The organism is Desulfonatronovibrio magnus (assembly GCF_000934755.1).
In the GTDB taxonomy this organism is placed as follows: Bacteria; Desulfobacterota; Desulfovibrionia; order Desulfovibrionales; family Desulfonatronovibrionaceae; genus Desulfonatronovibrio; species Desulfonatronovibrio magnus.
Window position 1 is genome coordinate 1 of the sequence record NZ_JYNP01000036.1, and the last position, 57,671, is coordinate 57,671.

At 44.0% G+C, this 57,671-nt stretch carries 55 protein-coding genes and 1 tRNA gene (1 of these 56 running past the window's edge); 17 read left to right on the plus strand and 39 right to left on the minus strand.

The genetic code is table 11. The features are described 5' to 3' along the window. Nucleotides 1-399: 399 nt before the first annotated feature. Nucleotides 400-1,542, minus strand: coding sequence for a pyridoxal phosphate-dependent aminotransferase (locus LZ23_RS04670; RefSeq protein WP_045212025.1), 1,143 nt, complete (start codon nt 1,540-1,542; stop codon nt 400-402). A gap of 363 nt (nt 1,543-1,905) precedes the next feature. Here LZ23_RS04670 and ettA point away from each other — a divergent pair, with 363 nt between their 5' ends. Further along, the gene (gene ettA / locus LZ23_RS04675) at nt 1,906-3,588 is read left to right on the plus strand and encodes an energy-dependent translational throttle protein EttA (protein ID WP_045212026.1); all 1,683 of its coding nucleotides are present in this window, start codon (nt 1,906-1,908) and stop codon (nt 3,586-3,588) included. Here ettA and LZ23_RS04680 read toward each other — a convergent pair. The 3 genes from LZ23_RS04680 to infA all read right to left on the minus strand — a co-directional run bounded on the left by LZ23_RS04680 (nt 3,581) and on the right by infA (nt 6,260). Further along, nucleotides 3,581-4,771, minus strand: coding sequence for a peptidase U32 family protein (locus tag LZ23_RS04680; RefSeq protein ID WP_045212116.1), 1,191 nt, complete (start codon nt 4,769-4,771; stop codon nt 3,581-3,583). The genes ettA and LZ23_RS04680 overlap by 8 nt on opposite strands. Nucleotides 4,772-4,818: 47 nt before the next feature. Beyond that, the gene (locus LZ23_RS04685) at nt 4,819-5,676 is read right to left on the minus strand and encodes a PHP domain-containing protein (RefSeq protein ID WP_045212028.1); all 858 of its coding nucleotides are present in this window, start codon (nt 5,674-5,676) and stop codon (nt 4,819-4,821) included. Nucleotides 5,677-6,041: 365 nt separating this feature from the next. Further along, on the minus strand, nt 6,042-6,260 hold the full coding sequence (gene infA, locus LZ23_RS04690) for a translation initiation factor IF-1 (RefSeq protein WP_045212030.1): 219 nt from the start codon (nt 6,258-6,260) through the stop codon (nt 6,042-6,044). A 643-nt stretch (nt 6,261-6,903) separates the two neighbouring features. On the opposite strand from infA, the gene LZ23_RS04700 reads away from it, so the two are divergent. From LZ23_RS04700 to uxx1, 4 genes are all read left to right on the plus strand, one after another. Beyond that, nucleotides 6,904-8,253, plus strand: coding sequence for a TrpB-like pyridoxal phosphate-dependent enzyme (locus LZ23_RS04700; RefSeq protein ID WP_045212033.1), 1,350 nt, complete (start codon nt 6,904-6,906; stop codon nt 8,251-8,253). A gap of 34 nt (nt 8,254-8,287) precedes the next feature. Beyond that, the gene (locus LZ23_RS04705; protein WP_045212035.1) at nt 8,288-8,629 is read left to right on the plus strand and encodes a phasin family protein; all 342 of its coding nucleotides are present in this window, start codon (nt 8,288-8,290) and stop codon (nt 8,627-8,629) included. A gap of 212 nt (nt 8,630-8,841) precedes the next feature. After that, nucleotides 8,842-10,494, plus strand: coding sequence for an ABC1 kinase family protein (locus tag LZ23_RS04710; protein WP_045212037.1), 1,653 nt, complete (start codon nt 8,842-8,844; stop codon nt 10,492-10,494). Between the two features lie 97 nt (nt 10,495-10,591). Then, nucleotides 10,592-10,792 carry a UXX-star selenoprotein family 1 gene (uxx1, locus tag LZ23_RS25290; RefSeq protein ID WP_084590893.1) on the plus strand — a complete coding sequence of 67 codons (201 nt, stop codon included), beginning with the start codon at nt 10,592-10,594 and terminating at the stop codon, nt 10,790-10,792. Between the two features lie 82 nt (nt 10,793-10,874). On the opposite strand, the gene LZ23_RS04715 is transcribed toward uxx1, so the two are convergent. Beyond that, on the minus strand, nt 10,875-11,999 hold the full coding sequence (locus LZ23_RS04715; RefSeq protein WP_045212039.1) for a cysteine desulfurase family protein: 1,125 nt from the start codon (nt 11,997-11,999) through the stop codon (nt 10,875-10,877). A 173-nt stretch (nt 12,000-12,172) separates the two neighbouring features. Between LZ23_RS04715 and LZ23_RS04720 the strand changes: the two genes are divergently transcribed. Then, on the plus strand, nt 12,173-12,604 hold the full coding sequence (locus LZ23_RS04720) for a PspC domain-containing protein (protein ID WP_045212041.1): 432 nt from the start codon (nt 12,173-12,175) through the stop codon (nt 12,602-12,604). A gap of 7 nt (nt 12,605-12,611) precedes the next feature. Here the strand turns inward: LZ23_RS04720 and LZ23_RS04725 are convergent, their stop codons facing one another. From LZ23_RS04725 to LZ23_RS04805, 17 genes are all read right to left on the minus strand, one after another. Further along, complete coding sequence (locus LZ23_RS04725) at nt 12,612-13,496, minus strand: amino acid ABC transporter permease (protein ID WP_045212043.1); 885 nt, start codon at nt 13,494-13,496, stop codon at nt 12,612-12,614. A gap of 77 nt (nt 13,497-13,573) precedes the next feature. Further along, nucleotides 13,574-14,530 carry a chemotaxis protein gene (locus LZ23_RS04730; RefSeq protein WP_045212044.1) on the minus strand — a complete coding sequence of 319 codons (957 nt, stop codon included), beginning with the start codon at nt 14,528-14,530 and terminating at the stop codon, nt 13,574-13,576. Between the two features lie 555 nt (nt 14,531-15,085). Next, entirely contained in the window at nt 15,086-15,946 is an 861-nt protein-coding gene (ispH, locus tag LZ23_RS04735; protein ID WP_045212046.1) for a 4-hydroxy-3-methylbut-2-enyl diphosphate reductase, read from the minus strand. Further along, nucleotides 15,921-16,886: a tRNA dihydrouridine synthase gene (locus tag LZ23_RS04740; protein WP_045212117.1), complete on the minus strand. Its 966-nt coding sequence runs from the start codon at nt 16,884-16,886 to the stop codon at nt 15,921-15,923. The genes ispH and LZ23_RS04740 overlap by 26 nt, the downstream gene beginning before the upstream one ends. Before the next feature lie 31 nt (nt 16,887-16,917). Further along, the gene (locus tag LZ23_RS04745) at nt 16,918-17,223 is read right to left on the minus strand and encodes a hypothetical protein (protein ID WP_045212047.1); all 306 of its coding nucleotides are present in this window, start codon (nt 17,221-17,223) and stop codon (nt 16,918-16,920) included. A gap of 8 nt (nt 17,224-17,231) precedes the next feature. Continuing rightward, nucleotides 17,232-17,645, minus strand: a complete 414-nt coding sequence (locus LZ23_RS04750; protein WP_045212049.1) for a hypothetical protein — start codon at nt 17,643-17,645, stop codon at nt 17,232-17,234. 195 nt (nt 17,646-17,840) lie between these two features. Beyond that, entirely contained in the window at nt 17,841-18,149 is a 309-nt protein-coding gene (locus LZ23_RS04755) for a hypothetical protein (protein WP_045212050.1), read from the minus strand. Further along, a complete protein-coding gene (locus tag LZ23_RS04760; protein ID WP_045212052.1) occupies nt 18,150-18,842 on the minus strand; it encodes a flagellar basal body-associated FliL family protein in 693 nt (230 codons plus the stop codon). 327 nt (nt 18,843-19,169) lie between these two features. Next, a complete protein-coding gene (locus LZ23_RS04765; protein WP_045212053.1) occupies nt 19,170-19,553 on the minus strand; it encodes a chemotaxis response regulator CheY in 384 nt (127 codons plus the stop codon). 9 nt (nt 19,554-19,562) lie between these two features. After that, the gene (locus LZ23_RS04770; protein WP_045212055.1) at nt 19,563-20,351 is read right to left on the minus strand and encodes a FliA/WhiG family RNA polymerase sigma factor; all 789 of its coding nucleotides are present in this window, start codon (nt 20,349-20,351) and stop codon (nt 19,563-19,565) included. Beyond that, nucleotides 20,305-21,123: a MinD/ParA family protein gene (locus tag LZ23_RS04775; protein ID WP_045212056.1), complete on the minus strand. Its 819-nt coding sequence runs from the start codon at nt 21,121-21,123 to the stop codon at nt 20,305-20,307. The genes LZ23_RS04770 and LZ23_RS04775 overlap by 47 nt, the downstream gene beginning before the upstream one ends. A gap of 363 nt (nt 21,124-21,486) precedes the next feature. Next, nucleotides 21,487-22,563, minus strand: coding sequence for a flagellar biosynthesis protein FlhF (locus LZ23_RS04780; RefSeq protein ID WP_045212058.1), 1,077 nt, complete (start codon nt 22,561-22,563; stop codon nt 21,487-21,489). Beyond that, a complete protein-coding gene (gene flhA / locus LZ23_RS04785; RefSeq protein WP_045212060.1) occupies nt 22,553-24,655 on the minus strand; it encodes a flagellar biosynthesis protein FlhA in 2,103 nt (700 codons plus the stop codon). Before flhA ends, LZ23_RS04780 begins: the two co-directional genes overlap by 11 nt. Nucleotides 24,656-24,732: 77 nt before the next feature. Further along, nucleotides 24,733-25,794, minus strand: coding sequence for a flagellar biosynthesis protein FlhB (flhB, locus tag LZ23_RS04790; protein ID WP_045212061.1), 1,062 nt, complete (start codon nt 25,792-25,794; stop codon nt 24,733-24,735). A gap of 10 nt (nt 25,795-25,804) precedes the next feature. Then, entirely contained in the window at nt 25,805-26,590 is a 786-nt protein-coding gene (fliR, locus tag LZ23_RS04795) for a flagellar biosynthetic protein FliR (protein ID WP_045212063.1), read from the minus strand. 623 nt (nt 26,591-27,213) lie between these two features. Further along, nucleotides 27,214-28,116 (minus strand): M23 family metallopeptidase, encoded by a 903-nt coding sequence (locus tag LZ23_RS04800; protein WP_045212064.1) that lies wholly within the window; start codon nt 28,114-28,116, stop codon nt 27,214-27,216. Nucleotides 28,117-28,355: 239 nt separating this feature from the next. Next, entirely contained in the window at nt 28,356-29,102 is a 747-nt protein-coding gene (locus LZ23_RS04805) for a tRNA lysidine(34) synthetase (RefSeq protein WP_045212119.1), read from the minus strand. A 1,267-nt stretch (nt 29,103-30,369) separates the two neighbouring features. Here LZ23_RS04805 and rpoZ point away from each other — a divergent pair. Genes rpoZ through moaC form a run of 3 tightly spaced genes read left to right on the plus strand, consistent with a single transcriptional unit; the run spans nt 30,370 to nt 32,175 of the window. Then, nucleotides 30,370-30,585, plus strand: a complete 216-nt coding sequence (gene rpoZ, locus LZ23_RS04815) for a DNA-directed RNA polymerase subunit omega (RefSeq protein WP_045212067.1) — start codon at nt 30,370-30,372, stop codon at nt 30,583-30,585. Between the two features lie 2 nt (nt 30,586-30,587). Next, entirely contained in the window at nt 30,588-31,688 is a 1,101-nt protein-coding gene (gene dnaJ / locus LZ23_RS04820) for a molecular chaperone DnaJ (protein ID WP_045212069.1), read from the plus strand. 7 nt (nt 31,689-31,695) lie between these two features. Then, on the plus strand, nt 31,696-32,175 hold the full coding sequence (gene moaC, locus LZ23_RS04825; RefSeq protein WP_045212071.1) for a cyclic pyranopterin monophosphate synthase MoaC: 480 nt from the start codon (nt 31,696-31,698) through the stop codon (nt 32,173-32,175). Between the two features lie 105 nt (nt 32,176-32,280). Here moaC and hisF read toward each other — a convergent pair whose 3' ends face one another. The 10 genes from hisF to LZ23_RS04875 all read right to left on the minus strand — a co-directional run bounded on the left by hisF (nt 32,281) and on the right by LZ23_RS04875 (nt 40,137). Next, nucleotides 32,281-33,060 carry an imidazole glycerol phosphate synthase subunit HisF gene (hisF, locus tag LZ23_RS04830; RefSeq protein ID WP_045212073.1) on the minus strand — a complete coding sequence of 260 codons (780 nt, stop codon included), beginning with the start codon at nt 33,058-33,060 and terminating at the stop codon, nt 32,281-32,283. Further along, nucleotides 33,050-33,691, minus strand: coding sequence for an imidazole glycerol phosphate synthase subunit HisH (hisH, locus tag LZ23_RS04835; RefSeq protein WP_045212075.1), 642 nt, complete (start codon nt 33,689-33,691; stop codon nt 33,050-33,052). Before hisH ends, hisF begins: the two co-directional genes overlap by 11 nt. A gap of 153 nt (nt 33,692-33,844) precedes the next feature. After that, nucleotides 33,845-34,669 (minus strand): transporter substrate-binding domain-containing protein, encoded by an 825-nt coding sequence (locus LZ23_RS04840; protein ID WP_045212077.1) that lies wholly within the window; start codon nt 34,667-34,669, stop codon nt 33,845-33,847. Nucleotides 34,670-34,790: 121 nt separating this feature from the next. After that, nucleotides 34,791-35,603, minus strand: a complete 813-nt coding sequence (locus tag LZ23_RS04845) for an amino acid ABC transporter permease (protein WP_232300408.1) — start codon at nt 35,601-35,603, stop codon at nt 34,791-34,793. A gap of 13 nt (nt 35,604-35,616) precedes the next feature. Beyond that, nucleotides 35,617-36,693, minus strand: coding sequence for an NAD(P)H-dependent flavin oxidoreductase (locus tag LZ23_RS04850; RefSeq protein ID WP_045212078.1), 1,077 nt, complete (start codon nt 36,691-36,693; stop codon nt 35,617-35,619). Between the two features lie 83 nt (nt 36,694-36,776). Continuing rightward, nucleotides 36,777-37,568 (minus strand): ATP-grasp domain-containing protein, encoded by a 792-nt coding sequence (locus LZ23_RS04855; RefSeq protein ID WP_045212080.1) that lies wholly within the window; start codon nt 37,566-37,568, stop codon nt 36,777-36,779. Beyond that, nucleotides 37,565-37,768 carry a hypothetical protein gene (locus LZ23_RS04860; RefSeq protein WP_045212081.1) on the minus strand — a complete coding sequence of 68 codons (204 nt, stop codon included), beginning with the start codon at nt 37,766-37,768 and terminating at the stop codon, nt 37,565-37,567. Before LZ23_RS04860 ends, LZ23_RS04855 begins: the two co-directional genes overlap by 4 nt. A gap of 141 nt (nt 37,769-37,909) precedes the next feature. Then, nucleotides 37,910-37,985, minus strand: a tRNA-His gene (locus LZ23_RS04865). A gap of 332 nt (nt 37,986-38,317) precedes the next feature. Continuing rightward, nucleotides 38,318-38,749 carry an ACT domain-containing protein gene (locus LZ23_RS04870; RefSeq protein ID WP_045212083.1) on the minus strand — a complete coding sequence of 144 codons (432 nt, stop codon included), beginning with the start codon at nt 38,747-38,749 and terminating at the stop codon, nt 38,318-38,320. Between the two features lie 86 nt (nt 38,750-38,835). Then, nucleotides 38,836-40,137, minus strand: a complete 1,302-nt coding sequence (locus tag LZ23_RS04875) for a phenylacetate--CoA ligase family protein (RefSeq protein ID WP_045212085.1) — start codon at nt 40,135-40,137, stop codon at nt 38,836-38,838. Between the two features lie 802 nt (nt 40,138-40,939). Between LZ23_RS04875 and murA the strand changes: the two genes are divergently transcribed. The 3 genes from murA (at nt 40,940) to LZ23_RS04895 (ending at nt 44,358) form a co-directional block, all read left to right on the plus strand. Next, nucleotides 40,940-42,193: a UDP-N-acetylglucosamine 1-carboxyvinyltransferase gene (murA, locus tag LZ23_RS04885; RefSeq protein WP_045212088.1), complete on the plus strand. Its 1,254-nt coding sequence runs from the start codon at nt 40,940-40,942 to the stop codon at nt 42,191-42,193. A 101-nt stretch (nt 42,194-42,294) separates the two neighbouring features. Next, nucleotides 42,295-43,437, plus strand: coding sequence for a protoglobin domain-containing protein (locus tag LZ23_RS04890; RefSeq protein ID WP_045212090.1), 1,143 nt, complete (start codon nt 42,295-42,297; stop codon nt 43,435-43,437). Between the two features lie 453 nt (nt 43,438-43,890). Then, nucleotides 43,891-44,358: an RrF2 family transcriptional regulator gene (locus LZ23_RS04895; RefSeq protein WP_045212122.1), complete on the plus strand. Its 468-nt coding sequence runs from the start codon at nt 43,891-43,893 to the stop codon at nt 44,356-44,358. Between the two features lie 158 nt (nt 44,359-44,516). Here the strand turns inward: LZ23_RS04895 and LZ23_RS04900 are convergent, their stop codons facing one another. After that, nucleotides 44,517-44,831 carry a cupin domain-containing protein gene (locus LZ23_RS04900; RefSeq protein WP_045212092.1) on the minus strand — a complete coding sequence of 105 codons (315 nt, stop codon included), beginning with the start codon at nt 44,829-44,831 and terminating at the stop codon, nt 44,517-44,519. Between the two features lie 232 nt (nt 44,832-45,063). Between LZ23_RS04900 and LZ23_RS04905 the strand changes: the two genes are divergently transcribed. Together LZ23_RS04905 and LZ23_RS04910 are read left to right on the plus strand one after the other, a co-directional pair. Next, on the plus strand, nt 45,064-46,035 hold the full coding sequence (locus LZ23_RS04905) for a DUF362 domain-containing protein (RefSeq protein ID WP_045212093.1): 972 nt from the start codon (nt 45,064-45,066) through the stop codon (nt 46,033-46,035). Next, nucleotides 46,035-47,672 (plus strand): 4Fe-4S binding protein, encoded by a 1,638-nt coding sequence (locus tag LZ23_RS04910; protein WP_052507124.1) that lies wholly within the window; start codon nt 46,035-46,037, stop codon nt 47,670-47,672. The genes LZ23_RS04905 and LZ23_RS04910 overlap by 1 nt, the downstream gene beginning before the upstream one ends. Before the next feature lie 82 nt (nt 47,673-47,754). Here the strand turns inward: LZ23_RS04910 and LZ23_RS04915 are convergent, their stop codons facing one another. From LZ23_RS04915 to LZ23_RS04935, 5 genes are all read right to left on the minus strand, one after another. Then, complete coding sequence (locus LZ23_RS04915; RefSeq protein WP_045212095.1) at nt 47,755-48,597, minus strand: hypothetical protein; 843 nt, start codon at nt 48,595-48,597, stop codon at nt 47,755-47,757. Nucleotides 48,598-49,796: 1,199 nt separating this feature from the next. Beyond that, a complete protein-coding gene (locus LZ23_RS04920) occupies nt 49,797-50,330 on the minus strand; it encodes a cob(I)yrinic acid a,c-diamide adenosyltransferase (RefSeq protein WP_232300410.1) in 534 nt (177 codons plus the stop codon). Then, complete coding sequence (locus tag LZ23_RS04925) at nt 50,300-51,622, minus strand: amidohydrolase (RefSeq protein ID WP_045212097.1); 1,323 nt, start codon at nt 51,620-51,622, stop codon at nt 50,300-50,302. The genes LZ23_RS04920 and LZ23_RS04925 overlap by 31 nt, the downstream gene beginning before the upstream one ends. A gap of 91 nt (nt 51,623-51,713) precedes the next feature. Then, the gene (locus LZ23_RS04930) at nt 51,714-51,956 is read right to left on the minus strand and encodes an FmdB family zinc ribbon protein (RefSeq protein ID WP_045212099.1); all 243 of its coding nucleotides are present in this window, start codon (nt 51,954-51,956) and stop codon (nt 51,714-51,716) included. A 202-nt stretch (nt 51,957-52,158) separates the two neighbouring features. Continuing rightward, nucleotides 52,159-52,770: a D-sedoheptulose 7-phosphate isomerase gene (locus LZ23_RS04935; RefSeq protein WP_045212100.1), complete on the minus strand. Its 612-nt coding sequence runs from the start codon at nt 52,768-52,770 to the stop codon at nt 52,159-52,161. A gap of 837 nt (nt 52,771-53,607) precedes the next feature. Here LZ23_RS04935 and thrB point away from each other — a divergent pair. From thrB to LZ23_RS22330, 3 genes are all read left to right on the plus strand, one after another. Further along, nucleotides 53,608-54,183, plus strand: coding sequence for a homoserine kinase (gene thrB / locus LZ23_RS04940; protein ID WP_045212102.1), 576 nt, complete (start codon nt 53,608-53,610; stop codon nt 54,181-54,183). A 119-nt stretch (nt 54,184-54,302) separates the two neighbouring features. After that, complete coding sequence (locus LZ23_RS04945) at nt 54,303-54,914, plus strand: hypothetical protein (protein ID WP_045212104.1); 612 nt, start codon at nt 54,303-54,305, stop codon at nt 54,912-54,914. A gap of 77 nt (nt 54,915-54,991) precedes the next feature. Further along, nucleotides 54,992-55,498: a hypothetical protein gene (locus tag LZ23_RS22330; RefSeq protein WP_052507125.1), complete on the plus strand. Its 507-nt coding sequence runs from the start codon at nt 54,992-54,994 to the stop codon at nt 55,496-55,498. A 672-nt stretch (nt 55,499-56,170) separates the two neighbouring features. Here the strand turns inward: LZ23_RS22330 and LZ23_RS04960 are convergent. Continuing rightward, a protein-coding gene (locus LZ23_RS04960) for a M16 family metallopeptidase (protein ID WP_052507126.1) crosses the window boundary here: on the minus strand, nt 56,171-57,671 show its 3' portion. It continues 1,127 nt past the right edge of the window; the window shows 1,501 of its 2,628 coding nt (coding positions 1,128-2,628); its start codon lies beyond the right edge, outside the window; it ends in the stop codon at nt 56,171-56,173.

Here is a 57,671-nt window from a genome sequence, read left to right on the forward strand (position 1 = left end):
CTGTGCCAGGCGTAAAGCTCTCATCTTTGACGGAACTTTTCTGGCAATTGAGAATCAATCATATGTAAAAATCGTAAGAATAAGAAAATTGTAAGCGTCTGATTTTATTAGCAAAACGATTCTGGTTACTTGTAAGCTCCTCACCTGGGCGGACCAGGGGCCGAACGTGTGAGTAACTAAAAAATCAGCCTTAACACGTTACAGATTGCCGCGCTCGAAGACTCGCTCGCAATGACACCTGAGCTGTCAGGGATGTAATTGATGAAAACCTGTCACCCACGAGTGAGCCTAAGCGACCGAAGCAATCTGTACGGCAAAACCATAATACTTTGAATTTATTGCGTATTTGGTTTTAGTTACTTAGAAGAAACATTCAAAATTCAACACCCACTTGAGATGTTAAGCATGTAACTCAACATATTTCTGCAGCCTGTCCATGCCTGTTTTGATGTTCTCTAATGAATTGGCGTAGGAAAACCGTAAATAGCCTTCAGCGCCCTGACCAAAATCAATGCCTGGAGCTACGCCAACCCCGGCTTTATCTAAAATGTCAAAAGCCAGCTCATAAGAATTATCTGAAAGAAATGAAGCATTGGCAAGGATGTAAAAGGCTCCAGTAGGTTCAATGGTGATGCCGAAGCCCATATCTTCGAGCCTGCTCAGCATGTATTCTCTTCTGTCATTATAAATGGTTTTCATACGGGCAACGTCCTGGTCAGCCTCCTTAAGGGCTGCAATCCCGGCCCATTGGGCAACAGAATTGGCAGAAATGAAAAAGTTCTGGTGAACTATCTGCAATGTTCTCACAAAAGGTTGAGGAGCTATCAGGTAACCCAGTCTCCAGCCAGTCATGGCATACAGTTTGGAAAAGCCATTAAGTACAAACACTTCGTCGGAAAATTCAAGGGCAGTGTGCTCATTGCCTTTATAAACAAGGCCGTGGTATATTTCATCAGAGATAACATAAGGCCCAAGTCTGCATAAGCTGGCAAGGGTTTCAGGTGGTGTGAGGTTTCCTGTGGGATTGGCCGGAGAATTGATGAAAATGCCTTTGGTACGTTCAGTTAGATGTTTTTGAACAAGTTCGGCAGTCAGTTGGAATCCATTTTCCTGACTGACCCTCACTCGAACGGGGGTTCCTCCAGCAAAACATATAAAACTGGGATAACAGGCGTAATGGGGATCAGAGATAATTACTTCATCTTGTGGATGCAGCAGTGCTGAAAAGAGCATGAACATGGCAGGTGATGTGCCCGAGGTTACGATGATCCTTCCTGGATCAATATCGACATTGTATGTTTTGGCGTAGTGCTCGCTAATGGTCTGCCTGAGCTCAAGAATCCCCAGGCTGTGAGTATAATGTGTTTCTCCTTGCTCCATGGCCTTGACTGCTGCTTTTTTTACGCATTCCGGTGTGTCAAAATCAGGTTCACCGATTTCCAGATGAATGATTTTAGAGCCACTTTTTTCCATTTCCCGTGCCTTTTCCAGTATTTCCATAACATAGAAAGGTTTTAGAGCTGAGCATCTTTTTGAGATCATGTTTTTTTCCTGTTGTCAGTTGTTATTTCATGTTCCATGGTATTCAGTATGTTCCGTGGCATGGCCTCATGCCTCGCACGGGCTTTTTTTCATGCAGAGGTCTGAAAAAGCACATTTTGCCAATTTTATAAACCACCCTGTTTAAGACTTGTGACTTGTGCCGGCAAAGGATATGAGAACTGCTTGCTGCTAAACAGCGATATTGACTATATTATATAAGGATCTGTCAAGGATAGCATTGAGTATTGCGTAATGCTTTCTGCGATTTTCCAGGAAGACTCATTCACAACCGGCAAAAATAGATTCGTCAAACATCAAAACTACAAAATAAACATAATTTTTTAACAAGGATGAGGAATTGTTATGAGTAATGAGCCAAATAAAATTATTTATTCCATGGTCAAGGTCAGCAAGTTTTATGATAAAAAACCGATTTTAAAGGACATTTCTCTATCATATTTTTATGGGGCCAAGATTGGTGTTCTCGGTATGAACGGATCAGGTAAAAGCTCTCTTTTAAAAATTCTGGCAGGAGTAGATCAGGATTTTCAGGGTGAAACCATTCTTTCTCCAGGATATTCCATTGGTTATCTGGAGCAGGAACCTCTGGCCAATGAAAAGCGCACTGTCAGAGAAGTCGTGGAGGAAGGTGCCGCAGAAACCGTGGCCCTGCTCAAGGAGTTTGAGGAAATTAACTTAAAATTCGCTGAACCCATGAGCGATGATGAAATGAACAAGCTTATTGAACGTCAGGGCGAAGTACAGGAAAAGTTGGACGCCGCAGAAGCGTGGGATCTCGAGTCAAGACTGGAAATGGCCATGGATGCCCTGCGATGCCCGCCCTCTGATATGACTCTCGACAAAGTTTCCGGCGGGGAAAGAAGAAGGGTGGCCTTATGCCGTCTGCTGCTGCAACAGCCTGATATTCTGCTGCTAGATGAGCCCACCAACCATCTTGATGCTGAAACAGTGGCCTGGCTTGAACACCATTTACAACAGTATCCAGGTACCATCATCGCAGTAACTCATGATCGTTATTTTCTGGATAATGTGGCAGGCTGGATCCTGGAGCTGGATCGCGGCAGGGGAATACCCTGGAAAGGTAATTATTCTTCCTGGCTGGATCAAAAGAAAGAACGACTGCGCAGAGAGGAAAAATCAGAAAGCGACAGACAAAGAACTCTGGAACGTGAACTTGAGTGGATCAGAATGTCACCACGTGGCAGGCATGCCAAGAGTAAAGCCAGGATAGGGGCTTATGAGCAGATGCTCAACCAGGACACCGAGAAACAGCAAAAGGAGCTTGAGATATTTATCCCCCCTGGACCACGTCTGGGCAGTAAGGTTATTGAGGCCCAAAACCTGACCAAAGCCTTTGAGGATCGGTTGCTCATAAGTGATATGCATTTTATTATTCCTCCAGGTGCCATAGTGGGCATAATTGGCCCCAATGGCGCTGGTAAAACCACCATGTTTCGCATGATTACCGGAGTGGAAAAGCCGGATGCCGGTGAGATTAACGTTGGTGAATCCGTAAGGCTGGCTCATGTTGACCAGCACCGTGATGATCTTGAGGGAGACAAAACTGTTTTTGAAGTTATCAGCGACGGACATGATATGATCAAAATGGCTGGCAAAGAGATCAATGCCCGGGCTTATCTTGGCAGATTCAATATTACAGGCGGAGATCAGCAGAAAAAGGTCAGTGTGCTTTCCGGTGGAGAAAGAAACAGGGTGCAACTGGCCAGAATGCTCAAACAGGAGGCAAATGTTCTGCTGCTGGATGAACCAACCAATGATCTTGATGTAAACACCATGCGAGCCTTGGAGGAAGGGTTGCTGAACTTTGCCGGATGTGTTCTGGTCATCAGCCATGATCGCTGGTTTCTTGACCGCATTGCTACTCACATTATGGCCTTTGAAGGCAACAGCGAGGTTCTGTTTTTTGACGGCAACTTCACAGAATATGAAGAGGATAGAAAGAAAAGGCTGGGCAAAGAGGCGGAAATACCCAAAAGAATCAGGTATCGTAAACTGGTCAGATAATAGTTCTGACAAACAGATGTTTTTTGATATCCGGGTGTTGAGCGCATAAAAAAGCATTTACACCGGAATTGACCTGGGAGGTTTTCTGGCCATTCAGGTTCTCTAAGCTGTACTGCCCGGCACGGATGACCGGGCGGTGCAGCCCTGGCAGTATAATTTCTATATCGTCAGTAGAATTCCACTTATCTTTGATCTGTAACAGCCATTTATGGTCTCCTAAACGCTCAATGACTCTTGCCAGAATTTTTTTGCTTCTGTGGGCTGCTTTCTGATGTGTGGTGTATATTTTTTTTTTGTAAAGAAAGAAGCCAGATCCAAGAGGTCTGGTGCTGATGTATCCAAGCTCACTTAAATATAATGCGGGCCTGAACTGTTTTTTAAAGAAATCGTCAATAGCTGTACGGTATATATCCGCAACCATGGCAATATAAGAAACGCTTTTGGTTCTTCCTTCAATTTTTAAAGAGTGAAGCCTGTTTCTGATCATCCAGGGAATGAACTTAACAAGGCACAGATCTTCAGCGCTGAAAATCTTTGAAAAGCCAGGTCCCTGCTTAACAGTCCAGACAGGGTATCCAGGCCTGGTTTTTTCTTCGAGATCAACTGGATGGGGCCGGTAATCATACCTGCAGGGATGGGCACAAAGGCCCTGGTTTGCTGATCTTTTATTGAGATGTGCGCTTAAAAAGCATCTTCCGGATACAGCCATGCACATTGCTCCGTGCACAAACATTTCCAGTTCCATTTGTGAACAATTTTTTAAAATGGCATTTATGTCTTTGATACTTAATTCCCTGGACAAATTTACTCTTTTGACACCTTGCTCCTGCCAGAAACTTATTGAAGGCAGGTTGCAGGTGTTGGCCTGGGTGCTGAGGTGCAAAGGTATATCTTTGTTTCTTTTTCTGATGAGATTGAGTACCCCTGGATCAGCAACTATAAGCGCATCAAAACTCATGGAGAGTATATAGTCTAAGAGTTTTTCTACCTTGGGAATATCTTTTTGCAAAGGAAGTGCGTTTAGGCAGAAGTAGGCTTTTGCTCCGGCAGAGTGGGCTTTTTCAATGCTTAGATGTAATTCTTCATTTGAAAAACCTTTGGCCTTGGACCGGAGATTGAGTTCTGAACCGCCAAGGTAAACAGCATCTGCCCCGTATGCGAGGGCTGTCTCGAGGCGTTCCATATCTCCTGCAGGACAAAGTAACTCAGGCTGTGCAAGCAGGGATGAGTTCAGGTCCAAAGTCCCTGCTCCATTCTTTTGTTTTTCATGTCCTGAACAATGGAGTATGGCATGTTCAGTTTGCCTTTTCCTTTGCCGAGACTGATGTCGGGTTTGATGGATCCATGAAAGTCAGAACCTCCACTTGGCAGAAGGTCGAGTTCCTGACAAATTTTCAGGTATGTTCGGGTTTGTTCAGCAAAATGCTCAGGATAAAAGACCTCCATTCCGTCCAGTCCCATTTCCTTGAGGTTGAGAAGTTCTTTTCTCAGGCCCTCTGGAGAGAGTTTTAGAGAAAAAGGATGGGCAAGGATCACGGTTGCCTGTTCGTTTTTGAGCATGGCAATTGCCTTTTCAGGGCTGAATTTTTCTTTTGGAACATAAGCTGCTCCGCCAGGTCCGATATATTTGTCAAAAGCCTCCTGGATGTTTGAAATTATTCCCTTATTCATGAGTACCCTTGAAATATGAGGTCTGCCCATGGCCGCATCTCCGGCCAGTTGTTTAACTTCCTCGAAACTGATGTCCACACCAGTTTCCTGCAGCTTGCTGATCATAATGTTGTTGCGATTGTTTCTTTTGGCTCTAAGCTCTCGCAGGGCGCTGGAGAGCACAGGAGCATCAGGTGTTACCCAAAGGCCAATAATGTGCATGAGGCCTGGATACTCAACGCTTAGTTCGCAACCTGGAATAACTTCAATGTCCAGATCTTTTCCAGCCTCCATGGCCTGAGCCAGGCCGTCAGTTGTGTCATGATCCGTCAAAGCAATGGCTTTAAGCCCTTTGTTTTTGGCGTGTCTAACCAGCTCAAAGGGAGTGTATGTGCCGTCAGAGGCGGTTGAATGAGCATGCAGGTCTATCTGGGACATAATAATCCTCGAGTGCAATAGTTAATTTACAGTATCAATATCAGGCGGACTATGCCAGCAAGTTAGTGCTTGCAAAGCAGAATAATGTTTGCAATGAAGAAAATGCAGTTTAAGACATGAGTGGCCTGCCTTATATCTTTTTTTGTGAGTCTTCATGTTTCATGGTGGAAATTCTTATGCCGGAAAAAAACGCTCCCATTGGAAACAGTCCCAAAGTCGAGCGACCTGTCACTATACACTGTCACCCATTTTTTTGTTTTCTGTGACAGGATTTAAGCGGTAAGTTTCCAAGGCGCTTAAATGATGCATACAATAAAATTTACTGACAGGGAGGCTGCGAGTGGCGGGTAAATTCAGTTTTGAGGTTACTTAAACCTGTAAGTTATTCTGCCACGAGTGAGGTCATAGGGTGAAAGTTCTACTTTGACCCGGTCCCCCGGTAAGATGCGAATATAGAATTTTCTCATTTTACCTGAAATATGTCCCAACACTTCGTGCCCATTGTCTAACTTTACTTTGAACATGGCATTGGGCAGAGCCTCTTCGACTATGCCTTCCACCTCAATAGCTTCTTCTTTGGCCATAATAACTCCTTGAGTATTTTTAATTTAAGATGCAATAAACTGGTAAGCTTCATCTGCAGAGACACCCGGTATTACATTTTTAATTATCATGTTGTGCTCCTGGCAGATTTGTTACGCTCCCACTGTTAATCCTACAATTATTATGATGATGAGGCGGTCTTGTCAAGAATCTGTGTATATTCGATGAAATCCTGAGCACAGCCAGATGAAATGGTAAATTACTAAATTATTATGTTTAAACAACTACCTTGAGCAAGCTATATGCGGGACATTCCGCGTTCCTGAAAAAGGGGATCATAAGCTGTTGATAAGCATTGCGGGATGTGGTATCTTATGAGATGGTAACAAACACCCCTGTTGAGGGATTATTATCTGTAAAGATTATTAATTATTCCTATCTGTTTAGCGCTTTTAAGGAAAGCAGGGGACAGGCACTCCGGGACCCACTTGAACATCATTTTGTGCTTAAAATATCTTATTTTTTTGGACAAGTGGGTCCCGGAAGAGCCAGTCCCCCTCCGGGCTGTATGCCTCCGGGCAGGAAGCCGTGCCACATGCAAATGGCTATACTGTTACCAATTATTCAATAACACTTAAACCATGAGTCGCAAATCAGCGCATTTTGAAAGGAGAACCGAACAAAATGGACTCAACTAAAATCAATCTTTTAGAAAAGGATATGCCCAGACAATGGTACAATGTATTGCCTGATCTGACTGATCCTTTGGCACCCCCTCTTGATCCAGGTACCAACCAACCTCTGGCTCCGGAAAAATTGGAGGCAATTTTTCCCAACTCCCTGATTGAACAGGAAATGTCCATGCAACGTTGGATTGATATTCCTGAACCTGTGCTCGATATATATAAACTATTTCGTCCCTCTCCTCTGGTAAGAGCCAGGCGGCTTGAACAGGCCATAGGAACAAAGGCCAGGATTTACTACAAAGATGAATCCGTTTCCCCTGCTGGTTCTCACAAGCCCAACACAGCAATTGCTCAGGCATATTACAACAAGATAGAAGGGGTTAAAAGGCTCAGTACGGAAACAGGTGCCGGACAATGGGGTACAGCCTTGTCTTTTGCCTGCAAAATGTTTGATATGCAGTGTACTGTATATATGGTCAGGTGCAGCTATGACCAGAAACCTTATCGGGGTATAATCATTCGATCATACGGGGGTGAGGTATTTCCCTCTCCATCGGATAAAACCGCCATTGGCAGGCAGGTGCTGGAAAAAGATCCTGATTCAGGAGGCAGTTTAGGGCTGGCCATATCTGAGGCTGTAGAAGATGCTGCTGCCAATGAAGATACCAAATATGCTCTGGGCAGTGTTTTGAACCATGTTATTCTGCATCAGACCATTACCGGGCTTGAGGTAAAGAAGCAATTGGATATTGCTGGAGAAAAGCCGGATATCCTGGTTGGTTGCGTTGGGGGAGGCAGTAACTTTGGAGGGCTTGTTCTGCCCTATATGCCTGAAAAAATGCAGGGTGAGAACATAAGGTTTGTAGCTGTAGAACCCCATGCCTGCCCTACATTGACCAAAGGACGTTTTACCTATGATTTTGGCGATATGGCCCAGAAAACGCCTCTTCTGAAGATGTATACTCTGGGGCATGCCTATTTTCCGCCTCCGATTCATGCTGGAGGTCTGCGTTATCATGGAGAATCGCCTATTGTTTCTCATATCGCCAAGCACGGCTACGCCGAAGCCAGGGCGTATTATCAGAATGAAGTTTTTGATGCAGCCAGACTTTTTATGCAGACTGAAGGTTTTGTACCGGCGCCTGAAACGTCGCATGCTATCAAAGCCACCATTGATTTGGCCAAGGAAGCTGATCCAGGACAGGTGATTGTTTTTCTTTACTCTGGTCATGGGCTGCTGGATCTCGGCTCTTATGACGCCTATCTGCGAGGTGATCTGCTTGATAAGGCATTTACAGATGAAGAAATTGAAGAAGCCCTGAAGACTTGTCCCAGTGTCGGGTTTTGACGAATTGTTTAAAGCATTTTAAAGGAGATATGAAATGATAGACTTATTCAAAAAAGGTCTTTTCACCGGGCTGGGCCTGGTGATTGTCACTGCGGAAGAGATAGAAAAGAAAATACATACCCTTGTGGACAAAGGCAAATTAAGCGCTGAAGAAGGTGAAAACATTATCAAGGAGTTTCTTCAGAAAAGTGAAGCGCAGCAGAATCAGGTTCAGGAGTGGATTAATAAAAGTTTGAACTCTGCTATGGAATCTTTTGATATTGCCCGTAAAGAAAACGTAGAAGATCTTGAAGCCAGGGTTTCCAGCCTGGAAGACCGTGTTTCCGCCCTGGAGACTCTTCGACTGGAAGATGATAAGAAACGGACTGATATATAGAACTGCAGCGACACTTTGTTTTAGTTAATGCCTCGGCCACCGGGGACAATCATTATGAAACCCACTTGAGCAACAACTGTTGTTTTAAAAGTCTGATTTTGGCGGCAGGTGGATCCCGGAAGAGCCCGCCCCATTGCCAAATGCAATGGGGCTAAACTCTTACGAACAATTGATGCCAAAGGGGTGGTTGAAGCTACCCACTGGAAAACTTAATGGATATTAAATCAATAGCTCACATAGGTCGATTTCGAGAAATTATTGCAAAGCTTATCAAGTATGGATTTGATGATATAGTTGATCGATTGGAAATACCGGGCAGAAAGTATCTGGAAAAAATTCATGTGCATGACACCCATCTCAATACCTGGGAAAGGATGCGCATGGTTCTCGAAGAGCTCGGACCTACCTTTATAAAATGTGGTCAGATTCTATCGCAAAGGGCTGATCTTCTTCCCCCCGAACTTTTGCACGAATTGCGCAAGCTCCAGGATGATGTACCTGCTGAAGAATTCTCACGGATCAAAGATGTGGTGGAAAAGAGCTTTAAACAGCCATTGGACAGTATTTTCTCAGAGTTTAATGTAGAGCCCATAGCTGCTGCTTCACTGGCTCAGGTTCACAGAGCCAGGCTGCTGAGTAATGGCCAGGAAGTGGCTGTCAAGATTCAACGTCCTGAAATTGAAGAGATTATCAAGAATGACATGGATATACTTGAAAAGATAGCCATGCGTCTTGATGGGCGTTTAGAATCTTTTAAGGTTTACAACCTGCCCCAGCTGGTTCAGAGAATAAGAAAGCTCATGCTGCAGGAATTAAACTTTGTTCGTGAGATGCGCACCATGCAGGTTGTGAGAAGTACCCTCAAGGATGAGCCTGGTGTCATGGTACCTGAAACATTTCCTGATTACTGCAACCATCATGTGATAACTATGGAACTGGCTCGGGGCAGTAAAATGAAAGATGTTGATTTTGCTTCCCTGAAAAACAGGGCGACCCTTGCAAAAAGAGGTTTGTCCCTGAGTTTACGTCAGGTTCTGGATCATGGTTTTTTTCATGCTGACCCTCACCCTGGCAATTTTCTTATTGATGAGGATGAAAACCTTATTTTGCTGGACTGGGGCATGGTGGGCAGACTAACTGACAAGGTCCGTTTTGAGCTTATCGATCTTGTAAGCGCTGTGGTGGAAAATGATGTAGAGATTATCACAGATATTTTGCTGGGATTTACAATGGGCAAGGAAAATGTCAATCGTGATGTGCTGCAAAATGAGGTTCTGGAAGTAATCAGTCTTTTCACAAGGATGCCGATTAAAGAGGTTAACCTTGGGCAGTTGCTGCTGGAACTTACTTCTATTTTACGCACTCATGGACGAATTTTGACTACAGATCTGTCCATAATGATTAAAGCTCTGATAACGGCTGAAGGTACTGCCCGCACTCTTTATCCGGATTTGGATGTAATAAAGGAAGCTGAACCTCTGGTGCACAAACTCAGCAAAAGCAGGTTCAGCGCATCAAACATGCTGAAGATGATCCATAGAAATATCAGACATATTTTTAGATTTCAGCATGAATTTCCAAGGCAGGCTCTTGGTATTGTCAGTAAGCTGGACAAAGGGGATCTGGCCATTCGTTTTCGTCATGAGAACCTGGAGGACATGCAGTCCACACTGGAAAGGATTGTTAACCGTCTTGTGGTAGGTATAGTTACCGGTGCTTTGTTTCTTGGTTCCAGCATGGTCATACTCGCAGATACCGGTCCCAAACTTTGGGGTTATCCCACCCTTGGAGTGATAGGATATATAATTGGTCTTTTCTTAAGTCTGCGCCTGGTCATGGCCATGATCAGATCCCGGCGTAAATGACAAAAGCGTGTCAATTAAGATGCAGGTGGGTCCCGGAAAAGCCAGTCCCAATTCCACATCCAAGGTCTAACCCATTACGATTTTTGGAGGAGAAAAAGTGTCAAAAGTAATTATTTTTGGTAAAAGCTCATGACCTTATACTCGAAAGGCCCGTGAGGCCAGGAAAGTTCATGATTATGTTGATGTAGTCAAAAATCCAGAGCAATTAGATCAAATGCTAGAATATTCAAAAGGAAAGCGCAGAGTACCGCTCATTGTTGAAGATGGCAAAGTTACCATAGGTTTTGGCGGATCATGAGGGGTATAGTTGTCCGGCAGGGTGCCGGATTTCAAATATTTTGAGGAACGGATAATGCCCTTTTTAAGAGTGCTTTACTGGCTTAACGCTTATTTTTAAAGATATGTTCCAATCTGCTGAGCAGTTCCTGAATGTCATTATTGCTGGTCATTCTGCCCCATGAAAAACGAATAGTGCCAAGGCCGTAATGGGTCGGAACCTTCATGGCCTGGAGTACTGAACTCATGTGGACGGAGTTTCCATGGCAGGCTGCGCCAGCAGAAGCAGATATTTCCATGGCAATCATGTCGGATAAAATATCACCGGCTCTAAATCCTCCAAAGCCTATGGACAAGGTGTTGGGAAGTCTAAGGGCCTTTTCACTGTGAACCATGAAGTCAATTCCCAGGCTATTGAGTCCTTGCAGCAGGATCTTCCCCAGATTTTTCTGTCTGCTGATTTCTTTATGCAGGTCATGATCAGCCAGTTCACAAGCCCGTCCAAGACCTGCGATATAGGGCACATTTTCAGTGCCTGGTCTGATGCTGTTTTGCTGTCCGCCCCCGAAAAACATGGGATTCAATAATTCTGGGTTTTTAACGTACAAGACACCTATTCCTTTGGGAGCATACATTTTATGACCCGCAACAGTCAAAAAATCTACTCCTGTGGTGTCTGTATTTACAGGTATTTTACCAACTGCCTGTGCAGCGTCAGTGTGCAGCAGCACATCCATAGGGCGGGTATAGGCTCCCAACTCTGCAACAGGTTGAATGGCACCTGTTTCATTGTTGGCCAGCATAATGCTTACCAGCTTAGTAGCAGGGGTGATCATACTGACAACCTCCAGGGGATCGATGAGGCCCTTGCTGTTAACAGGTGCTGTCTTAACGATTACGCCCTGGCTGGATAATTGTTGTGCTGGAGCCATAATTGAAGGATGTTCCACTGCTGAAATAATCAGCTCATCACCGGGTTCGAGAAGCCCGAATAATACCAGGTTGTTGGATTCTGTAGCGCATGATGTGAAAATGATCTGTTCTTGCGCAGCATTAATTAGTCCTGCAACCTGACTGACAGCCTTTGCAATGGCTTTGCAGGCGTTGACTCCATGCATATGGGCACAGCCGGGATTACCGAATGCATCGGTGAAATAAGGATTTATGGCTCTCACAACTTCATGGTGTACCGGGGTTGTGGCATTATAATCAAAGTATAGTTTTTTCATGATAAGTCCTTACAGCTGTACCCATTCACAGCACACATCTACAGTGTTTTTTTGAATGGATACTTTTCATGTTGAGCAAACAGCAAAAAATAATTAAGGCAGAACAGGGTATTTGCCGTCCCCCTGTTTACGTTAAAAGGGGCTAAACTATTACAAAAAATCAAGGTGAACTAATGAAAGGGTACTACAGACTTACTGATGAAGCGCTCGTTGCTGGAGTTACCGCAGGTATTGCTGACAAGACAAAGTTGAACAGGGTAGCCCTGAGAATATTTTTTTTCATGTTGTTTGTGCTGATTAATTTTATTCCCGGAGCTGGTATGGGCATTTCCATTCTGCCCCTGCTCATCTATACTGTGGCATGGATGGCCCTGCCTGCAAAAGAGCAGGATCTGAGTCCTCAGGAAATAAGCAAGAAAATTGAAAGTCGCAAGTCGTTTTACAACTATGCCATGCTTGGAGTTACAGGTAACCTTGTTCCCTTCATTGCCATGGGTCTTTTATATCAGGACCAGCTTTTACTTGTTTTATTTACAGTTCCCACCTTTTTGCTTTTACTTCCTGCTACCATGTTTATTATCATGGGCATTGTTAAAGCTGGCTGAAAAAAATTTACCTGTATTTTCTGGCCAGCCTGTTTTCCAATTTGCCTATCAGTCTTGAGCAGGTGAATGTCAGGGTAAAATACAGCAAAGTGATGGTTATCCAGATTTCAAATGTTTTATATGTAGCAGCCATAAGTTCCATGCCTTGAAATGTAAGTTCCTGAATGGAAATAATAGAAACAATTGCTGAATCTTTGATGGTGGAAATGAATTGCCCGGCGAGAGGGGGCAAGGTGCGTTGAAAGGCCTGGGGCAGGATGACCATTGTCAGTTGCTGTCTGCGGTTGAAACCAAGAGCTGCGGAAGATTCCCACTGTCCTTTGGGTATGGAATTGATGCCCCCACGAACTATTTCCGCAATATAAGCTGCTTCATATATGGCCAGAGTGATTACTGCAGACAGGAAAGACTGAAATTGACCTGCTGGTGCAAACAGAAAGCTGAGGATGCTCTGGGTCGTTTCGGATCTGTTGCGGAAAAATTCCTCAACGCCAATGGCGGGCATGACCAGGTCACTGACAAAAAAGTAAAAAATAAATACCAGTACTAATGGTGGAATATTGCGTATTACTTGTACGTAACTGAAACCTATGAGCTTTTGCAGCAGGTTGCTGCTGGTTCTGAAGAGACCGATTAAGGTTCCAAGAATGATGGCCAGTAGTGTTGCCCAAATGCTCAGGCGAATGGTGGTGAAAAACCCCCTGGCAAGCATTCCAGGCACCCATGACTCAGTGTTGTGATCATAGCGATATATGTATTGAAGAATAAAGGACCATTCCCAATTGTACTCCAACCCTTTTACAATACGAATATAAATGATGGTTCCTGCGGTTAGAAGACTGATAATCACAACCGCATCTAAGATAGTCAGCTTGGGTCTATTGGATAACAAACTTAAATCCTGTAATTTTTCAGCATGTGAATAATGTAGCCTTGCAGCTTAAAGTTTGATAATTGAAGAAGCACGCACTATACATCGTATTGCAATGATTTTTCAATAAGTGCTCTGGCCTTCTGGGTAAGCAGAGAAATTTCAGGCTTGGATATCTGATCATCAGCACCCACTGATTCCCCCTTATGCCTGAGGCGCTCACTTATGAGAGAAGAAAATAGAATGACTGGCAGATGATTTAAGGCAGGGTCGGTTTTAATTCTTTTTGTCAAATTAAACCCGTCAACAACAGGCATTTCTATGTCAGAGATAACAATCTGCAACATTGAAGATACTGGCTGGTTTTTCTCAGCAGCCATGGCCTTAAGCTTTTCAATATAGTCCAGTGCTTCCTGTCCATTTTTTGTCTTGATTACCTTGAATCCGGCCTTTTCCAGAAGGTCTCCGATCATGTTCCTTATTATTGTGGAATCATCTGCAATAAGAGCGGTAAACTCACGACTGGTTTTCCAGTCAATATCTTCATCCAGCTTTAAACCTGCATCAGGATTGAGCTCGGCTATTATTTTTTCCAGATCAATGAGAAAGACTATCCTGTCTTCAATCTTGACCACCCCTGTTATACTGTTGGAACTGTAACGGTCAGTATACTGATCAGGTGCTTCTATCTGTTCCCAGCTTAAACGGTGTATTCTGGTTACCCCGGAAACCAGAAAGCCGTTGATAAGCTTGTTAAACTCCGTGATAATAACTTTTTCAGTGTCCTTGTCAGGCCTGTTTTTGCTAAGCCAGACTGACAGATCTACCAGAGGAATGATTCGAGAGCGTTGGTTGAAAGCACCAAGAATGCACGGATGGGAGAGGTTGGGCATACCTGTAACTGCTGGTCTGTGAATAATCCGCAGAACTTTGGATACATTGACACCATAGTACCCTTTGTACTCCTGTCCATTACTGAGAGTCTCCGTCAGGTAAAACTCAACTATTTCAAGTTCATTGGTCCCTGATTCCAATAGAATCCGTGACTGCGTCATGGGTATGCTCCGTTATGTTGTTGAGAAATATTTGTATACATGTAGCATAATATAAGAAAATTTGAACACCGGCATGACCAATAAGGTCTAATAACCTAATGCGGGCTGTGCCCATAACCCAATTTAAACAAGAATATTTAAGTTTGGGCGATAACCTTACTTTTCAGGCTGAAGGCTGAAGGCTGAAGAATAAGGAGCTTGGGCATCATTGCTCTTTCAAGGTTAAATAAATTTCGTATCTGTTTAGCGCTTTTAAGGAAAGCAGGGGACAGGCACTCCGGGACCCACTTGAACATCATTTTGTGCTTAAAATATCTCATTTTTTGGGACAAGTGGGTCCCGGAAGAGCCAGTCCCCCTCCGGGCTGTATGCCTCCGGGCAGGAAGCCATGCCACATGCAAAGCGCTAAACAGATACTAAATTTCTTGTTTTTTTCTAAGGGTTGAAACGGTAAGTTACTAACCTCCAGCTTTACAATACTTGCTTCAATTGGGTTGCAGGAAAAACCCGTTTAGTTTTTTTGAAACGTTTAATGCCCCTACATTTTCTTGCACATCAATGGAGCATAGCTTTAAGTTTATGATAAACCTTGTTGATTGTATCATCAGGAGTTGAAGCACCTGCAGTCAATCCAATGCATGAAAAACCATGAATCATTTCTGGCGATAACTCTTCTTCAGTTTCAATATGTATACAGACTGGACAGTACTCTGAAGCCACTTTGCACAGTCTGCGTGTATTGCCGCTGGTCCTTCCTCCGACAACAAGCATGCAGTTCACCTGCGCGGCAATTTCAATGGTCTCTACCTGTCTGTTCTTTGTGGCATCACATATGGTATCCATAAAAAGAAGATCAGGATCCAGATCCGACTTGAGATACTCAGCCATTAATTGAAACTGCTCTCTGTCTTGAGTTGTTTGCGCAGCAAGGCAATAGTGGCGTCCTGATGTAAGCTTGATATCCTTTAGTTGTTCAAAATCTTCGAACAGGTGAGCGGTTGTATTGGCATAGCTCAGAAGTCCCTTGACCTCAGGGTGTTCTGGTTCGCCATAAAGCAGGAGGCAATCAGTATTTCTGGAATTTTTACTGATAAGGATTTGTGCCTTTTTAACTTTTGGGCAAGTGGCGTCAATGATATGAATATCTTTTTGATTGAGTTTAGATTCAATTTCTAATGGAATGCCATGAGCTCTGATGAGAACAATATCTCCTTTAGATGGTTCACTCCAGTCATGGGTAATTTGTACGCCCCTGCCTTGGTAATGGGCTAGTACCTGGGGATTATGTATTATGGGCCCAAAGGTGAAGATTCTGCGAATATCTATTTCCTGAAGAGCTTTATCAAGTTTAGCCAGAGCAAGGCTGACTCCCATACAGAATCCAGCGCTTTCAGCAAGGAGTATTTTGGCGCTCATGTATTTCTCCTGTAATGACCTCTTGAATTTCATCCCAATTGCGGCAGGCAATTATTTTTTTGCGAATTTCCTTTGAGCCGGGGATTTCTCGTATCATTCTCGGTAATACAGTTCTCATTTTTAAAACAGCTTTATGTGATGGATAGTAAGTTCTGTAAAAAGAAACTGTATTCAAGCATATTTCCCGGATAAATTCCACATTAAATTCAGGACTTGTCATTTTTCTTCTCAGCATCAGGTATTGAAGAAATATGGCAGGATTGTTCAAGGCTCCCCTGGCAAACATGATATTGTCCACATTGGTTTCAGCAATGCATCTTATGGCATCCTGGGCAGTAAACAGGTCTCCGCTGGCTATAATGGGAATGGGTGTGGAGTCTTTAAGGGTTTTGAGATATTTCCAGGCGGCCTTGCCGGAAAAGAGCTGGGTGGCTGTTCTCGGATGAAGAGTTATCCAGCCGATGCCGGAATACTTCAGTTTTTCTGCAATATTCAGATATGTCAGGCAATCGTGGCTCCAGCCCAGTCTGAACTTAATTCCACATTGTTTATGCCCTGCACCCTCAGCCATGGCGTAGAAAATTTCCACCAGCAAGTCTGGATTACGCATGAGTGCAGCGCCTGCTCCGGTTTTGGTAACCTTGCGCACCGAGCATCCGCAATTTAAATCAAAATATTTATACCCTTCCTGAACAAGGATGAGTGTTGCCTTGTAAATTACTTCCGGCTCGTTGCCATATAACTGAACGACAAGTGGTGAGTCTTCAGGACAAGTCCGTAAAAGGGAAAGTGTGTTGGCGGTTTTGTAGATGAGTCCTTTGGCGCTGATCATTTCAGTGAAAGCTGCTGCACTGCCATACTGTCGACAAAGCAGGCGAAAGGGGAGATCAGAAAATCCGGCTAGGGGGGCAAGCCATGGTTTATCGGGCGTGATTGGCATAAAGGGCAGGGATGCAGCATGGGCTTTTAAATCAGACAATAATGCTCAACCCCTTGCTGCCTTCAGAACTCAGGTCTATTTCACGCATAACTATTTCAGGATAAACACTTTCAATGAGTAAATGAAGTCTTTGACCCCGAAAGTAATCTTTCAGTACCCAGGCCATTAGACGCAGATCGTCCACAAGGACCCAGGCCAGCTTAGGCGCATCATACTCAAGAATGATTCCAGGTACAACTTCACCGACCCTGTATTTTGCGCGGAATTTTCTGACTCTGGGGTTATCGAGAGACAGATAGGCGGATTCATTTTGAGTTTTTTTATCAAAGATGCGCATGATTATGTTTAGTGTCCATCAATAATTAGTTCAATTTCATCGCGGGATAAACCTGTTGATTTGACAAGTTCGTCTATGGATCTGCCATTGCGGTATCCAGAGACAATGACATTTTTCATAAAATCAGGAGATTTGGTGTACTTGTCTGCCTGCCTTATGAGTCTTGTAAGCTCACGTACTCTCTGATCCATCTTGGATTCGAGGTTGATGAGCTCTTTTTGTCTTTTTTCAAAGGTTGAAACAAGTTCTTTTTCAAGCTGAGCATTAAATTCTAATTTTTCAAGAAAACTTTTCTGATTGTTTTTCAGATCGGCCAGGAGTTTTTCAGACTTTCTAAGTCGATAAAAGAAAATAAATACCAAGACCAGCAGAATTATTTCGATACCGCTTATTACAATAATGATCCATTGAAAAAAAGTCATGGCGAGTAGTTACACATATTTTTAAAATTTAGTAATTGTAATATTTCAGGTCTTTGGATGTGGAGCAGTGACTGGCTCTTCAGTGGGGACCACTGGCCTCATAAATGACACGTTTAAAACATCTGTTACTGCTCAAGCGGGTCCCGGAGTGCCTGTCCTCTGTTTTTCCTGAACAGGGCCAGACAGTTACAAAGTTTAGACTTTGATGTCTACTATGGGATCTCTTGCATCAGGGTTATGAGGAGTCTGCTGTTCTTCATGCTGTTGCTGCTCATGGTGTCCGGACGAACCGCCTTTTGGTTCGCGCTCTTTGATGGCATTGGAGGAAGTCTGGGCTGGCTTTTCAGTTTTAGCGATCTGCTGTGATTCTCTTTGCTGCTTTTGAATGACAAGCTGGCTCAGAAAGGCCTGATGAACTCCTGGCGCACTTTGTGCCGCAAATTGAATATGTTGAGCCAGAGGTGCCTGTGATATGACCACAGGCAAATCAATTGGTCTGATCATTTATCTCACCAGATACTCCTCAATCAACAATTCCTGGATGTTGCCCGTACTCAGATACTGATTAACAATGGACAGAATATCACTGCGAATTCTTTCAGTATTGTCCCAGTTGTTTAAAAAGTCCGCACTTTGGTTTCTGAGATAATAATATATGGCATCACGCAAAATAATCTGTTTATCTTTGATTTCACGATAAATCCGTTCATTATGGGCCGGAAGAGAAAATTCTGCAAAAAGAAATTGAATAGATTTATCATCCCTCAGCTCAATCATAAATGACTGCAGATGAACGATATCTTCAAAAAACTCAACATCAAAATCCACAAACTCAGGCATTGTGTCAGCAATTGAATGAGGATCATCAGGATCAAAAGGCTCACGCTCAGGTCTGAAAAAAATAAATATGATAATGGCTATTAACAGCAGCAGGGCGATAATGCCTGCTATAATGATTCTTTTGTCAAAACCCTTCCTGCCGGCATCCTTGCCGTCAAGATCATCAGCTTGATCATGACTTTCGTCATCGTCGCCATCATCCTGCTTCTGGTACTCTGGAAATGCTTCTTCATCTTCCTCTTCCAGAAATGGAGCATCATCAAGGTCAAGCTCAACTTTGTCCTTGGCGCGGTCTATGTCCAGTTCACTGCTGTCGAGAGTGACCTTTTTGTCTTCTGAGGTGTCCTTGTCAGCCATGGTTAACTATGTGCTAATGAGAAGCTTTATAAATGTTGTATGATCGATAAACAGTTATAGTCTGACGTCAGAGGTCAGGAATCAGAGATCAGACGTCAAATTTATTTTATTTTGAAAGAGCAATGATGCCCAAGATCCTTATTCTTCAGCCTTCAGACTTCAGCCTTCAGCCTTAAGACTTCAGCCTTCAGCCTTCAGCCTTAAGACTTCAGCCTTAAGACTTCAATCTTCAGCCTGAAAAGTAAGGTTATCGCCCAAACTTAACTATTCTTGTAAAAAATGGGTTGTGGGCACAGCAACACCGAATGCAAGGGGCTTATAAATCAGCTACTTTTCAAAAATTTTTTCGATTTTCTGGCCTAAAGTATCAGCAGTAAAGGGCTTTACAATATAGTTGGAAACCTTGGCCTGCACAGCTTCAATAATGTTTTCCTGCTGTGCTTCGGCAGTGACCATAAGAAAAGGCATGTCTGCGAATTCTTCACTGGCACGAACTTTTCGCAGTAGTTCTATCCCGGTCATTTTGGGCATATTCCAGTCGCTGACAACAAAGTCAATTTTGTCTTTATTAAGAATTTCCCAGGCGGTTGTGCCGTCATCAGCTTCCACCATATTGGTGAATCCAAGTTGTCGGAGAATATTTTTAATGATTCTGCGCATTGTGGAAAAGTCATCAACTACAAGAATACGCATGTTTTTGTTGGTGGGCATTGTTTCCTCCTAAATTTGATCATGCTCCTGCAAGAATTTTTTCTGAATTTTGCCTATTGCCTGTGAATGGAGTTGAGATACTCTTCCTTCTGTAATCTCCAGGACTCCTGCCACTTCTTTCATGGTAAGTTCTTCTTCATAATATAATGACAGAACCAACCGCTCTTTGTCGGTTAACTTGTCGATTATAGCTGCCACTTTGTCAACCAGATCATTAAAGATAGCGCTGACCTGTGGTTCGGAACTCATATCCTGTTCGCCTGCAATAGTAAAGTTTTCCTGAATGGCTTCAAGACTCAGGCAAATCTGGTTTTGAAGCGCTACCAGGCCTTCTTCCACTTCGTCATTGGTATAACCGGTAAGTTTTTTCAAGTCCTGGTTAGTGGGCTGTTTTCCTGAGTCCTGTTCAAAATTTCTTATGGTTTCTTCCAGTTTTTTTACTTTCTGGCGCAGGCCTCGGGAAAACCAGTCCATTTTTCTAAGTTCATCAAGCATGGCTCCGCGGATGCGATTGTCAGCAAATGTTTCAAACTTAATCCCCATACTGGGATCAAAATTGCCGAGAGCTTCCATAAGCCCCAACGTGCCGGCACTGACCAGTTCGTTAACCTCAATATGCTTGGGCAGCCGGTGCTTGAGCCTGGCAGCAGTGATTTTGATTTTATGTGAGTATGACCTGACAATATCATTTTGCTGCCGCGCAGTAAGTTCCTGGAAGGAAACATCCTTGTTTTCAAGGATTTGCCAGAAATTATTCCTGGAAGAGGAGTTTTTTCCAAAAGAATTTGATATTGCCATCTAAGTTTTGGTCCGGTTCCCAGTTTAATATTGTTTTGGCGATATTTATCATTGCCTTAGATGCAGGCGCACTCGAATCATAATGGCAAAAGGGGACTTGACTTGCAACACCTTTCTTAACTTTTTGATCCATAGGAATGATTCCGGTAAGTTCAAGGGAAACTCCACTTAAAAAATGATCGCAGGCATTGTAAAGTTTTTTAAAGACATTTTTAGCTTCTTCTTTTGATCTTGCCCAGTTGACCACAATCTTGAAGCGATCAATGTCATGTCTTGTTTTGAGTATTTTAATTAACGCATAAGCGTCAGTCAAAGATGTAGGTTCAGGGGTCAGTATCAACAGTCTTTGCTGAACAGCAAGGTTAAAATACAATACATTCTCATTTATGCCCGCACCTGTGTCTACAATAAGATAGTCTATTCTATCCTCCATAAAATCCATGGCTTCAAGCAGTTCCAGTTTCTGGCCGGTACTTAAGGAAAGCATTTCGCTGACACCGGAAGCAGCAGGCAGTATGTCAAACCCATATTCTGTTTTGACTATGATATCTTCTATTGGCGTATTTTCATGAAACAGGTGAAACAGATTCAGTTTGGGAGTGATGCCAAGCATGACATCAACGTTGGCCAGTCCTAAGTCCGCGTCAAGGATCAGTGCCTTTTTGTTCAGCTTGCTGAGACAATATGCCAGGTTGACTGAAATGTTGGTCTTGCCGACTCCGCCCTTGCCTGAAGTGACTGAGAGCACCATGGGTAGTTTGTTCTTTTTCATAATTTCAGCTCACTTCTTGAACTTGAAAGCTCAAGGTTAGTAACAGTTTTATGCGTTTAATGTTAAAAGTTTAGTAACTGTTCACTACATTTTTTCACTTTTGTGTAAAGCCTGTATCCTGGTTGGTTTTCGCCATTGCTGCCTGTTTGACCATCCCTGAGCCCGTTAGTCAAAATCAAGGATATGAAGGCGGACTTTTGGCTGCTTGAATAAATTGCTGGTTTTGACTTACGGGTTCATGCTGGGAGTTTGTAGCAAAAGAAAACCAGCCAGGATACAGACTGTCCTTAGAGCAGGGTGAATAAATACAAAGTTTATCCAGCACCCATGCCAAATGCAAAGAGCTAAGCTGTTACATAAATTTTATCTGTCCTTTTCCGCTCCGTTACTGCCGGGAATTTTTTTCTTAAAAATCAGCATCCAAAGATTTTCCTGGGTAGCAGATGAAGAGCTTTCCTTTAAGGATTTTCCAAAAGACCAGTAAGATACAGGAAGTTTACTTTTCCATGAGGCATTTACCAGAGCACCGTAACTGCAGGCTTCATCCACTTTGGTCCAGATAATGCTGCTTAAGGGAATTTGCCTGGAAACCTGCAGGTAGTGATCAATTTGAGTAGAACCATAAACCGGGCTCAAAATCATGTGGCATTGCATACCCAGCAAATCAACCACCTGTTTACTGACTGGAGCCTCATCCTGTCCAAAACCGGGAGTATCAACCAGGATAAGATCAAATTTATCTTTTTCTGTCTTAATTTCCTGCCAGTCAGAAGCATCTGTGATTTCAGTATAGTGCAGCCCTGATAATGAAGCGTAGTGCTTCAGATAAAGCCTGCCGCCGGCATGGAGCATGTCTGTATTGACGAGGCATATTTTCCAGTGTGGATTCTTTCTTCTGGCCTCTAAGGCCAGCCTGAGGACTGTAGTAGTTTTCCCGGCGCCGCTTGGTCCTATGATCCCATGCATTCTGCCTTTAGAGATAAATTTATCCCATGAGGAAGTCGGCACAAGATCACCCAGAATTTTAAGAGTAGGCTGATGAATATTTTCAGCGAGAGCTGACCACAGATCCATGATAACCTCCGGATATACTCCCTGTTTTTCTAAATATTCAAGGATCTGTCTCTGTCTTTTGGTGATGTTGGGGCCGGGTACATTATTCTTGATTATTTTATAGAAGCTGTTTTTAAAAGTTTCCCATTCCATTCTCCATTCAGAGTCAGAACCTGAGCTGTCGCCTCGAGCCATGATATCATGTTCAGGCTTGTTGCCGGCAGGAGCGTCAGGCCCATGTTCCAAGGCTGCAACCACTTCATAACTTTTCTTACCTTTGGTGTTGATACAATCACTGCTCAAGATAACTGCATCCGAGCCCAGCTCTTTCTTGATCTGACGGATCAGGCTTGAGTATGATTCACCACGGTAAGTTTTAATCTGCATTCTTTAAGCTCACAGTATTAGCTGATTCAAGCTGGATGTTTGCCGGAATTTCAGTTTGAGATATTACAGGTAAATTAGGGACAAAACGCAGAAGCAATTGAGCCAGATGAGGCCTGATGACCGGTGTGGTCAAAAGAACGGGCTGGCCATCAGGAACCATGGTCTGTTCCATGATTTTACTGATCTGCTGTATTATCTTTTGAGCCAGTTTTGGTTCCATAGCGAGATAAGTGCCGTGGTCTGTCTGCCTTAAGCCATCCTGAAACGCAGACTCAATATTACTGTCCATTGTTATGATTGGCAATACACCATCCTGGGTCAAATAGGGTTTGACAATGGTGCGGCCCATTTTTTGACGGACAAACTCAGTCAGCTGTTCAGGGTCTTTGGTTTGCTGTCCAAAATCTGACAGGGTTTCAATGACAGTCAGAAGATCTCTGATGGAAACCTTTTCCTTGACTAAGTTCTGCAGAACTTTTTGCAGTACTCCAAGACTGACAATTCCAGGTACCAGCTCTTCAACTGCTTTGGGAGCTCTTTGAGACAGGTTGTCCAACAGATTTTGGGTTTCCTGTCTGCCCAGAAATTCATGTAGATTGTGCTTGAATATCTCTGTCAAATGAGTTGCTATGACCGTAGAAGGATCAACCACAGTGTATCCGGCCATGGCAGCCTCTTCCTTTTTGTTTTCAGGTATCCACAGGGCTGGAAGATTAAAAGCCGGTTCAAGAGTTTCTATGCCCTTGATTCTGTGTTTGGCATCTCCTGGATCCATAGCCAGAAAATGATCTATCATTATTTCAGTTCTGGCAACCTGGTTGCCTTTGATGATAACTGCGTATTCTCCGGGTTTGAGTTGTAAATTATCCCGCAGGTGAAGTGAAGGTATAACAACGCCCATGTCAAGGGCAAACTGCCTGCGTATGGATCTTATTCTGGCCAGCAGGTTGCCGCTTTGATCCTCATCCACGAGAGGAATAAGTCCATAACCAACTTCAAGTTCAAGAACATCAAGAGGCAAAAGTGCATGTACTTCTTCCGGAGTTTCCATGCCAGGAGCCTGTTCTGTTCTTTTGGCCGGAGATTTTTCCTGGGCTTCATTTTTTTGGCGCTGAGAGAAAAATGAGACAGAAAACAAAAAGCCTGAAAGAAGCAGAAACACAAATGTTGGCATGCCTGGAACCAGTGCAAAAAGAAACAGTACACCGGATACAAGCTTAAGTGCTCTGGGATGATTGGTCAACTGGGCGATGAATTCCTCGCCCATTTGAGCTTCTGCTGCAGCTCTACTGACTATTATACCTGCGGATGTGGAGATGATGATGGAAGGAATTGTAGCCACAAGACCATCACCAATGGTAAGAAGGGTATATGTCTGGGCTGCTTCATTCCAGCTCATGCCCTGTTGAAAGATACCTATGAGCAGGCCGCCGACAATATTGATTACAGTAATAAGCATGCCTGCCTTGACATCACCTGATACAAACTTGCCTGCGCCATCCATGGCCCCATAAAAATCTGACTCTCTTCGTATGCCTTCGCGCTGTTTTTTGGCTTCTTCTTCGTCAATCAGGCCCGCGTTTAAATCAGCTTCAATGGACATCTGTTTGCCAGGCAGAGAATCCAGGGTAAACCTTGCTGCGACTTCAGCAATTCTTGTGGTTCCAGTAGCGATTACCATTTTATTCAAGGCAAAAAGAATCAAAAATATGACAATGCCTATTAAGTAGTTTCCTCCCACAACAAAATTGCCAAAAGATTCAACCACCTTGCCGGCTGCGTTGGTGCCTGACTCACCGTTGAGCAGGATCAGTCTCGTTGTGGCCACATTTATAGCCAGGCGCATGAGAGTAGTTACCAGAAGAAGTGATGGAAAGATGGTAAACTCCAGAGGTGTCTTGATGAACATGGCGGTCATTAGAATTACAAAGGCAAAGGACAGGTTGAAGGTGAGCATGATGTCCAGAATAATAGTGGGCAGGGGGATGAGCATGACAAAGAGGATGACCACTACACCAGAGGCCAGAAGAATATCTCCCTGGCGGGTGAATTTTTCGTAATCTAAGTTGGCTACACTTGCTCTTACTGACATATATTTGACACCTTAGTCTGAAGTTAGGGATTGTTCTAAAGTATTCTTTGAATATTTTTGTTACCGGTTACCAAGCCTTATCGGCCCTTAATCTTGTAAATTTCCGCCAGGACAGCAGCCACTGCCTTGTAAAGCTCTTCAGGTATTGTCTGTCCAACTTCTACACTTTTATACAAGGCTTGTGCCAACGGCTTGTTTTCTCGGATGGGGATATTGTTCTGACGTGCTGCAGCCTTGATTTTTTCAGCCAGGTGATTCACGCCCTTGGCCAGCACCATGGGAGCTGGAGCTGCGGCAGGATCATATTTGATGGCAATGGCTATATGTGTGGGGTTGGTAATGACTACATCGGCCTTGGGAACATCCTGCATCATACGCTGCTGGGTAACGCCCAGCATTTTCTGTCTCTGCTGCTGCTTAACTTTGGGGTCACCTTCAGCCTGTTTACGTTCATCCTTGACTTCATCTTTTGTCATTTTCAGGTTTTCATTGTAGTCCCATCTTGTATAAACAACATCAGCAATGGCAATAATGAGCAGAGGAACAAGAGCGAAAAGAGCCATCTTGAAGCCTGTATTAAGAATATATCCGCCGATCATAGCAGGGCTGGCGTAAAATAGAGGAAGGAGATTGGCAAATTCAAGCTTGAGAACAATGTAAGGCGCAACAGCAACTGCAGCTGCCTGAAATACGTTACGTACCAAGCGGACCAGGGTTTTCAGATCAAACATTTTTTTCTTGAGCCCCTCCACAATGTTGAAAACCTTGAGTTTGGGCTTAAGAGGTTTCAAGGTCCACAGTGGGCCTACCTGCATAATCATAATGGCTATGGTAAAAATCAGTATGAAAATCATCACCGGCAGAACAATTTTACCCATAACTATGGCACAGAACAGAAACAGTTCATAAACAGTTTCTTCATTAAACTGCATGACAACGGCCTGACTCAGAAACCAGTCAATGGTCTCCATTATACTGTCGCGTATATAGGGAAAGGTAAGGCGCAAGGCTATTATGCCGCCTACCAGGCCAATTACCTTGGACAGCTCCTGACTTTTGGGGACATTTCCCTCTTCTCTTGCTTTGTTGCGCCGTTTCGGGGTCGCTTCTTCTGTTTTGCTCGGATCTTTTTGAGGCATGACTGTCCTTCTACCTTCTAACTGTGGTTTGCAGCAAATAGTAGAGGTTTTCGCCCAGGGAAGTAATGAACTGGCTTACATAAATGGTAGTAAGTTCAAACACTAAACCCAGAAAAAGAAAACCAACTGCAATTTTCAAGGGAAAACCGAGAAGCAGAACGTTCATTTGAGGGGCAGCTCTGGATATCAGCGCCAGACCAAGATTTACCAGAAATATTGTCGCTATTATGGGTGAGGCAATCTTTAAGGCCAGGACAAAAATTTGACCCGAAAGCTGGATTACATGATTGACCAGCTCAGGACTGATAAAGATTCCACCGGGAGGAACGAGTTCAAAGCTGTGCGTCAAACCGCGCAGCATATATAAGTGACCGTTGAGGGCCAGAAAAGTCAGCATGGAAGTCATGTAGAGAAAGTGGGCTGTAACAGCTTCGGAAACTCCTGTTATGGGGTCAACGACATTGACCATGGCAAAACCCATTTGAAAGCCGATAATCTGACCTCCAGTCTGGATAGCAGCTATCAGAAATCTGACCATAAGTCCCAGGATCAGGCCGAGCATCAACTCTCCAAAAATCCAGATTACGATCTGAAACGGATGAGCAGGAACATAAGTGCCCTCAAAAGCCAGATAGGGCCACAGCCCGAGGGACATGACCAGACAAAGAGCTGCCTTTATGGTTGTGGGAATGGCTTCACCACCAAAAAATGGGAGAAGAAAGACCACGAGACTTATTCTGATGGTTGTCAGCAAAAAGCTCATTATGGTTTCGGGATCAAAGTTGAAAAGTTCCATACTGGGGCTTTAGCAAAACCTGAGCCACAGAGCATGGAATTTGTGAGATAGCAGGAAATTGATGTAATGTATGGACGAAATGTAAGGAAGATGTGAGTGGAATGTTTAGAGATGGTTAGCTGTTAGCTCGTAGCTGCTGGCTCGTGGCTGTTAGGCGCTTAGTGGAAATTTCAAACAAACATGTAGGTTGTTAAAAATCCTTGCTTTCATGTTTTTGGGGACAGGCACCCCGGCACTTATTTTTTATTGAGCAAGAAACAAATTAGAAAAATAAATGCCGGGAGAGCCAGTCCCCGTGCTCAATCCGTCATTCATAGGTTTACCTGAAGCTGCCCCGAAGGGGCCACTTTTTCCGTGCAAGCTCGCGGAAAAAGCTTAGTATCTTACCGATTCAATCCTGTAGAAAAAAACAAAAAAGTATTTTAACCTTGAAAGAGCAATGACGCCTAAAATCCTTCAGCCTTCAGCCTACAGTCTGAATAGTTCGGTTATTGCCCCAATTTAACGATTCCTGTTTAAATTGGGTTGTGGGCACAGCCCGCAGTAGCTTGTAGTTGTTGCTATCTGATTATTGCTGAACAGGGGATTTGCATCCGGAAAGTCAGACTTTCCGGATGAAAAAATTAATTTAGAATATATCTTTTGGGGTTTACGGGCACATTGTTGATTCTGACTTCATAGTGAAGATGTGGGCCTGTACTTCGGCCTGTATTGCCTACATAAGCGATAAGCTCGCCCCGGGAAACATGCTGGCTTTTTTCAGCTAAGTACTCTTGCAGATGTGCGTATCTTGTTGAAATACCCCGTCCATGATCTATGATCAGAGTGACTCCGTATGCACCGTCACTGCCGCTGAATATGACCTTGCCATCTGCAGGAGCATAGATGGGAGTTCCAATGGGGGCGGAAATATCAAGGCCTCTATGCAGTTCGCGTCTGCCTGTGAAGGGTGAGGTGCGGTAGCCGAATTCGGAAGTAACCCAGCCCTGAGTTGGCCAGATGGAGGGGGTGGAGGACAAGAGATCGTTCTGACTTTTAATTGCCTGGATAAGTTCCTGCTGGCGTACTTCCTCTAAACGGGCTTCAGTGCTGAGTTGTTCAATGAAGTTGTGCATTTTTCTTGCCAGCATTTCCTGCCGATAAAATGGAAAGGCTTTAGAAAAGTTGTTGTCTGTTGGCCCTCCTACTGAATGGGTAGTTGTCTGCATTTCCGGTTCCAGGTCGAGCATTACCCTCAAACGGTCGTCAAACTCCTTAACCCTGTGAAGATCCTGTTCAAGTGTTTTAACTTTATGATAGAATGATGAAATTTGAATTTCTTGAGAATGTTTTCTCTCCTGGGCGTATTGTAGCTGGTGCTCAATTGACTTGAAATTGGCATAATAGTTCCAGAAAAAAATATTCGAACCAATGAGAGATGCTAACACTATAAATGATAAGACAAATATCCAGCCGGGTATGGATATTTTTGAACATGTCCCATATTGTTCTTTAAACAGGACAAATTGATATTTTTTAAAAATCATAAAAAAATATCTCCATTGTTGATTGTTGTCTGTCAAGAGCTTGTTATACTGAGATTCATACGGGATAACCGCGATTCGGCACCAACCACAGGTATCAGAAAATACATGTGTTATGTCCAGGAACCTGAAGCTTGAGCTTTCAGTCTGAAAAGTCCAGTTATGCCCGCAACTTAAAGTTCCTTGTTTCAATTGGATTGTGGGGCACAGCCCATGTCAGTATGAAAGTTACTTTCAAACCACTATGTGAACTCTTGCATCAAGTCAAGCTGCCATTTCTTCAAAGCATTAATAATGTTCTTTCTGTATTTTTTATCATGTCTATAAATATTTTCGAGAATTTCCTGGATCTCAATACGTTTGCTGATTCCGGCTGAAGGGCATGGGTTTCCCCATACAGGCAAACCCCATCTGCGAGCAGCATTTTTTATGAACTTTTTTTCAACAGTCAGCATAGGCCTGATGAGGGTCAATTTACCATTAAAAAAGGCTTCTCTCGGCGAGAGGCCGCCAACTCTCCCATTTTGGGTCAGGTTCATAAAAAAGGTTGCTGCAAGATCATCAGCGTTGTGCCCCATGGCAAGGTGAGTAAGGCTGTACTTTTGGCAGAGGTCGAAAAGAATTTTTCTTCTGGCCCAGGAGCATAGGAAGCAGGCAGATTTTTTCTGATGAGGCTTATGGGATTCAGGCCCAATGTCAGTTGATTCGATATGTGCACTGACCTGATGTTCCTGAAGCCAGTCCAAAAGTGGCCCGTGATTATAGTTGTCAAAACCTGGATTGACGTGCAAGATCATTAGTTCAAGTTTAAAGGGTACAATCCGCTGGCGCAACATCAAAACTATGGTCATAACCCAGCTGTCTACTCCACCTGAAAGAGCTATTCCAATTCTGGCTCCAGGATGAATCATGCCGGTTTCCTGCATCAATTTGCCGCAACGGCCGAGGCAGGTTTTTTGAGCGTGGTTTAGTTTTTTGCGAAACCCCATAAAAATCCATTTTTGACTGTTATTGTCAATAATTATATGAAAGCTGCACTTTTTAGTCAACTTGCTTAAGTGTTATAAGTTATAAGCTCCTCAACCGGGCAGCCCAGGACCGAACCTGTGAGTAACTGTCTTTAAAGTGGAGCCTGCATCCTGCAGGCTATTTAATTCCAGGCGGCTGGAAGCCGCCTCCACATTGAAGAACAGTCCCGTATTTGGACATTGGGACAGTCCCCGTGAGGTGCTATAAAAAAGATTGAAGCTGCATTGGTACCTTGTAGAGATTTGTTTTAATGGAAAAATTTTCACAGCGAGGGACAGCCCCCCCTCCGGGCTGTAAGCCTCCGGGCAGGAAGCTGTGCCTGGCGTAAAGCTCTCATCTTTGACGGAACTTTTCTGGCAAATGTGCATCAATCATAGGCAAAAATCGTAAAAACTTGAAACAGCCTCAACACGTTAGAGATTGCCGCGCTCGAAGACTCGCTCGCAATGACACCTGAGCTGTCAGGGATGTAGTTGCGCAAAACCTGTCACCCATGAGGGAGCCTAAGCGACCGAAGCAATCTGTATGGTAAAGACATAATGCTTCCTGTGAGTAACTCATACCCCTCGTTCCCAGGCTCCAGCCTGGGGGCGTTTTGTTCTTGCGGCTCCAGCCGCTTCTTAATATCAAAACCTGGATTCCGGCTTTCGCCGGAATGACGATAATGAGCTACACTTTGCTTTAACCGTCACCCCGGACTTGATCCGGGGTCCAGTTTTTTTGAAGTTACTTGTAAGCTCCTCCCCCGGGCGGACCGGGACCGAACTTGTGAGTAACTAAAAAATTAGCCTCAACACGTTTGAGATTGCCGCGCTCGAAGACTCGCTCGCAATGACACCTGAGCTGACAGGGATGTGGTAGCTGAAAACCTGTCATTGCGAGGGAGCCTAAGCGACCGAAGCAATCTGTATCGTAAAACCGTAATGCTCTGAATTTATTGCATATACGTTTGAAGTTACTTGTAAGCTATCAGTTATCAGGAAAACCAATTAACTGATAACAATTTCTTGTTTTTTTCTACCGGATTAAAACGGTAATTTACTGACTCTCAATGACAATATTAGTGCTTGACCTCTTACAAGCAGGTAAGTTATATGTTTGTGTTTTGCTGACAGAAGACATCTTTGAAACTTTCCCTGTCATAAATCTTCCGGTGAAGGCTCGAAATGACAGATCACAGCTCAGGGATGTTTGTCAAAATAATTTGAAAAATAATGTGAGGTTATTATGGCCAGAATTACTGTAGAAGATTGCTTGGATCAGGTTAATAACAGGTTTTTGCTGGTTCAGATGACTGTTCGAAGGATTAAGCAATACCGGGAAGGATATCCTAAGCTTGTTGAAAGTAAAAACAAGCAGATTGTAACTGCCTTGCGCGAAATTGCTGGTGGCAAGGTCATTCCTTCTCAGTCTATACACAAAGCTGGAGTCAGGGTTGATTAAAAATGGCTGATAAAAGGGATTACTATGAAGTGCTTGGTGTTTCTAAGCAGGCCGGTGACGAAGAAATAAAGAAGGCTTATCGAAAACTGGCCTTTAAATACCACCCGGATCGCAATCCTGATGATCCTCAGGCGGAGAATCTTTTTAAAGAAGCTGCCGAGGCCTACGAAGTCTTGCGTGATCCAGGGAAAAGACAGAGATATGATCAGTTTGGTCATGCAGGTCTGAGCAATAACGGTTTTGACGGTTTTGCAAGCAATGAAGATATCTTTAATTCTTTTTCTGATGTTTTCAGTGATTTCTTCGGCTTTGGGACTCGCAGCGCCAATTCTCCAAGATCAGGTGCCGACTTACGTTATAATCTGACTATTTCGTTCCAGGAAGCGGCCAAGGGAACTGAAGTGGAGCTTGATCTGCCCAAAAGAGAAACTTGTGAGAGATGTTCCGGAGACGGCTCAGAACCGGGGCACTCTGCGGAAACTTGTGCCCACTGCCATGGGCGGGGACAGATTCACCGTTCTCAAGGTTTCTTTCAGGTGGCCATGCCTTGTCCCATTTGCAGAGGGCAGGGCATGATGATTACAAATCCATGCCATGACTGCTCTGGTCGAGGTATTGTTTCCAAACACAAGAAGCTTAAAGTCAGAGTTCCCGCCGGGGTTGATAATGGAAGCCGCCTTATGCTTCGGGGAGAAGGCGAACCCGGCGAAAACGGTGGCCCCCCAGGTGATTTGTATGTTGTTCTTTATATTGAAGAGGACAAGGTTTTCAAAAGACAGGGCCAGGATCTGATAATCAGTGTGGATATTTCTTTTGTCCAGGCTATTCTTGGAGATAAGGTTGAGGTTCCTACTCTTGATGATCCCATCAGCATGGAAATCCCCAGGGGAACCCAGAGCGGCAAAGTTTTACAGCTTAAAGGTCTTGGTTTGCCTCACCCAGGAAAGACATTTAAGGGTGATCTGCTTGTCAAGGTTAATGTTAAAATTCCCAGAAAAGTCAATAAGAAACAGGAAGAATTGCTGAGAGAATTCGATAAGCTTGAAGGAAAGAAAACTGGGCAGAAAGTAAAGAGTTTTTTCAAAAAGGTCATGGGAGAGTAGCATTTTAATGAGTAGCAGATTTACTCACTTTGATGAGACCGGCGGTGTGCAGATGGTGGATGTCGGAGCAAAGCAGCAGACCGAGCGAAAAGCTGTCTTCCGCAGCACGGTCAGATTGAACAGAAACACCTTTACTAAGCTGCAGCAGGATCTGATGCCCAAGGGAGATGTCCTGACAACAGCCAAAATAGCCGGAATAATGGCTGCCAAGGAAACCAGTCGCCTTATTCCCATGTGTCATCCTGTTTTTTTGAGCTATGTTGATGTTCGTTTTCACTTGAACAGTGAAATTCCGGGAATCATAGTAGAAGCGGAAGCCAGGACCATATCTTCCACTGGAGTAGAAATGGAAGCATTGGTAGCAGTTCAAACCGCCTGCATGACCATATATGATATGTGCAAGGCGGTTCAAAAAGATATTGTTATTGATTCCTGCAGATTGATTTATAAAAGTGGGGGCAGAAGCGGGACTTTTGAGGCAGAGTAGTTTGATTTAGTGCTGCTTCTTAGTAATTTCAAAATAAACTGGACCCCGGATCAAGTCCGGGGTGACTGACACTTCCAGTAAGCACCTGACTTACTGCATATTATATCACCAGCTCATCCTGACTTTTGCGCCTGCATTAGTCATGTATTGCTTAAGTTCAGGAATTGTGTACTCACCGTAATGCACAATAGACGCAATCAAGGCTGCTGAAGCTTTACCCTGAGTTACGGCTTCAACCATGTGTTGCGGGTTTCCAGCTCCTCCTGAAGCAATTACAGGGATGCTGACGTGTTCTGAGATTATCCTTGTGAGGTTGAGCTCATAGCCATCTTTGGTTCCATCGGCATCGATGGAATTAATGCATAACTCTCCGGCACCGAGTCTCTCGGCCTCCTGGGCCCACCAAAGCGCGTCAATCCCCATATGTTTTCTGCCTCCGTGAATCACAATTTCATATCCTGAAGGAATATCCGGGGTTTTATCTACCTGAAGCACATCCATACCCACTACAATGCATTGCGAACCAAAGGCTTCAGCTCCCTGGCAAATAATGGAAGGATTTTTTACCGCTGCAGAGTTGACAGATACTTTTTCTGCTCCAGCCAGGAGTACTGCACGCATATCTTCAAGCTTGCTGATTCCGCCCCCTACAGAAAATGGAATAAAGATGGATGCCGCTACTTCTTCTACAACCTTGAGCATAATGCCCCGGCCTTCGGCAGAAGCTGTTATGTCATAAAAAACAATTTCATCAGCACCTTCTTCATAATATTTTCTTGCAGTTTCAACAGGGTCGCCAATATCAACATTACCCTTGAACTTGACTCCTTTGGTCAGTTTGCCGTCCCTGACGTCAAGACAGGGGATGATTCTTTTACTGAGCATTACATCTCTCCTGACAATAATTGTAAAAATTGGAAAGGATTTTCAGGCCTGGGCGTCCACTCTTTTCCGGGTGAAACTGCATGGCCCATAAGCCTGGTCTACCGTAAACAGAGCAGAATTCCATCCCGTATTGAGTGGTGCCCACAATGTAAGCAGGATCAGGCACAGGAAAGAAACTATGCACAAAATAGAACTCAGCATCCTCAGGTACTCCTTCAAACAGCAAGCATTCCTTAACCAGTTTAACACTGTTCCAGCCCATATGAGGTATATTGATTGGATCACCTGCTTCATCCATGGTGCTGGTGGAAAAACGGTTGCATCTTCCAGGAACTATTCCCAGAGTTTTTGTACTGTTTTCCGTGCTTTCATCCAAAATGATCTGACACCCGAGGCAGATTCCCAACATGGGTTTGCCGGCCAGGATCAGCGATTTTATGGTCTGGTGAAGGTTGCTGGCTTTGAGGTTGCGCATGGCAGAGCCTGCCGCACCCACTCCAGGAAAGATAAAACCGGTTGATGAGTCCAGCACTTTGGGATCGCTGGTAATGCGGTTGGGAATATTGAGATGGTCAAGGGCACGTTTGACGCTTGTCAGGTTGCCTGCCCTGTAGTCTAAGATTGCTATCATGCTCATTACCTTCCAATGTTAGTAATTTATTGCCTCGGCCACCGGGGAAAGGCATTTTGCCGACCATAAGCCGTAAAACAGCCGGACTGTCCGACGGCAAAAGAGCTAGTCCCCTTCCAGTTTAAACACAGTGTCACTGTAGTGGCAACAAACTTATCTGATTTGATCTGCCCAGTCTCTGGTTTCAAACCAGTAATGCTTTCTTTGTTTCAGCCACCCTTCAGCTTGAACAAACCTGATCCAGTTATCGAGAAAGTTAATTATGTCGTAGTCACCTTTTCTAACAGCAAAACCAATAGGTTCCTGAGTAAAGTTCTCTTCAATGGGTACAAAAAGACGGTCAGGGTGCTGGATAGCCTGAAAAGCCGGCAGGGGTGCGGAAGCAACAACTGCGTGGACACGTCCGTTCATCAGTTCCTGAATAGCCTGGGCTTCATCATCAAAAAGCCTTAAAGAAGCCTCAGGCATGAAATCGCCTGCGGCTGACGCAGCAGTTGTTCCAAGTCTGGCAGCTATGGTGACATCAGAACTGTTAAAATCATCTAAGCTGGTAAAGCCTTTGGCCTTTTGTTTATGCGCGACTATGGACATTCCTGAATAATCATATGGCATGGAAAAGTTAACTTTTAGATTGCGATCTGGCCGAATGCCCATGCCGCCGATAATTATATCAAACTTACCAGTAAGCAGAGCGGGTATAATTCCTGACCATCTTGTTGGAACAAACTCAACATTTACTCCCATATCCTGGGCCAGTCTTGTAGCTACATCAATTTCAAAGCCGATAAACTCTCCCTCTTTACTCTGCATGGCCCAGGGTACAAATGTTGACATGCCGACTCTCATTACGCCGCGTTTCATAACCTGTTCAAGGGTACTTTCCTGGGCTAATTGTGAGCGCACCTGTGATGAATAGGCGCTTCCAGCAATGAAAAATAAAATAAAAATGGATAGTATGACTGGTTTCAGATAAGACATGTTTCCTCCGATTTGATTAGGGTGTCAATTGGGTCAGACTGCAATTACCGTCTCCTGACTCATGCGACTTCAAGATAGAGTTTTTGCAGTCCAGGCTGACCCGACCAGCTGCAGCAGAATTTCATGACTGCACTCCCCGGTGCAGATACATTTCAAGAACATAGACCACAAAAGTAATGAATAGCGCAACAGAGAGGTAAATTACCGCTACAGTAAACCATATTTCAAATGTTAAAAAAGTATTAGATATTACGACCTGTCCCTGCATTGTCAAGTCATATATGGCTATGGTGCTGACCAGTGCCGAGTCTTTGATCAGAGCCACACTCTGATTTGTAATGGGAGGGATAAGAAATTTATAGGCTTGAGGTATGATAATATAAAAATAGGTCTGCATCCTGTTCAGTCCGGTACTTTGGGCAGACTCCCACTGGCCCTTGTCAATGGACTGAATACCGGCCCTGATGATTTCAGACGCGTAAGCACCTTCAAAAAGACTCAGGGTTAGAACAGCCGTCATGAAAGCATCTATGCCCAGAATTGGCGAGAGAACAAAATAATTGAATAAAAGCTGGATCAAAAGCGGAGTGTTGCGAATGGACTCAACATAGACCCTGGCCAGTAATGATGCAACAAAAGAGTCTGAAAGTCTGAATATAGCTGTAATAAGGCCAAAAATCAAAGTCAGGAAAAGACTTAAAAAAGCAATCTTAAGGGTAACCCACAGACCCTGCAGTAAAGGGCCGGGAACAAACCCGTTCTGATCTAAGGTGAACAGAAACTGTTTTACCCTGTACCACTGCCAGTTATACTCGAGCCTCTCAGACCCTGTTGATATGAGCCAGTATAATAGACCCAGGATAATGAAAAATTTTACAATATCCTGGAAGCTTTGAGAAATTAGAGCATGGTAAAAATTTTTAAAAAAACGCAAAAACATTTCTGGTTCAGGAGCAGGCCTCTGCAAATTCAGTTTTAAGGGAATCCATAAGCTCCTTGACTGAGATCAGACCGGTAATCCTGCCCGCAGTCTGCCCTGCAAAGGCAAAACCCCTGTGCATTTTACCTTTTTTTGCATTATTGAGGGCAGCAGCAATGCAATAAGGGCTTTTCTGATAATCACAGGTAACAATGCATTGATATGGGCATTTAAAAGGTTTCTTTTTGCCCAGTTCCACATCTTGAAGAAAAGTATTGCGCAGTGCTCTTCCCGGCATACCTACCGGGCTTTTTATGACAATAACATCATCAGGCCCTGAGTCGATAAAAGCCTGTTTGAATCCTGGATCTGCATCACATTCATGGGTAGCCACAAATCTGGTACCCAATTGAACGCCGGAAGCTCCAAGTTTGATGAATCGACAGATATCTGCACCTGTATAAATGCCGCCTGCAGCGATAACAGGTATAGGACTGTTATGTTCTTCTTCAAAGTGCTTTACAGTCTTCACCACCTCCTGGACAAGATTTTCCAGTTTAAAAGCAGGATCATCCAGCTGTTCTGCTTTGAAGCCGAGATGACCTCCGGCCATAGGGCCTTCAACCACAAAACCGTCTGGAACATAGTTGAACTTGGAGATCCATTTTTTGCAAATAATCTTGGCTGCACGGGCGGATGATACAATGGGTACCAGCTTGGTTCTGGACTCTTCATTAAGGTATGAAGGCAGATCAAATGGAAGGCCTGCACCAGAAAAGATGATATCTATGCCTTCCTGAATGGATGTCTTGACCATATCTTTGAAGTTGGTCAGGGCAACCATGATATTAACTCCCAGGATTCCGGAAGTCATTTCCCTGGCTTTGGCCACTTCTCGCTTCAAGGCTCGGATATGTGCCTGAACAGGGTTTCTGGCGACATCAGGTTCGTCAATTCCAATCAGGGCCGCTGATATGACACCAACTCCCCCTTGCTGAGCTACCGCTGAAGACAGCCCTGCCATGGAGATACCTACACCCATGCCCCCTTGAACTATCGGTACATCTGCAACTAAGTCTTTGAATCTAAGTTTGGGAAGCTCCATTTTTCCTCCGGTATTTGCTGAAATAATTATTTCTTTTAAGCACAGGACATGTCAAAAGGCAAGTGAGTTAACTGGTCTTTGTTTTAACGGGCAGGTTGTAATTCGGGTTGAGAAAAGGTGTGGGTAATGTTATCGGTTAAGCTCAGGCAAAAGGAGTCAAGCATTTTCTTCTTTCGATTGACAAATTCCTCCTGACCCAGTCTGGAACCCGTCAGACCTCCTGTGAGGGATATTTCTGATAAATAAAATTTTTCATTCCGGTCCATCAGAACATCCATAATGGCATAAGGAAATTCTCCTCTAAGCATGATTTTATGGCAGAATTCCTGCAAGCAGTCGGGCATGGAGATTCTAATGGCCGTACCGCCCTGGGCCAGGTTTTTGCGAAAGCTGTTGGGATTGATTTTTTCATAGGCCTCAGAATAATCTTCAATAATCAGAACCCTGATGTCTCTTGCATTTTCCAGAAATGGCTGCACCACAAAAGGAAAAGGCAGCATTTCCATGGCTGCAAGGCTTTGCAGGTGCTCAAGGCTGCTCCATTTGCTTAGCCCAAGACCTAAATGCTTTCGATCCCGCTTGCAGACAACAGGCAGGTCAGGGGGATAGTCGGGAAGTTTGCGCATGATATCCTTACTTCTGTAGGCTACAAAGGTATTGGGCAGCATGAATGAACTAAGCACCTGCGCCTGAAAAACTTTAGATCTGCTCAGGAACTGAGATAAGAGAGAGGGGTAAACAATCACGCCCCGATTGATAAGATCAAGAGCTTTAAATTCTTCGCCTGGTCTTAATATAAGATTGCCCACAAAAGCATCGCCTTTATCAAGGCTCAGATATACTTTTCTGAATTCAGCTATACTGCGAACAATCATTTTTTGTCTTGGAACTCCTTGATTTTTTGACGCACCTTGTCTTTGGCCTTGTCAATATCCTGGGGATTAATGCCTATTTTCTGAGCATATGTGTATATTTTGGATTCAATTTCAGGCATTTTTGTTTCTAACTTTTCTCTGCCTGTCTCAAGGTTTTTTTTGATTTCAGTCCAGAGTTTCTGAAAGTTTTGATCATTCATCAGTTTTGCTCCTTGGTATTGGGGATGATATAAACAGGGTAATTAATATATCTGATTTCTGCACGAAACACAGCTGAACTTGCGAGCAACTTGATGAACCATAAAAAAAAGGGTTGCCTGAAGCAACCCTTATATTTTTGATGGGGTGAGTGATGGGACTTGAACCCACGACCACTTGGGCCACAACCAAGTGCTCTACCAACTGAGCTACACCCACCATTGGCAAAAAATTAAATTTATACTTGTATCAACCTGCAGTCAAGCAGAATTTTTTATCTACCGGTTAGTAACTTACCGTTTCAATCCTGCAGAAAAAAAACAAGAAAGTAATTTAACCTTGAAAGAGCAATGATGCCCAAGATCCTTACTCTTCAACCTTCAACCCTCTGTCTTCAGCCTTCAGCCTTCAGCCTTCAGCCTTCAGCCTTCAGCCTTCAGCCTTCAGCCTTCAGCCTTCAGCCTGAAACCTACGATTATCGCCCCAAATTAAAGATTCATTTTAAAATTGGGTTGTGGGCACAGCCCGCAGGTGGAAAAGAGCGGAGCGTTTTAAATATTATAAAGCTCACTTCCGGGAATAATCCGGACACCATTTTTTTGAAGAGTTTCAATGGCTTCATCAGTTCTATCAAACCTGAAAATCAGGACTGCATTCTTGCCGCTTTGCTGGACAAAGGCATACATATATTCCACATTGATGCCATTTGTGCTGAGCATGGATAAAATATCATGCAGACCTCCGGGTCTGTCTTCCACCTCAGCAGCAACAACATTGGTTCGACCAACAGTAAAACCATTATCTTTAAGGGCTTTTTTGGCTTTTTCATGGTCTGTAACAATAAGTCTTAAAATACCAAAATCAGTTGTATCAGCCAGGGAAAGTGCGCGGATATTCACCCCTGCTTCAGAAAGAGTTCTGGTAACGTCAGCAAGTCTTCCTGCTCTGTTTTCCAGAAATATAGATATTTGTTCTACCTTCATGATTAACCTCTTTGTTGATCTATGGGTTGATGAGAAATGGTTGAAACAAAAAAGTACAAGCGCTTTTTTGCAATTCAGCCTGTATTTTAAAGTTTGCGCTTGTCAACGATCCTTTGTGCCTTGCCTTCGGATCTGGCAATGGTTCTGGGTTCTACAAGGGTAATCTTTGCTGTTACTCCCAGAAATTCCTTTATGTGAGACATAATCTTTTTTTCAATTTGTTGCAGATGTTTGATCTCATCAGAAAAAAGCTTTTCATTGACTTCCACCTGCACCTCTAAGATGTCCATTGAGCCTTTGCGATCTATGATGAGTTGGTAGTGGGGGCTCAGTCCTTCTGTTTCAAGCAGAATACTTTCAATCTGTGATGGAAAAACGTTGACTCCTCTAATGATGAGCATATCATCACTGCGCCCGGTGATACGCTCAATGCGGTAGTGGGTTCTTCCGCAGCGACAGGGAATATTGTTGATCCTGGTAATATCCCGGGTGCGGTATCTGATTAAAGGTTGTGCCTCTTTGGTCAGTGTGGTTATGACCAGCTCTCCCTTTTCTCCTGCAGGCAATGGTTCACCTGTTTCAGGATTGATGATTTCAATAAGAAAATGATCCTCCCAGATGTGCAGTCCGTCCTGAGCGGCAATACACTCGATGCCGACTCCAGGCCCCATAATCTCTGACAGACCGTAAATGTCCAGGGCCTTGAGCTGCAGTTTGTTCTGGATGTCATGGCGCATTTCCTCTGTCCAGGGTTCTGCTCCAAAGATACCCACCTTCAGTCTGAGGTCGTCTATATTGATTCCGTTGGCCAGGGCAGTCTCATATAAATGCAGGGCATAAGACGGGGTGCAGCAGATTACTGTAGGCCCAAAATCTTTCATAAGCATCACCTGTCTTTTAGTGGCACCGCCTGACACAGGCAAAATGGTTGCTCCCAGAGCTTCAGCACCGTAATGCGCACCAAGTCCGCCAGTGAACAGACCATAACCATATGCATTGTGTACAATGTCGGCTCTGGTCACGCCGCATGCCTCAAATGATCTGGCCATAAGACTTGCCCAGTTGTCTACATCTCTTCGGGTATATCCAACAACGGTTGCTTTTCCTGTGGTGCCCGAAGAAGCATGCACCCGGACAACACTTTCTCTTGGCACGGCAAACAATCCGAATGGATAATTATTTCTAAGATCCTGCTTTTCAGTAAATGGCAAGTGTTTAAGATCATTCAAAGACTTGACATCCTGAGGTTTTACTTTCATTTCAGAAAATTTTTTGTTGTAAAAAGGTACATTATGATAAACTTTTTCAACAAGATATTTGAGTCTTTTAAGTTGCAGGGTTTCCAGTTCATCCCTGGGCATGGTTTCATTCTGGACATCAAAGACCATAATTTTCTCCTGAGCAATTTAAAAAATAAGTAATATTTTAGTAACTTACCGCTTCAACCCTGTAGAAAAAAACAAGAAATTTAGTAACAGTTTAGCCATTTGCATGTGGCAGGGGGACTGGCTCTCCCAGCCCTTGTTTTATTAAGTCTGTGTTTTACATCAACAAAAAACAAGGGCTGGGGTGCCTGTCCCCTGCTTTCCTTAGAAAAGGGCTAAACTATTACGAAATTTATTTAACCTAAAGAGCAATGATGCCCAAGATCATTATTCTTCAGCCTTCAGCCTTCAGCCTTCAGCCTTCAGCCTTCAGCCTTCAGCCTTCAGCCTGAAAAGTAAGGTTGTCGCCCAAACTTCACTATTCTTGTTTAAATTGGGTTGTGGGCACAGCCCGCATTAGTGACTTACCGCTTCAATCGTCTGTCTTAAATTATTAAAAACAAAAACTTTTCCAAGTTTGCTGCAGTTGTAATTTTTGCCTCATGAAGCCATGTATAGTCAAGGGAAAAGTACAGTAAGCACCCGGAGTTTATATCTCTACTTGACACGTTTTGTCTGATACCTTTATCTGTTCTTCAATATTTCAGCAAATGTACCTGTTTAGCGCTTTTATGGAAAGCAGGGGACAGGCATTCCGGGACCCACTTGAGCATCAATTTGTGCTCAAAATGACTCATTTTTGGGCAAGTGGGTCCAGGAAGAGCCAGTCCCCCTCCGGGCTGTATGCCTCCGGGCAGGAAGCCATGCCACAACATCCAAAGCGCTAAACAGATACCAGCAAATTTATTAACCCGACAGGATTATTATGGACAAATTAGTAATACAAGGCGGAAACCGCCTGCAGGGCGAAATCAGAATCAGTGGATCCAAGAATGCTTCACTGCCCATTCTTCTTGCATCCCTGATGCCCGAGGGTGATGTAGTTCTTGAAAATGTACCGGAACTCAGGGATATAAGGACGACCTTAAAGCTTTTGACCCTGCTGGGGTGTAATTCAGATTTTAATGGTCCTGAGGTGGAAATCAGTGCGGGCAATCTGGTTCCGGAAGCGCCTTACGATCTTGTAAGGACTATGAGAGCTTCAGTGCTCTGTTTAGGTCCGCTCCTGGCAAAGCTGGGCAGGGCCAAAGTGGCGTTACCCGGAGGGTGCGCCATTGGTTCAAGGCCAGTGGATCTCCACTTGCGAGCTCTTGAGCGGATGGGTGCAACATTTGATCTTGATTCAGGATACATTATAGGAACATGCAAATCTCCCCTTAAGGGAGCACATATTACCTTTGATTTTCCAACTGTGGGCGGTACTGAAAATCTGCTCATGGCTGCAAGCCTGGCTCAAGGCAAGACAATTCTTGAGAACGCGGCCAAGGAACCTGAGGTTGTTGATCTGGCGAATTTTCTCAATGCCTGCGGAGCAAGAATTAACGGGCATGGAACAAGTATCATTACTATTGATGGAGTGCCAGCTCTTAATGGGTGCAGATACAGAGTCATGTCGGACCGTATTGAAGCAGGAACCTACATGGTAGCAGGGGCAATCAGTTTTGGAGATGTCCTGCTGACCAATTGTCCTGTTGAAGAACTGGATTCGGTCAGTGCCAAGCTTCAGGAGATGGGTGTAAAAGTAGTAATGCAGGATAAAGGAGTTCAAATCAGTGCTGATGATAAGCTGAGTTGTGTTGATGTTGTCACCTTGCCTTATCCTGGCTTTCCTACAGATATGCAGGCTCAGATCATGGCTTTGATGTGCGTTGCACGGGGCAGCGGTGTAATTAAGGAGACAATTTTTGAAAACAGGTTCATGCACGCCTTAGAGTTAATCAGAATGGGTGCCAATATCAAGCTTTCAGGTCAAAACGCAGTGGTAAGAGGAGGAAAGAAACTTATGGGCGCTCCTGTTATGGCTTCAGATCTTCGGGCCAGCGCAGCCCTGGTCTTGGCCGGTCTTGTTGCTGAAGGTACTACCGAGGTCAGCAGGATTTATCATTTAGACCGAGGCTATGAAAGCATGGAGAAAAAGCTTTCCAAAGTAGGTGCCAGAATTGAGAGAGTGTCTCAATAAGTTCTTCTGCCTTGTAGCGTAAGTCCTTAAACGAGCTTATTTTTTCAGCACATTACCTTACCTTACTCATAACAACAAACAACCTTTTGGAGCGTAATAAAATGGTTATTCCTGCCCCCATAGAACGTCTCAAGTTTTTTAAAGGTCAGTTGGGGATTGATGAACAGGACTTTATTTTCATGAGGCAGGGAGGGCGATACTTTATAAAGGAAAAAGATCATTTTGCTCAATGGTTTTTCGATTATTTTATTCAGCAGCCTCATACTAAGGCTGTGCTTGAGCATGAGACTCAAAGTGATCAGCTGAAAAACATCTGGGCTTTCTGGTTTGAGTCTCTTTTCAAGACAAATGGAGGTGATGATTTTTTTGTCAGGCACTGGAAAAGCGGGTTGAAGCATGTTCAAATTGGCATAGATCATAGATATATAAACATGGCTTATGGTCTGGTGCGACGTTTTGTGCATGAAATTGCCCGTAGAGAAGTTGATTCTCAAACAGTGGATCAGATGATCATCAGTATAGATAAGGTTTTGGATTTATGTATCCTTATTGAAACCGATGCCTTCATTACTACCATTACTCAGTGTGACCATGAGGTGATCAAGGGGATAGCTCATCAGGTGCGCAATCCACTGACTGTAATCGGCGGAAATATAATGCGACTTCAAAAAAAAGTTGCTCAGGATGATCCCCGTCGGGAAATATACTCCACCATGCTGTCCGAAGCAAAAAGACTGGAGATTATGGTAAAGAATGTGGTAACATATAATGAAATTTTTCAAAAGCAGCCTGTTCCTGTTCTTTGCAATGTTCAGGAAGTTATAGAGGCAAGGCTGCAGGAACTTGAGTCATCAATGCAGTCAATCAGTGTCGAGATCAGTTTTGATGGGCAGCAGCCTCAGGTCTTAGCTGACGAGTTTGATTTTAAAGTACTGTGTCTACATGTTTTACAAAATGGCATTGAGGCTTCTCTTGAGTCTTCTAATCCTGTGTTGCGAATAAGTACTCTTCTGAATCCGAAGAATCCTGGTTACTTAGAGATCAGGATTTTCAATAATGGACCTGCTCCGTCCCGCGAAACACTTGAGCAGATGTTTACACCCTTTTACTCCACTAAGGCCATGGGAACAGGCTTTGGACTGCCCATTGTAAAGCTGGCAGCCCGCAAAAATCATGGAAATTTCACCTTGGAGGTTGTGGAAGGCCAGGGAGTTGCGTCTGTGATCTCAATGCCCTTACCCTGAGCTGATTAGGCGCTTATTGGAAATTTCAAACCAACATGTTGTTTCATTTTCAAAGAAAGCCAGGAGTTTTTGCCCACGGAACACACGGAAGGGCACGGAAGTGTTTTTCAAGCGTTGCGAAGCAACGCATATTCCATGAAATTCAGTGTATTCCGTGGGCAGTCTCTTTTGTCCCGAAGGGGCCTCTTTTCCCGCGCAGGGTCGCGGAAAAAGCCTAGTAACTTACCGTTTTAATCCTGTAGAAAAAAACAAGTAATTTATTTACCCTTAAATGAGCAATGATGCCCAAGATCCTAATTCTTCAGCCTTCAACCTGAAAAGTAATGTTATTTCATGCTCATTTTGAAAAACACTACTTTTTTAAAAAACTTTCTGGACAAAGATTAATTCATACGGTAGCTGAAAACTACTTTGTTGGTATGTTTTCAGGAAAAAAACAATATTGGAGAAATTATGAAACTATCTACTACTATTCGTTATGGCACGAGGCTTATGTTGGATATGGCGGAACAGCAGGGCAAAGGGCCTATAAGGATTAAGACGATTGCTAAACGTCAGGGTATTTCAGAAAAGTATCTCGAGAAGATTGTCAGGCTGCTCAGGAAGGCTGGACTTGTAGATGGTCTCAGAGGTCCTGGAGGCGGATATATATTATCAATCCCTCCGGAGAAGATAACTCTTGCTGATATACTTGAAGCTGTTCAGGGAAAAGTTGAGCTATGCCCATGTCTTGATGAACCTGAAAATTGCGAGAAACACGATGACTGTAAAACCAGAAAAATCTGGAATGACATTAACCAGATTATCTGGATCAAGTTGAAAGGGATCAGTCTGGCTGATCTTAGAGATTCAGCCTGCCCCAGCGAAGATGACCTGCAGGATGATACAGCGGCTCTGATGAAAGGGATTAAGTTTGATTAGTAATCTGATAGATATAATACAACTTATCTTTGGTGACAGTCAGGTTTTCAATTCATTTGAATTATTTTCGAGATTGAATGCCGGACTGTCACCGGGATATTAACAGATTTTGAAATGAATACACATAGCAAGTCTGCTATGGAACAGGTTCGAAGCCTTTAGAGGGGTGGTGCAATAGTCACCAGTACCCGCATGTCGGTTGTGGCTCTTATGCCATGCGGTTCGGCAATATCGCATACCAGGATATCCCCGGTTTCAGCTGGAAGGGTTTTGTCCGCAGCGAGATATTCGCCTTTTCCTTCCAGCACCTGAATGCTCAATTCTCCTTCAAGCTCATGAGAATGAATGGGAAGTTCCTGACCAGCCTTAAAATTAAAGTTAATAATTCTGAAATATGGGCTGTCATGTACCAGTAATTTTTTCATGGCCTTTTCGCTAAAGCTTCCTTCCTTAAAGATATTCATTGTTTTCATGTCTTTTCTCCTTTTTTAAATTGTTTGTGAAATAGTTGCTTTTTTCTTGCTGTTCGACTTTGTGCCCGAGGTTGTTGATGCGTAAACATGGCACACACATAGCCATTAAGTTTTGAAGCTGCATTGACTTGGGTCAAATTTAGTGACTTACTGCATTATCCATTTACTCACAGGTTCGGTCCCGGTCCTCCCCGGTGAAGTTCTTTTAACTCTCAATTGGAGATATTTTAAAATGGAAAATCAATCGAAATCAAGCTTGTGGTCCAAAGGCAAAAGTTTAGTCTCCAGAAGAGACTTTATAAAAAAACAGGGTAAGGCAGCGCTTTTTGCAGCAGCAGTGGCAAAAGCAGGCTTTATTTTCCCCTCTTCAATCAAAGCACAGGACAGACCTGAAATTGCTGTTGCGAGAGGAGGGCCTGACGTGGCTGCAAGGGCTGCTGTGGATATTCTTGGAGGAATGGCCCATTATGTTAAACCTGGAGACAAGGTTGTCATCAAGCCCAATATGAGTTTTGCACACCCTCCAGAAAGGGCGACCAATACTCATCCCGATGTGGTGAAGGCTCTTGCCATGATGTGTGTGGAAGCAGGCGCTGCAAGCGTTATGATTCTGGATAATCCTCTTCAGGGTGCAGAGTTATGCTTAGAGCGATCAGGCATACAGGAAGCCTGTAGCTCTGTGCCTCAGACTTCGGTTCACACATTCACATCCAATCGTTTTTTTACTACAGTTGATCTTGATCAGGGCCAAACCATGAAGCAGACTGATGTTATGAACCCGGTTCTTGATGCCGACGTACTCATTGCAGCTCCGGTAGCCAAGTCTCATTCCGGTACAGGCGTGAGTTTGAGCATGAAAGGGATGATGGGTTTGATAAGGGATCGAGGCATAATGCATCGCAGGTTTAATCTGAGCTCGGCAATTGTTGATCTGTGTACTTTTTTGAAAGCCGACCTGACAATTATTGATGCAACCAGGGTGCTGGCAAGTCATGGTCCGTTCGGGCCCGGGGAAGTCATTCAGGGCAACAGGGTGGTTGCGTCTACTGATATGGTTTCAGCAGATGCCATGGTGGTGAATATGTTTCCCTGGTATGGAAGGGATATCATGCCGGAAAACGTTGCTCATATACTTGAGGCTCACAATAGAGGTCTGGGCAGGATGGACATAGAAAACCTGACTGTAACCACTGTGGATGCCTGATGAATTTCAGGGTAATTTCTCAAGGCATATGTCTGATTTTCTTTCTTTATCTTCTTTTTCAAGCTGCTTTTCCATTATCATCATTTTTCCCGGCTGATACTTTTCTAAGGCTTGACCCATTAATATCACTGGGAACTATGATCTCATCGAGAGCCTGGATATGGTCCCTTTTTCCCGGGTTTATCATTCTTGGTCTGACACTGATTCTTGGCAGGTTTTTTTGTGGGTATGTCTGCCCCATGGGAACCACCATAGATTTAAGTGACAGGCTTTTCAAAATCCGGTCCGGCAGCAAAAGACTGAAAAATGAGCAGAGAGCAAGCCTTTTAAAGCTGAAATTCTATGTCTTGTTTTTTATCCTTGGAGCTGGAATTCTGAGCATTTCATGGGTTTTTTCAGCTGCCCCGCTTTCTCTGATAACCAGACTGTATGGACTTATCATTTATCCAGTTCTGATATTCGTGACTGACATTTTTCTTGATCTGACCATGCCTTTCAGCATGATGCTCGGGTTAGATTTTTTGACCTATGCCGAACCTCAGGTCTTACGTTTTGCCACCCAATGGTTCATTGCTGCATTTTTTGGCAGTGTAATGCTGCTGGTGTATTTTTCTCCAAGATTCTGGTGCAGATATTTGTGCCCTTCCGGAGCAATGATGGCGCTTCTTGGCAGGAAGCCTCTGATTCGCAGGCATGTAAGTTCTGAATGCACACATTGCGGAATGTGCGAAAAAAAATGCCCCATGAATGCCATCCAGAATGATCCTTTTCAAACTGTTTATCAGGAATGTATAGTTTGTCAGACCTGTGTCAGGGTATGCCCGGAACAGGCTGTAAATTTCAAGCCTGGATGGAAATCCGATATTATTGCAGACAGAGATTTTATACCTTCTCGAAGAAGGGTGATTGCAGCCGCAGCAGTGGGTGCTGGATCAGCAATTATTGCTCATACTGGAATAGCTGCAGTCAAAAATGATTTGGTTCCAGGCAACATAATGCCGCATAGCCTCATTCGTCCGCCAGGTGCTGTACTGGAGCGTGACTTTCAGTCCAGATGCGTAAGGTGTGGGTTATGTATGAAAGCCTGTCCCACTAATACCTTGCAGCCTGTCTGGCTTGAGGCAGGCTTAGATGGTATTTTCAGTCCCAAAATGCTTCCAAGAAGAGGGCCTTGTGAGGTTATGTGTAATGTCTGTGGTCACGTTTGTCCCACAGGTGCGATTCGAGCCTTGTCTCTTGAGGAAAAAATGTGGGCCAGAGTTGGAACTTCATATGTGATCCCCTATAAATGTCTGGCCTGGGAATGGGACAGGGAATGTCTGGTTTGCTATGAGGTTTGCCCATACGCCGCCATTGAGCTTAAGAGAGTTGATTCCAGGTCCGTGCCGGTACCATATGTTTTACCCAATAAATGCAGTGGATGCGGAGCATGTGAATACCATTGTCCTGTTCAGGCCGGTTCTGCCATCATTGTTGAACCCATGGAGGCTCTCAGGATGAACACAGGGTCATATATCGAGACCGGAAGGGCCATTGGAATGGACCTGGAGGCTGATCCGGACCGGCAGAGAAGACCACCTGATTACCTCTTTGACCCGCAGGGTCCGGGGGACTTGCCTCCTGGTTTCAGTTTCTGAAGAGGATTGTATTCATCCACTTTCAAAAACAGGCTGTCCTCACAGCAGGTTGAATAGGTATAATTTTTTTGGTAAAAATTGATCACTGCAGACAGCTTCTTCGATATGACATGGCTAAGAACAGAGCAAACAAAGCAGCTCCCACTCCGATTAGCACATCATAATATTCCGGAGCTGTCAGACTCAATCTCATGAGCAGTGTTGAAACTGCAAATCCGGAATTTCTGAATATATCCTGAAAACTCGGGAAAAAACTGTGAGAAATGAGTACCAGTAGAATGTCGCTGAATACCAGAATGGTATAAAATTCAGCAAAAAATTCAATGTGATCATGTTCTCCCACAACTGAAGAAACATTGTAAGCTACAAGCAAGGTAAACACCACAAGCAGCATGATGGCCACCATCTTTTTAGCTCCCACAAACATGAAAAGAACTGCCCCGGATCCTGCTTCCTCCCGTTTGACCTGCTGTTTGTAATAAATGCTGAGCAGGACAAAAATTATCAGTGCTCCGAGGCCGTAGGCACCTATTCTTAATACTGCATCCATTTGCCCGGCAAGTTTGATGGGTTCTGAAAAATGAATGAGCTCTTTAAAAGCATTACGCAGGAAAATTAACGCCAGGATTTCAAACTGCTTTCCGACTGCTCTGGAAACCGAGCAAGGCAGGATAAAAATCAGGCTGATAACTTCAGTCAAAAGCAGGAGAGTAAATGCCAGGTGAACTGCATAAAAAGGATTGGTAGGGATATGCTGAGCCAGACTTTCAGGCAGAAGACCTGTCCTGTTTAATTCTATCCCTGTCAGGCTAATCAGAAAAACACTGATGAGTGTCCATGTAACCAGGCGCTGGGTAGTCTTATGTTCCCAATAGTAATGGAGTGGGTCATAAATGTGATGTACTTTTTCAATAATTATGCTCAATTATCAACCCTTATATGTTCGGGTTTGGAGCTGTTAGCTTTGCTGATCAACATCTATAAGTAATTGCGACCAAATACTTAACAAATAAATACAGAGACTTATCATTTTTTGTTTTGTAGTAACTGCTCATCACACTTGCTATAAGACTATTAAAATGCCCTGGATTCCGGCTTTCTCCGGAATGCCGGTAAAGAGTAAAATCTGCTTTAACCGTCACCCCGGTCCCGGAACGAGTTTGGGATGACGGATCCTGGGGCCTGTAGTTGCATTTCGATTTACAAGCTCCTCACCCGGACGGCCCGGGACTGAACTTGTGAGTAACTTGAAATAGCCTCAACACGAGATTGCTTCGCTTCGCTCGCAACAAGGATTGCCGCGCTCGAAGACTCGCTCGCAATGACACCTGAGCTGACAGGGATGTGGTAGCTGAAAACCTGTCACCCACGAGGGAGCCTAAGCGACCGAAGCAATCTGTATCGTAAAACCGTAATGCTCTGAATTTATTGCATATACGTTTGTAGTTACTTAGAAGCTCCTCACCTGGGCGGCCCGGGACCGAACTTGTGAGTAACTTTATGACTCTGTCACTTTTCGGGAAATTGGGACAGTCCCCGCGAGGTACTATAAAAAAGTTTGATGCTGCATTGGTCCCTGGAAGAAATTGGCTTTATTGACAAAATTTACACAGCGAGGGACAGTCCCTGTGCCAGGCTCAAAGTTCCCATCTTTGACGGAACTTTGCTGGCAAATGTGCATGAATCATAAGCAAAAATTGTAAAAATGTGAAAACTGTAAACATCTGATTTTATTATCAAAACGATTGTAGTTACTTAGAAGCTCTTCACCTGGGCGGCCCGGGACCGAACTTGTGAGTAACTTTATGACTCTGTCACTTTTCGGGAAATTGGGACAGTCCCCGCGAGGTACTATAAAAAAGTTTGATGCTGCATTGGTCCCTGGAAGAAATTTGCTTTGATGAAAAAATCTACACAGCGAGGGACAGTCCCTGTGCCAAGTGCAAAGTTCCCATCTTTGACGGAACTTTGCTGGCAAATGTGCATGAATCATAAGCAAAAATTGTAAAAATGTGAAAACTGTAAACATCCGATTTTATTAGCAATACGATTCCAGTAACTTATAAACAGGCAGATGAATGGTGAACAATAACAAGTTACAATGCCAGGCTGATAAGGCCTGTGTTAATACTCAATTCCTTTCTGAGCTCGGATATTTTTCTGAAAGTGATGTTTTCTTTCTTCAATTTCTGAGACCATGTCTGCCTGGGAGCAGAGCCATTCAGGGGCATCCCGACCTGATAAAACCAGATTAGCATTATGTTCTCTGGCTTTTTGGATCAGACCCATTATTTCATCCTTAGAGATGAGCTCCATGTTCAAAGCATATACAGCTTCATCCAGAATGAGCATTTCACAATGATTCTCAAATTGATGTTCGGCCCATTCTATTAGCTGAAGGGCACCTTCTCTGTGTTTTGGCCAGTCATTTTTGTTTCTGTAAAACCCCTTGCCAGAAGCAAGGAAATTACTTCCCAATATATTTTTGAGAATTTTTTGCTCACCCGCCTGACCATCACGTTTGAGAAACTGACCAAAAGCGACCTTGAGTCCGGCTCCATGCCCCCTGATAGCCTGTCCAGTGCAAGCACTTGTCTTGCCTTTGCCGTTGCCGGTGTATACCATGATCAGGCTTTGTCTTTGAGATTCTTCTCCCATTGTCTTGCCTCTTTAATAATTATTTCTTCATCAGGAACTTTTCTGTTTTGCATAAGTATTTTACCGTTGCAAATGGTGGTATCTATGCATTCGCTGGATGCTGAGTATACAAGGTTTGATACTAAATCGTGGCCGGGTATTAGAGAGTAGTGGTTAAGGTTAACTAAGATGCAGTCTGCCAGCATGCCGGTTTCAATCCTGCCCACGTCCATGTCTAATGCTTTTGCGCCATTTACAGTAGCGCACTCAAGGGCTTGCTGAGCGGAAAATAATGTTGGATCTGAGTATACACTTTCTAAGTGATCTCTAAGATTGCTTTCCATTATTTTGGACGTAAATACGCACGTATCAAAGCTGGAAGCCTTGGCCTGGAGAGCGGCCACTTTCATCTCTTCAAGCATGTCGAGATTGTTATTGGATGAACAACCATCTGTACCGAGAGCAATGCAGACTCCGCGATTAGAAATCTCGCGAAAGGGAAATACCCCGGATCCAAGTTTCATATTGGAAACCGGGTTGTGCACAACTTTTACCTCACGCTCAGCCAGCAGATCCATCTCATGATCATTAACCCAGATTGAGTGACAGGCCAGACAGTTGGGCCCAAGAAGACCAATGCTTTCTAAGTATTCTACAGGTCTTTTGCCTGTGGCTGCTATACAGTCCGCGACCTCTTTTCGTGTTTCTGCAACGTGAATGTGAATCAGAAGATTGTTATCAGCAGCAAAGTCTTTGAGCCAGCGCAGGGAATCTCTGGAAACAGTGTAGACTGCATGAGGACCGAGAGTGAAGGTGATGCGGTCATGTTTCTGTGTTTCTTTATAAAATTTTCTTGTTCTGGAGCGGAACTTTTTGGCTTTTTCCGGGTCATTGAAGTCCACAAATACTGTAGACAAAAAAGCCCTGATACCCATTTCAGAAACAGCCTGCATAGTAGCGGGCATGTGCCAGTACATGTCGCAAAACATGGTTGTCCCGGTTTTTATCATTTCCAGACATGCCAGGCGTGATCCGATGTAAATGTCTTCATAACGCAATTTTGATTCAAAGGGCCAGATATAGTTTTGCAGCCAGTTAAAGAGCTCCATATCATCAGCATATCCACGAAGCAAAGTCATGGCTGCGTGGGTATGCGCATTGATGAAGGATGGAAAAATGGCCATATCCCGGCCGTCAATGACATCGTCAGCATCTAACTGCAGCTCAGGTCCTATGCTGTGGAAGCGGTTGCCCTGAATGTAAATGTCCTGGATTTCATCCTTAAACAGGATGTTTTTGATAAGTATACTCATGCCAATAAAGCTTAACTGTTAATCTAATGTTTTGTTGAATATGATAAGCAATCCGAACCCTTGCGTCTCACCTGTTTTCTTGATGAATATTCTAACAGGTTGAGCAGTTGCCTCCGGAGCAACCGGAGCAGGGGCTTGATCCACCAGAAGATGGTGCTGAGGCAGTAGGGCTTCCGGAAACTATGGGACCACCTGTTTTGAATTTGCATGCAGACATGAGCTTGGCTACGCGGTCAGATCCGCAGTCAGGGCAGTTCACAGGATCAGATTCACGAAAAACCAGTTCTTCAAACTCAGTCGAACATTTATTGCAGCAAAATTCATGTATGGGCATGTGAAATTCTCCTAATAATTTGTATGTATTGATGATATTAGTAACTTACCGTTTCAATCCTGTAGAAAAAAACAATAAATTGTTATCAGTTAATTGTTGAAGAACAAAAGCCTGAATTCACTGCCTTACCCTGATAACAATTAACAAATAACGAATAACAGATAACAGATAACAGATAACTGAGTCGTGAACAAAGCCCGCTTTAATCCAGATACTCTTTAAGCTCGTCAACTGCCTCAAAAAGATAGTGATCTACAAGCCTGCATAACAGATGACCGGCAGTTATCTGTACTTCCTGAATAATGGGTGTTGATTTATGCTTGACATGCAGTACATAATTGCAGTGCCCCTTCATATCCCCTCCGGTTTTACCCAGTATGCCTACGGTAACTATTTTCATCTCAGAGGCCTGGATCAGTGCATTGGTTAAGTTGGGGCTGTTGCCGGATGTGGAGATGCAGAACAAAACATCTCCGGCCTGTCCCAGGGCCTTTACCTGCTTGGAAAAAACCTGGTCAAAGGCATAATCATTACTGATGGAGGTCAGAATGGATGTGTCTGTTGTCAGGGCAATGGCTGGCAGGGGAGGGCGTTCCAGCATGAATCTGTTGACAAATTCAGCAGCGAGATGTTGTGCATCGGCTGCGCTGCCGCCATTACCGCAAAATAACAGCTTTCCTCCTGCAGCAAGGCAGGCTGAGGATATCTTGGCAATAGTAGTCAGTTTCTCTTTGTTGGCTTCAAAAAAAGCTTCTCTGACTCGGGCCCCTTCCTTGGAATGTTCTGTAATAATTTTCAGGCCGTTATCTGTCATCAAAAAAACCTCTTCATATCTTGAGGGTTCATGGTTACTTGTTCCTGGTTCTTGGTTCCTGGTTCCTTGTTGGATGAAATAGAAAGGCAGTATTACGCGCTTCTAAGTAACTACAATCATTTTGATAATAAAATCAGACTCTTACAGTTTTCATGATTTGCAATTTTTGCTTATGATTCATGCACATTTGCCAGAAAAGTTTCGTCAAAGATGGGAGCTTTGCGCCAGGCACAGGGACTGTCCCTCGCTGTGTAAATTTTTTCATTAAAGCAAAATTCATCCAGGAACCAATGGAGCATCAGTCTTGTTTGTAGCACCTCGCGGGGACTGTCCCAATTTCCAGAAAAGTGACAGAGTCTTAAAGTTACTCACAAGTTCGGTCCGGGGCCGCCCGGGTGAGGGGCTTCTAAAAAAATCGATTGGAGACAGTCACCTCTGCCAGCTTAGAGCTGCAAAACAGCTGGACTGTCCGACAGCAAAAGAGCCAGTGCCATTTCAGCAAATTCGTTACGCTCCTCACAATATTGATGTTGCTGCCTGCATTGCTTATAGGTCTACAATCCAGTCAGGTCAATTGTTAAGCCGATCAAAAATTTTATAAAGCAAGGTCTTTTCTTTTAATTTGTTTTCATTTAACTTTAAAGAACAGGGGCTTGGCAAAGCAAAAACAATTGTAACACTTTAGCGACATTTTGTGTAAATTATTGCCTCCAGCACTGGGGACAGGCACTTTTGCCGATCTCAAACCACAAAACAGCCGGACTATCCGGCGGCAAAACAGCCAGTCCCCTGCAAGCATAAATAAAGTGTCGCCATAGTGATAAAGGGGAAATATAAATGCCAGAGCTGCGAGAAAGAGGTGTACCTGTTGAAGGCAGTTGCGTGGTGCTGATTGGGATGCCCGGTTCGGGCAAATCCACCATAGGCAGGGAACTATCCGCAATAACCGGCATGGCCTGGGTTGATACTGATTTTTTAATGGAGGCCTGGTGGGGAATGCCTTTGCAGGCCATAAGGGACAAGCTTGGCCTGGATGGTTTTTTACAGGCTGAAGAAGAACTGGTTTCCAGTTTAAAATTTTTTATGAGCATTATTTCCACCGGGGGGAGTGTTATATATAGTTCTAAGGCTATGGAACATTTGCAAAAAGTTGGCAGGATTGTATATCTTGAGGTTGATTTAAATACAGTTCGGACCCGGCTGACAGACGAAAACTCCCGTGGCCTGGCCAAGAGGCAGGGACAGAAGATTGATGATATATTTGAAGAGCGAATTCCATTATATGAAAGTTACGCCCAGTTGACAGTAAATACTGTTGACAATACACCTCAATTAAGTGCGTCTCTTATTGCTGACTGGATGAAAGATAAAGGCATGATCCCGTTGACCTGCAAAGAAGACCAGACTGCCTGAGATGGAAGTCTTTACAGGGAATTAATAAATCACTGAACAGTCAAAAGCTGGAACCAGGAACGAAGAACAGCGGTGAAGCCGCATAACGAAGAACCAGGAACCAAAGCTATCAAAGGATAATGAAAAAGAAAATTAAGAAATTAATGCCCAGGGTGGTTTTTAAAAGACTTGAAACATTGTATCAGCAAATGGAAAACTCTTACAGTCAGGTGGCTGCTGATATAGGTTTTTCCTGTAAAGGGTGTCCGGATAATTGTTGTACCAGCTTTTTCCAGCACCATACCAGAGTGGAATGGGCATACTTTATTCGCGGATTAAACCAGTGTCAGGATGAGATGCGCCAGAAAATCATCAGTCGGGCTCAGGATTATGTTCAACAGGCAAAACAGGAAACAGCACTGGGCAGAACTCCCAATATCATGTGTCCAGTCAATGAGGATGGTCTGTGTGTACTATATTCTCACAGGCTGATGATTTGTCGAATGCATGGAGTGCCTACAGTGCATGTTCGGCCTGATGGCCGGAGACTGGAGTTTCCGGGATGTTTCAGGGCTCAGGAAAGTATAGAGGGAATGTCTGATTATCCCAGGACTGATCGCACCAGGTTTTATATGGAGCTTGCAGTTCTGGAGCAGGGGTTTGTGGGGCCAAAAATTTCTTCTTTACCGAGGGTTAACTTAACTCTGGCTGAGATGATTGTTGCCGGACCACCACGAATGGTTTCAAATTAGAAATTTAGAAAAATACATACAGAAAAGGGCCGCAAGCAGGGCCTTGCCTGAATAAAGTTTATGCGGAGGATAATATAATGAGAAGACTGGCTTTGTTTTTGTTAATAGTATTTTTACTTGTGGGTTGTTCGCACTTAAGTGTCAGGCATTTGGCTAAAAATCCTTTTCAGCTTAATGAAACCAATCACTTGAGTATGCGATACTGGAATTTTGAATACATGACAGTGGTGGACAATGGAGATTATATTGTCAGGGGCGTGGCCATGCCCAAGACCAGTGTCATCCCCGGGTGGGCGGAGTGGCTGCACGATTTCTGGATTTCAGTTTACCTGAGCGATGAAAAAGGTGTTGTACTGGCAAAGGATCTTAAGGTTTTTCCCACACAAAAGCTTGACCGGGTACATGGAGTAAATTTTGAATTTCAGATGGAGCCTGAAAAGATGCCTTCATCTCAGGATACTTATCTGACCTTTGGGTACAGGATGCGGATGACTGAGAGTCAGTTTCACAGTCCGGAAACAGACAGGCCTTTAACAGGTGACAAGAGTGTTTTTTTTGCCAGTGAAGGTGCCCTGGCCAGGTAGATAGTTTCCATCCTGAAAGTCTTTCTTTCCGGATGTTGTAGCTATTGGTTTTCTTTACGGAAAAAAAACTTTTCCGGATGAAAATTAGTAACTTATTCCTGAAACCCTGTCATAAAAAACAAGAAACTTTGAACCGCAAAGGCGCGAAGGACTCAAAGTTAAAGACAATAAAGAAGATGTTTTTTTGAAAACCGAACATCGGTTTTCAAAAAGGCTGGCTTTTCATTTGCTGCCTGCCTTGTTAAACAGACGTACTCTCCGTCGCAGACGGGTTTAACTGGGTTCCTCGGCAAATGAAAAAAATTCTTTCTTCCTTTGCGCCCTTTGCCTGCCCGGTTAAACAACGCTGAAAGCGTTCCTGCGCAGCAGGGTTTAACTGGGCGTCTTGAGTGAGTCTTCCAACGGGCGGTTAAAATCTCTTTTTTTTGGGTTGCGGGTACAGCCCGCGTTAGTAACTTACACCTGGAACCCTGTCATAAAAAACAAGAAATTGTTATCAGTTAATAGTTAATAGTTAATTGTTAATTGTTGAAGAACAAAAGCCTGAATTCACTGCCTTACACTGATAACAGATAACAGATAACAGATAACAGATAACTGGGTTGCGGGTACAGCCCGCGTTAGATATAGATTGTTATCAAAACCGTGGCCACATTTGTGACCACGGTTTTTTTACGGCATAACCCGCATAATGTAGCTTTTTTCCGGGACAAGATAAGTCTGGGCAATCATCTTGAGATCCTCAGGAGATACATTTCTGACTTCTCGAGTCATCTCAAGGTTATAGTCAAGATCAAGGCCCTGAACCAGAAGTGACGAGGCTTCATTTGCCCTGCTGCTGATGGTTTGTCGTTGGCGATGATACTCTCCATAAAGGAGGTTTGCCGCCCTGGTTACTTCCAGATCATCCATATAATCTTTGCGCAATTGATGAACCACTCTTTCAAAACCATCTAAAGCCTTATCTGCCTTGTCAGGGCTGGTGCCAATATAAAAGGCAATAAAGCCTGTTTCATTGGATTGCCATAACATGGAAGTAACAGAGTAGGCCAGACCTTCCTGATCCCTCAGTTCCCTGAAAAGAATCCCTCCCTGACCTGCAAGCACCCGGTTGAGCACGTTGACAGCCGGAGAGTGATCATCAACCCTGCCCGGAACTGGAAATACCTTGAGCAGATGGACCTGATTCCTGTCAACCAGCTGAATGTCTCTGATTTTATCCGTGGACCATAAAAAATCAGGGGTGGGCTGTTCTGGTTTGGTATCAATTGTTTTCAAGTTTTTGATGAGCCTGTCCACAGCATCCTGATCAATCTTTCCGCATACTGAAATCACATAGGGCATGGACCGCTGCTTTTTCCAATAGTTTGAAGTCATATCAGATGAAGCAGTGCTTAAAAAATCTTCGGTTCCCAGTTGAAGGTAGCTGTACGATCCAGAAGAAAATAGAAATGGAAACAGGTGGCGGAAAGCGTACCCAAGAGGTCTGTCCTCCTGCCTTTTTATGGCTGACTGCTGGTCACTTACAGCCCTTTGCAATTCATCCTGGCCAAAAGTCGGTTCCAGAATAACATCACTTATCAAATCCACAATATCATGACTGAAAGTATAGGGGAATCGTGCTGAAACTGAAAAACTGGTTCTGCCTGCGCTGGCACTTACAAATGAAGCACGGTCGCGCAAAAATTGCTGAATGTCCTGAAATGATCTTTGCCGGGTTTCCCGGGTGAGGGTTCGGGCTGTAAGCTCTGGCAGGCCCTGCATGTCCCGGGTAATTAAAGAACTGCTTCCCGGCCATGAGATATGGATTGAGGTGTGGGGCAGGGTGTGGTCATGCAAAAGTACCAGTTGCCTGCCTTTTCCAAGATCAATAGTCTCGGTTTTATCATGAGGTTCAGCTTTTAGATCTGCTTGAGCAGTTGCTGCCTGGGTGTCCTGCAGGGATTTGGATAGTATTTCCCGGGTGATGGAAGCGCTGTCCGGGACTACGGCTGAAACAAAAATCAGTCGCGGATCTAAGTAGTGCCCAACAACCCGGTGCAGTTCATCTCGATTGACATTTTTCAGGGCACGCAGATATTTTTGCTCAGCAATGGGGTCTCTTTCAAATAACAGTGTGAAGCCCCGATCACTTGCTTTGCCGCCAAGAGTTTCATGTGCTCTATGGCTTCGT

Coding starts and splice junctions, on each gene's coding strand:
- LZ23_RS04670 (WP_045212025.1), bottom strand. CDS start 1,542: ATGATCTCAAAAAGATGCTCAGCTCTAAAACCTTTCTATGTTATGGAA.
- ettA (WP_045212026.1), top strand. CDS start 1,906: ATGAGTAATGAGCCAAATAAAATTATTTATTCCATGGTCAAGGTCAGC.
- LZ23_RS04680 (WP_045212116.1), bottom strand. CDS start 4,771: ATGGAACGCCTCGAGACAGCCCTCGCATACGGGGCAGATGCTGTTTAC.
- LZ23_RS04685 (WP_045212028.1), bottom strand. CDS start 5,676: ATGTCCCAGATAGACCTGCATGCTCATTCAACCGCCTCTGACGGCACA.
- infA (WP_045212030.1), bottom strand. CDS start 6,260: ATGGCCAAAGAAGAAGCTATTGAGGTGGAAGGCATAGTCGAAGAGGCT.
- LZ23_RS04700 (WP_045212033.1), top strand. CDS start 6,904: ATGGACTCAACTAAAATCAATCTTTTAGAAAAGGATATGCCCAGACAA.
- LZ23_RS04705 (WP_045212035.1), top strand. CDS start 8,288: ATGATAGACTTATTCAAAAAAGGTCTTTTCACCGGGCTGGGCCTGGTG.
- LZ23_RS04710 (WP_045212037.1), top strand. CDS start 8,842: ATGGATATTAAATCAATAGCTCACATAGGTCGATTTCGAGAAATTATT.
- LZ23_RS04715 (WP_045212039.1), bottom strand. CDS start 11,999: ATGAAAAAACTATACTTTGATTATAATGCCACAACCCCGGTACACCAT.
- LZ23_RS04720 (WP_045212041.1), top strand. CDS start 12,173: ATGAAAGGGTACTACAGACTTACTGATGAAGCGCTCGTTGCTGGAGTT.
- LZ23_RS04730 (WP_045212044.1), bottom strand. CDS start 14,530: ATGACGCAGTCACGGATTCTATTGGAATCAGGGACCAATGAACTTGAA.
- ispH (WP_045212046.1), bottom strand. CDS start 15,946: ATGAGCGCCAAAATACTCCTTGCTGAAAGCGCTGGATTCTGTATGGGA.
- LZ23_RS04740 (WP_045212117.1), bottom strand. CDS start 16,886: ATGCCAATCACGCCCGATAAACCATGGCTTGCCCCCCTAGCCGGATTT.
- LZ23_RS04745 (WP_045212047.1), bottom strand. CDS start 17,223: ATGCGCATCTTTGATAAAAAAACTCAAAATGAATCCGCCTATCTGTCT.
- LZ23_RS04750 (WP_045212049.1), bottom strand. CDS start 17,645: ATGACTTTTTTTCAATGGATCATTATTGTAATAAGCGGTATCGAAATA.
- LZ23_RS04755 (WP_045212050.1), bottom strand. CDS start 18,149: ATGATCAGACCAATTGATTTGCCTGTGGTCATATCACAGGCACCTCTG.
- LZ23_RS04760 (WP_045212052.1), bottom strand. CDS start 18,842: ATGGCTGACAAGGACACCTCAGAAGACAAAAAGGTCACTCTCGACAGC.
- LZ23_RS04765 (WP_045212053.1), bottom strand. CDS start 19,553: ATGCCCACCAACAAAAACATGCGTATTCTTGTAGTTGATGACTTTTCC.
- LZ23_RS04770 (WP_045212055.1), bottom strand. CDS start 20,351: ATGGCAATATCAAATTCTTTTGGAAAAAACTCCTCTTCCAGGAATAAT.
- LZ23_RS04775 (WP_045212056.1), bottom strand. CDS start 21,123: ATGAAAAAGAACAAACTACCCATGGTGCTCTCAGTCACTTCAGGCAAG.
- LZ23_RS04780 (WP_045212058.1), bottom strand. CDS start 22,563: ATGCAGATTAAAACTTACCGTGGTGAATCATACTCAAGCCTGATCCGT.
- flhA (WP_045212060.1), bottom strand. CDS start 24,655: ATGTCAGTAAGAGCAAGTGTAGCCAACTTAGATTACGAAAAATTCACC.
- flhB (WP_045212061.1), bottom strand. CDS start 25,794: ATGCCTCAAAAAGATCCGAGCAAAACAGAAGAAGCGACCCCGAAACGG.
- fliR (WP_045212063.1), bottom strand. CDS start 26,590: ATGGAACTTTTCAACTTTGATCCCGAAACCATAATGAGCTTTTTGCTG.
- LZ23_RS04800 (WP_045212064.1), bottom strand. CDS start 28,116: ATGATTTTTAAAAAATATCAATTTGTCCTGTTTAAAGAACAATATGGG.
- LZ23_RS04805 (WP_045212119.1), bottom strand. CDS start 29,102: ATGGGGTTTCGCAAAAAACTAAACCACGCTCAAAAAACCTGCCTCGGC.
- rpoZ (WP_045212067.1), top strand. CDS start 30,370: ATGGCCAGAATTACTGTAGAAGATTGCTTGGATCAGGTTAATAACAGG.
- dnaJ (WP_045212069.1), top strand. CDS start 30,588: ATGGCTGATAAAAGGGATTACTATGAAGTGCTTGGTGTTTCTAAGCAG.
- moaC (WP_045212071.1), top strand. CDS start 31,696: ATGAGTAGCAGATTTACTCACTTTGATGAGACCGGCGGTGTGCAGATG.
- hisF (WP_045212073.1), bottom strand. CDS start 33,060: ATGCTCAGTAAAAGAATCATCCCCTGTCTTGACGTCAGGGACGGCAAA.
- hisH (WP_045212075.1), bottom strand. CDS start 33,691: ATGATAGCAATCTTAGACTACAGGGCAGGCAACCTGACAAGCGTCAAA.
- LZ23_RS04840 (WP_045212077.1), bottom strand. CDS start 34,669: ATGTCTTATCTGAAACCAGTCATACTATCCATTTTTATTTTATTTTTC.
- LZ23_RS04850 (WP_045212078.1), bottom strand. CDS start 36,693: ATGGAGCTTCCCAAACTTAGATTCAAAGACTTAGTTGCAGATGTACCG.
- LZ23_RS04855 (WP_045212080.1), bottom strand. CDS start 37,568: ATGATTGTTCGCAGTATAGCTGAATTCAGAAAAGTATATCTGAGCCTT.
- LZ23_RS04860 (WP_045212081.1), bottom strand. CDS start 37,768: ATGAATGATCAAAACTTTCAGAAACTCTGGACTGAAATCAAAAAAAAC.
- LZ23_RS04870 (WP_045212083.1), bottom strand. CDS start 38,749: ATGAAGGTAGAACAAATATCTATATTTCTGGAAAACAGAGCAGGAAGA.
- LZ23_RS04875 (WP_045212085.1), bottom strand. CDS start 40,137: ATGGTCTTTGATGTCCAGAATGAAACCATGCCCAGGGATGAACTGGAA.
- murA (WP_045212088.1), top strand. CDS start 40,940: ATGGACAAATTAGTAATACAAGGCGGAAACCGCCTGCAGGGCGAAATC.
- LZ23_RS04890 (WP_045212090.1), top strand. CDS start 42,295: ATGGTTATTCCTGCCCCCATAGAACGTCTCAAGTTTTTTAAAGGTCAG.
- LZ23_RS04895 (WP_045212122.1), top strand. CDS start 43,891: ATGAAACTATCTACTACTATTCGTTATGGCACGAGGCTTATGTTGGAT.
- LZ23_RS04900 (WP_045212092.1), bottom strand. CDS start 44,831: ATGAAAACAATGAATATCTTTAAGGAAGGAAGCTTTAGCGAAAAGGCC.
- LZ23_RS04905 (WP_045212093.1), top strand. CDS start 45,064: ATGGAAAATCAATCGAAATCAAGCTTGTGGTCCAAAGGCAAAAGTTTA.
- LZ23_RS04910 (WP_052507124.1), top strand. CDS start 46,035: ATGAATTTCAGGGTAATTTCTCAAGGCATATGTCTGATTTTCTTTCTT.
- LZ23_RS04920 (WP_232300410.1), bottom strand. CDS start 50,330: ATGGGAGAAGAATCTCAAAGACAAAGCCTGATCATGGTATACACCGGC.
- LZ23_RS04925 (WP_045212097.1), bottom strand. CDS start 51,622: ATGAGTATACTTATCAAAAACATCCTGTTTAAGGATGAAATCCAGGAC.
- LZ23_RS04930 (WP_045212099.1), bottom strand. CDS start 51,956: ATGCCCATACATGAATTTTGCTGCAATAAATGTTCGACTGAGTTTGAA.
- LZ23_RS04935 (WP_045212100.1), bottom strand. CDS start 52,770: ATGACAGATAACGGCCTGAAAATTATTACAGAACATTCCAAGGAAGGG.
- thrB (WP_045212102.1), top strand. CDS start 53,608: ATGCCAGAGCTGCGAGAAAGAGGTGTACCTGTTGAAGGCAGTTGCGTG.
- LZ23_RS04945 (WP_045212104.1), top strand. CDS start 54,303: ATGAAAAAGAAAATTAAGAAATTAATGCCCAGGGTGGTTTTTAAAAGA.
- LZ23_RS22330 (WP_052507125.1), top strand. CDS start 54,992: ATGAGAAGACTGGCTTTGTTTTTGTTAATAGTATTTTTACTTGTGGGT.